We start from the raw sequence: 57,671 nt of genomic DNA on the forward strand, positions 1-57,671 counted from the left end.
GCAGGAGGTACAGCCGTAAAACTCTGAAAAAATGGGATTTGTACAGACAGTAAAAAATATTTGGAAAATTGAAGACCTGCGGATGAGGTTACTCATCACGGTGGGTTTTATAGCCATATACCGGTTCGGTTCATTTGTCGTACTTCCGGGTGTTAACCCGCTGCAACTCGAGGCCTTACAGGCCAATGCAAGCTCAGGTCTGCTGGGATTGCTCGATATGTTCTCGGGAGGTGCGTTTGCGAACGCTTCAATTTTTGCGTTGGGAATTATGCCCTACATCTCTGCCTCCATCGTGATGCAGTTGTTGGGTATTGCCGTTCCGGCTTTCCAGAAAATGCAACGCGAAGGAGAAAGTGGACGTACGAAGATGAACCAGTATACCCGTTATCTGACGGTTGCCATTTTGCTTTTTCAAGGGCCCGCTTATATCTACGGAGCTTTGGGATCGGCAATTCCGGGAGGATTGTTTGACTGGGTAATTCCTTCAACCATTATTCTCGCCGGTGGCAGTATGTTTGTGCTGTGGCTGGGAGAAAGAATTACCGACAAAGGTATTGGTAACGGTATTTCCTTTATCATCCTGATTGGTATTATTGCCCGTCTGCCGCATGCTTTGGTCGCTGAGTTCGACCGGTTACTCAATGCTCCCGGGGGATTGGTGCTCTTCCTGCTCGAAATCATTTTCCTGATGGTGGTTATAGCCGGAGCGATTATGTTGGTACAAGGCACGAGAAAGATACCTGTACAGTATGCCAAACGTATTGTGGGTAACAAGCAATACGGTGGTGTGCGCCAGTATATCCCTCTAAAAGTGAATGCAGCTAACGTAATGCCTATCATCTTTGCACAGGCGATTATGTTTATACCGCTTACTATTGCTCAGTTCTCAGTAGGAGAGGGCGGCGGTTTTTGGGCTTCGCTGATGAATTACACCAGTTTTTCGTATAATTTCATCTTTGCGTTGCTGATTATTGCTTTCACCTATTTCTATACGGCAATTACCGTTAATCCTATTCAAATGGCAGAAGACCTGAAGAGAAACAACGGCTTTATTCCCGGTGTAAAACCCGGTAAAAGGACGGCGGAGTACATCGATCTTGTCATGTCAAGGATCACGTTTCCTGGGTCAATTTTCTTGGCATTAGTAGCTATTATGCCTGCTTTTGCTGGAATTACCGGGATAAATTCGCAGTTTGCACAATTTTTCGGAGGAACCTCGTTGCTGATTCTTGTTGGAGTAGTGCTCGACACCTTGCAACAGATAGAAAGTCACTTGCTGATGCGTCATTACGATGGTTTCCTTAAATCGGGAGCTAAAATTAAAGGCCGGTCCGGCTCAATTGCAGCTTATTAAGTTTCTGGCGAATAAATGGGGATGAATAGTAGAACGATCATACTGAAAACCGACGAAGAAATCGAATTGATGCGTCAAAGCAACCGTTTGGTAGGAATGACTCTGGGAGAGCTTTCCAAACACATCAAACCCGGGGTGACGACACTTCAACTCGACAAAATTGCGGAGGAGTTTATCAGGGATCACGGAGCTATCCCCACCTTTTTAGGATACGGCGGTTTTCCTAATTCCATTTGTGCTTCGGTAAATGAAAAAGTGGTGCACGGAATTCCCAACAATCACCCTTTGCAAGAGGGCGACATCATATCCATTGATTGCGGTACAAACAAACAGGGATATTGTGGCGATTCGGCATACACGTTCTGCGTGGGAGAGGTAAGAGAAGAGATTAAACAATTACTTAACGTTACCAAAGAAGCGCTTTACAAAGGCATCGAACAGGCCTGTCACGATAAGAGAGTGGGAGACATCGGTTTCACTATACAAACTTATTGTGAGTCACACGGTTATTCGGTTGTAAGGGAATTGGTAGGTCACGGAATAGGCAGAGACATGCACGAAGCGCCCGAAGTGCCGAATTATGGTAGAAGAGGGACAGGTCCGTTATTGAAAAACGGAATGTGTATTGCCATTGAACCGATGATCAATATGGGAAGTAAAAATGTGGTGTTTGAAAACGACGGATGGACGGTTCGAACTAAGGACCGCAAACCATCGGCACATTTTGAACACACTGTAGCTATCCGAAACGGGAAAGCCGATATTTTGTCGACATTTGAGTTTATTCAGGAAACAAGCAACAATTAAAAAGAGCGGAAATGGCTAAACAAACAGCAATTGAACAAGACGGAACAATAGTAGAAGCATTGTCTAATGCTATGTTCCGTGTAGAATTAGAAAACGGACATGAAATTACCGCACACATCTCGGGGAAAATGCGTATGCATTACATCCGGATTTTACCCGGAGACAGAGTGCGAGTAGAAATGTCGCCTTACGATCTTTCGAAAGGAAGGATTTCATTCAGATATAAATAAAACAAGAAAATTAGATATCAGATAATAGACGTCGGACCATAATTGTCTAAAATCTAAAATCTGATGTCTGACATCTAAAAAATACAAATATGAAAGTAAGAGCATCTTTAAAAAAACGTACGGCTGACTGTAAAATTGTTCGCAGAAAAGGCCGTTTATACATTATCAACAAAAAGAATCCCAAGTTCAAACAACGTCAGGGATAAGATTAAAAAATAACAATTTAAAAAAATTATATGGCTATAAGAATTGTAGGGGTCGATTTGCCGCAAAATAAGAGAGGCGAGGTAGCGTTAACTTATATCTATGGCATCGGACGCAGCTCGGCAAACAGTATTTTAGCTAAAGCCGAAGTGGATAGAGATATCAAAGTAAAAGATTGGACAGACGATCAGGCAGCACGTATTCGTGAGATTATTTCAACCGAATACAAAGTGGAAGGAGATCTTCGCTCTGAAGTACAGTTGAACATTAAACGACTGATGGATATCGGCTGCTACCGTGGTATCCGCCATCGTATCGGGTTACCTGTCCGCGGACAAAGCACCAAGAACAATGCACGTACGCGAAAAGGAAGAAAGAAAACCGTTGCTAATAAGAAAAAAGCTACTAAATAACAGATAAGGAATATGGCAAAAAGAACAGTTGCAGCAAAAAAGAGAAACGTTAAAGTAAGTGCCGAAGGACAGGCTCACATCTCTTCATCGTTCAATAACATCATTGTTTCATTAACCAACGATAACGGAGAAGTGATAAGCTGGTCATCAGCCGGAAAAATGGGCTTCAGAAGTTCTAAAAAGAACACCCCTTACGCGGCTCAAATGGTGGCTTCAGACTGCGCTAAAGTGGCTTATGACCTGGGGCTCCGTAAGGTGAAAGCTTATGTGAAAGGTCCGGGAAACGGCCGCGAGTCAGCTATCAGAACCATTCACGGTGCAGGAATTGAGGTGACCGAGATTGTAGACGTTACACCCATTCCTCACAATGGCTGTCGTCCACCCAAAGCTAGAAGAGTCTGATCCGGTAGTTATTCGTCTGAACATCAAAAAAAAGTAAATAATCATAAGTTTCAATCATACAGAAACTTGAGCTGTGATTTGATTACAATATACTTCTCTGTAATCGCGGCTGCACAGTTTAGGCTTCAGTAGAAAAAGTTTAATTTGTAAAAATGGCAAGATATACTGGTCCAAAAACAAAAATCGCCCGAAAATTCGGTGAACCTATTTTCGGTCCCGATAAGGTTCTTTCTAAAAAGAACTACCCCCCGGGACAGCACGGAAATACACGTAGACGTAAAACGTCGGAATACGGAATTCAGTTGCGTGAAAAACAACGTGCAAAATATACTTACGGAGTATTGGAAAAACAATTCCGGTTAACTTTCGAAAAAGCTGCCCGTAGCCGCGGTATTACAGGTGAAGTACTGCTTCAGTTATTGGAATCGCGTTTAGACAACGTCGTTTATCGATTAGGTATAGCACCTACAAGAGCAGCTGCCCGTCAGCTTGTATCGCACCGTCATATCACCGTAAATGGAAAAGTAGTAAACATTCCGTCGTATAGCGTGAGAGCCGGAGAAGTTGTCGGTGTGAGAGAAAAATCGAAATCGTTGGAAGTGATCTCAAATGCACTTACCGGTTTCAATCACAGTAAATATCCTTGGTTAGAGTGGGACAGAGCATCTATGAGCGGTAAGTTTCTGCATTTGCCCGAAAGAGCTGATATCCCCGAAAACATTAAAGAACAATTGATCGTAGAATTATATTCTAAACAATAATTTCATGGCAATATTAGCATTCCAAAAACCCGATAAAGTAATCATGATCCAGGAGAATGCGTTCTCCGGGAAGTTCGAATTCCGTCCGCTGGAGCCCGGATACGGCATTACCATTGGTAACGCGTTGCGCCGTATTTTGCTTTCTTCTCTCGAAGGATATGCAATTACATCGGTAAAGTTTGACGGTGTTGAACATGAATTTGCTTCTATTCCGGGTATAATTGAAGATGTGACGACTATTATCCTGAATCTGAAAAAAATTAGGTTTAAAAGGATAGTAGAAGAATTTGATACGGAAAAAGTAAGTCTCAATGTATCGGGCACGAATGTGTTTAAAGCCGGAGATGTTGGCAAATTACTGACTGGTTTTGAAGTTCTGAATCCTGAACTTGAAATCTGTCATTTAGAGAAGAAAGCTGAATTACGGCTCGAACTGACCATCAACAAGGGACGTGGATATGTTCCAGCTGAGGAAAATCGTGCTATGTTGCCTTCTGAAGACGTGCAAACCATTGCTATCGACTCTATTTTCACGCCTATCAGAAATGTAAAATACGAAATAGAGAATTACCGTATCGAGCAAAAGACCGACTACGAAAAATTAATTATCGAAGTTACCACGGATGGGTCCATCCAACCGAAAGATGCGTTAAAGGAGGCTGCTAAAATCCTTATCCAGCATTTTGCGTTGTTCTCTGACGAAGCCAAGATGATGGTAGAAACCACCGGTACAGAGAATATCGAGGAATTCGACGAAGAAGTGTTGCACATGCGTCAATTGCTGAAACGCAAATTGTCTGACCTGAATCTTTCGGTTCGTGCGCTCAACTGCCTGAAAGCGGCTGAAGTGGAAACCCTGGGTCATCTGGTGATGCACAACAAAAACGATTTGTTGAAGTTCAGAAACTTCGGAAAAAAATCGCTTACTGAGCTGGAGGAGTTACTTGATAATTTAAGCCTGTCGTTCGGTATGGATATCTCGAAATATAAATTAGATAAAGATTAACGATAATGAGACACAATAAGAAAAATAATCATTTAGGACGTAAAGCTGCACATCGCGATGCCATGTTATCGAACATGGCAACATCGCTCATCATGCACAAACGTATTTTCACTACTGTGCCTAAAGCCAAGGAATTAAGAAAGTTTGTAGAACCTATCATCACCAAATCAAAAGAGGACACCACCAGTTCGCGAAGAGTAGTTTTCAGTATTTTGCAAAATAAATTTGCAGTTACCGAACTTTTTCAGTATATTTCGCAAAAAGTAGCTGATCGTCCCGGAGGGTATACCCGCATCATCAAAACAGGCTATCGCTTGGGAGATAATGCAGCAATGTGCTTCATCGAGTTGGTTGACTACAACGAAAACATGTTGGGTGAAGGCGGAGTCAAGAAAGCAAAAACGCGCCGTTCACGTAGAAAAGCTACGGGTGCCGCCGCTCCAGTTGCTGCTGCAGATTCTAAAGCCAAGGACTCGAAAGTGAAAAAAGAAGAAGCAAAAGCTGAAGAAGTTAAGGCTGAAGAAACCGTTGAACTAAAAGATACAAAAGAAGTGAATGCTTCAGAAGTTCCTGTGACAGAAAAAGTTGATACACAGGACAAAACGCAAATCGCTGAGGGAGCATCTGCCGAAGGTGAAGGACTAAAAGACTGAACCAAGATGTAACCACAGCGAAGCTGTGATTTTTAAAATGTTAAACATTAAGAAAGCGCCGCGAGTGATTCGTAGCGCTTTCTGCTTTTTAGATATTTGTCAAGCTGTCCGACCCTTTGAAAACATTCTGCCGTTTCAGACGTTTTATGATTAAAATGAATGCGCATGATCTATTAAAACTTGATTTATCAACTAATTTTTGAACAATGAAAAAGGTCGTAGTTATTGGTTGTGGTTTTGGGGGATTACAGTTTGTACGGCATTTGAAAAAAAACAGATTTGATATTCTTGTCATAGATAAAATAAATCATCACCAATTTCCTCCTCTGTTTTATCAGGTAGCTGCTTCGCAAATAGAACCGTCAACCGTTTCATTCCCCATTCGTAAAATATTTCAGAACAGAAAAGATGTCCGGATCCGCCTTGCAAAAGTATATTCCCTTAACGCCGGAGAGAAAACGATAGACACTTCTATCGGTATATTTTCATACGATTATCTGGTTATTGCCACCGGGTCGCGGACTAACTTCTACGGGAACCGCCAGGTAGAAGAATATGCATTGGGATTAAAATCTACTTACCAGGCCATTAATGTACGAAACTTTATCCTGATGAATTTTGAAAAACTCCTTTACGAAACTGATAAGGAAGGCTTGTACAACATCGTTATTGTGGGTGCAGGCGCCACAGGTGTTGAGATGGCCGGCGCATTTGTCGAGATGAAGCGCGAAGTACTTCCGAAAGACTATCCCCATATCGATTCGTCTAAGGTCAGTGTGTATCTCCTGGAAGGAGGGTCGAACACGCTGTCCACCATGAGTCGATTTGCACAAGACTATTCCGAAAAATACCTGCGTGATATGGGTGTGATTGTAAAAACCAACGTGATTGTAACCAATTACGACGGAAATGAAATCACACTCAACAATGGCGAAACCATTCGTTCCAAAAGCGTTATCTGGTCAGCCGGTATCACCGGTAATGCACTTGATGGTATTCCTCCACAATCCATAGTGAGAGGCGGAAGAATTAAAGTCGACCGGATAAACCGGGTGGAGGGACTCAACGATGTTTTTGCTATCGGAGACGTGGCTTATATGGAAACCTCCAACTATCCCAAGGGGCATCCCCAGGTGGCAAATGTTGCCATAGGGCACGGCAAAAACTTGGCAAAAAACCTTCAGTACATCCATTTAAGGAAGACTAATCTCCGTCCTTATGAATACCGTAACCTTGGAACTATGGCAACTGTTAGCAGAAACAAGGCTGTAGTAGACCTGCCCTTTGCTAAATTTAAAGGACGGTTCGCGTGGCTTGTCTGGATGTTCCTTCACCTGATGCTTATACTTAGTGTGCGCAACAAACTCATTGTTTTTATCAATTGGGCGTGGAATTATGTTACTCGAAATAACTCGCTTCGGCTTATCCTGAAGGATCAGGATTGATTTGACCGTTTGAAAACGCTTGGTATGATTCAACCGGAAAACCATTTTTTTGCCGGAAATAGGTCCTAAATTACAAAGTAGGTCGCACAGAGGGAGAGAGATGTATACTTTTGTTTTCAGAAAATTTTATTATTAACTTTTTTAAAATGAATTTAAAATGAAAACAAAAGAATTAAATGTTGAAGTAGTAGATGTGAAAAATGTACCTGCTCGTAGAAACTCTTTCAAAAGTGTGTTGCCTGGGTTGTTTATTTCCGTACTGCTGTTTTTTGCATCAACACCTCTCTTTGCTCATTGTGACTCGTACGACGGCCCTGTGATTAAGGATGCGGTTAAAGCGCTTGAAACAAACAACGTGAATTTGGTCTTCAAATGGATTACCCGGGAACAGGAAGCTGAAATATCCGGTTTGTTCAATAAGGTCTACGGTTTGAAATCGGGTGACCGGGAAATTTACGCCATCCTTGAAAAGCATTTTTTCGAAACGCTTGTGAGGTTGCATCGGGAAACGGAAGGCGCACCCTATACCGGGTTAAAACCGGCAGGAACTACCAAACAAATAATTGTGTTGAGTGATAAAGCCATCGAGAACAACGATATTCACAAATTACTTGTCCAATTGAACAACCATATCGGAAGTGTGATCAGGGAGAAATACCACAAGGTGGAAACACTCAACAAGGGGAAAAACAATTCCGCCGAAGAAGGACGTGCTTACGTGGAGGCTTACGTTGATTACACGCATTCGGTTGAAGCGCTTCACGACATTTTGGAAAACGGTAGCGGCCATAATCATTGAGACGGAGGAGAGAAAGGTTGAAGGGGTAAAAACGTCACAAAATTTGTAACGGAAAAGGCCTTTGTTACGTCTTATGGATATACCCAACAAAATATGATGAAAATTTACTACACACTGTTGTTTTTCTTGTTTTCGTTATTGGCTTTTTCCCAAACAAGAACCTACACTACTTCACGCACGCAGCAAGTACCGGATATAGACGGTCAACTGACAGACGACTGCTGGCTGAATGCCGTCTGGGGAAGTGATTTTGTGCAGTTTGAACCCCATTCCGGTGCCCAACCTTCTCAACAAACTCAATTTGCTATTGTCTACGATGACGATAATTTATACATAGCTATAAAGGCACTCGACGCCGAACCCGGTAAGATTGTCCGCCGTGTTTCTAGACGTGACGATGCTGATGGTGATGCGGTTGCCATTGCCATAGACAGTTACGAAGATAAGATGACGGCTTTTGCGTTTCTGGTTACCGCCGCAGGAAGTAAAACCGACTGGAGGCTAACGGAGGAGAACGACGAGGACTACAGTTGGGACCCGATTTGGGAAGTGAGAACTTCCCTGCAACCCGACGGATGGTATGCCGAAATACGTATACCCTATTCTCAGCTTCGTTTCGGAAAGAACAATCAATACCGTTGGGGCCTGGAGGTGATGCGGCACGTTTATCGCCACCAGGAGCGTTCGTTCTGGCAGCCTATCGACAAAGCTTCGGCCAAATTTATAGGTAATTTCGGCGTTCTGGATGGTATTCGTAACATTAATCCCAAAAAAGACATCGAGATTGTTCCTTTTGCCCTTTCTCAGCTTACCCTTTCGGAAAAGGAAAAAGGAAATCCGTTTGCTACGGGAACCCGTACAAAAGCGTCAGTGGGAGTGGACGGTAAGGTCAGTATTACCCACGACATTACACTGAATTTCACGGTAAATCCCGATTTCGGGCAAGTGGAAGCCGACCCGTCGGTGGTGAACCTAACCAATTTCGAAACGTATTTTGATGAAAAACGGCCTTTCTTTGTGGAAGGGAGTAATATTTACCATTACCCGTTCGATTTGACCAACAACGAACGGAATAAGCTTTTTTATTCTCGTCGGTTGGGAAGAGAGCCACACCTTAGTTACACTAAAAAAGAGGGCGAATATGTGCGTGAACCCGGGTGAACAAACATCCTTGGCGCGGTAAAAGTTTCTGGAAAAACACGTGAAGGAACCTCCATCGGAATACTGAATGCGGTGACGCAGAAAATGTACAGTGAAATAGATCATAGTGGAGAACGGTCGAAATATGCCGTGGAGCCGATGTCAAATTATTTCGTGGGCCGGCTGGAACAGGATCTTGATAGCGGAAACCTTATTATAGGTGGGATATTTACAGCCACTAACCGTAAGATAGATGAAGATCAATTCAGAACGCTGCCTGGTTCAGCGTACACCACAGGACTGAATTTAACCAGATATTGGAAAGAGAAATCCTATTTTATAACGGCCAGGGCATTCTTCAGCCACTTGCGTGGATCTCAGGAAGCGATGATTCAATTACAGAAATCGTCGGCAAGGTATTACCAACGGCCCGATGCAAAGCATTTGGAACTTGATGGAGAACGTACATCGCTGAGCGGTTTTGGCGGATCGGTCAGTGGAGGTAAAGCTTCGGGGCACTTTAATCTTTTGGGATTCAGTAGTTGGAGCTCCCCCGGACTGGAATTTAACGATGTTGGTTTTAAACCCAATGCCGATATGTTTCTGAACGGGATATGGGCAGCATGGAACGAATGGCGCCCGAAAGGCATCGTGAACGAATATCAGTTTAATGGTTCCTGGTATAACGTGAGGGATTTTTCCGGAACTTCGCTGGAGTGGGGAAACGAAGCATTCGGGTACATTCAGTTTACCAATTATTACGACATTGCCGGAGGGTTGAATATTAATTATCCGGGATTATCCAATTCAATGCTGAGGGGCGGACCTGCACTCAAAACGCCCGGAGTAATTAATTCGTGGTTTTCCGTTGAATCGGACAGCCGAAAGAAGTTAAGCCTAGAATACGAAATGAACTTTTCTCATGGCTTCGAGCATTCAAGGCGTTCCATTTCTTATGGATTAGACATTACCTACAAACCCAATAACCGGCTTTCGCTTTCACTTTATCCACAGTACGTCAAAGCTACCGGGCATCAACAGTATGTGCGTACGGTGACGGGAGACAGTCCTGCATATATCCTGTCGTCCATCGACCAAAATATCGCATCTATGTCGGTTCGGGTAAATTACGGCATTACTCCCGATATGTCACTGCAGTGGTATGCGCTTCCCTATCTGTTTTCGGGAGATTATTACGGTTTTAAAACTGTAACTCATCCGCGGGCAGATAGATTTAGCGATCGATTCACAGCTATGGATACCTTCCCTATGATAATCCCGATTTTTATTTTCTTCAATTCCGCTCTAACCTGGTTTACCGGTGGGAGTACAAACCCGGGTCTGTACTCTACCTGGTATGGTCGCAAGGAAGAACGGTGCAGGGGAATGAGGGTGTGTTCCGTTTTAGGGATTACCTGGGCGATTTATTTGAGGCTGCTCCTCAAAACGATTTTCTGGTGAAAGTTTCGTACGCGTGGATTTTTTAACCCGGTAAATGCTGTCTGTACAATTAATGTTTGCGGATTTTTAGTAAGTTTGCACTTCCAACAAAATCAAACTTACAATGAAACGAATCCCTGTTTTTACAGTTTTACTTGCTTTGTGTATTCTTACTCTATCTGCTCAAGATAACGCAAGCAAAAAGAGTTATACTTTTTTATTGACTGGAGCTTCCTTTGCGTCGCCCAACAACGGTTGGTTCGAAATCGGTTGTGAACTGTCGGATGCCAACCCGCTTAACAGAGCCATTGGCGGTGAAGCTATTGCCGATGCTGCCAACCGGATTATTGACGGAACATTATACACCATCGAAGAACTGGAACATATTGATGCTCTTGTGATTATGCAGGTTCACGACAGGGATGTCTTCGACGAATCGCAGCTAAAGCCTAACTACACCGAGTACTCGGTGCCTTTCGACCGGAGCAATTACGCCGCTGCGTTCGACTACGTCATCAAACGGTACCTTGCCGATTGTTACAACCTGAAGTTTGACAGGAAATCGAAATATTTCAACAGCCGGAGTGGAAAACCTGCTGTCGTTGTGCTTTGCACCGATTGGCACGACGGAAGGGTAACCTACAACACTTCCGTGAGAAAACTGGCCGAAAAATGGGGATTTCCGGTAGTGGAGTTCGATAAATTCATCGGGTTCTCCAGGAATGCTCTTCATCCGGTTACGGGAGAACAAATAAGCCGTTTGTTTGCGGGTGATAAACAAGAAATTGACGGTGAAATTTTTGGATGGCATCCCGAAAACGGGAAAGAGCAATACATTCAACAACGGATGGGAGCCGTTTTTGCCGACACCATGCGAAAGATTTTCCCTGTGAAACCATAACCTATTCTTCCCACACCAAATATGCCGAAACAAGCCAGTGGTTCAACTTGTTTTCCTCAATGGGCCTTGCTTCGGGGATGCTTATGGTCAGACTGTGACTACCTGCGGACAGATTGGGCAGTTCGACCTCTATGGGGGAAACATCACTACCTGGACACCAGTTGCTTCGTGATAAATCGGATGAAGCGAGCGGCTCTTCGATTTCTTTTTCGGCACGTTTACCTTCGTTGCTAATATAAGCCATTGTCCTTTTTTGCAGCCATACACCGGATGTGGGATTGAAACGTCGAAACGAAGCACAATCCGTTCGCCAGGGCAGAAAATTCAACACCTCCGAGCCATCAATCTTCAGTATATTTCGCTGCGGACGGAACTCATCTCCGCCGGAATGACCGCCGTGTCCGGTAGCAATATATTTTAGGCGGATATTTTTTGCTTTTTCTGGAATGATAAACGGGACCTCCACATCCCTTCGTGAGAAAATATCGGGATGCCGCTGTCCGACGTAATAATTGGTATTTATCAACGGCTCAACATGCAGATGCGGTTTTTTGTCACCGCGCAAATTACTTTCGGTAAAGGAGAGTTGAACGTCAATGCGGTAACCTTCTTTTGTCCAGGTGTCAATATAAACGCCTATATAGGCTTCGTCTTCGAGCAGGGGCAGCAAATCCGATATTTCCTGTTTCCATATAACGTTTTCCGCCCATCCATCCACATAAACCGGGCGTCGTTTGACCGATACCGGATCGTCATTCCGGCTGAAGTGTCCCACTCCGAAAGGTGTCATGAATCGCATCAATTCTACAGTCGGCAAATAATCTTTTCCTTGTACAATCCCGATCAAAGATTCATGTTTCACCGTGTCTTGCTGCGGATAGGCGGCCGAATTGCGGGCGATATCGATCATTGTGATTTTTGAAGATTTTGGAATCACAAAGCAAGACCCCGATTTGTCCCAGGGATCACCATTTGAAACGAGCGTAACGGCAATTTCGACTTCGGTATAATTTTTGAATTGGGGAACGCGAACTTTTTTCAGTACAATACGTCCGTTTCCCAAATAGATCAGTCCCTCTTTTTCTACCAGACCGTCGGGATAGTCCGCCGGATTAAAAAAAATGGGTGTCTGTTGAAAAACAGGCAGGTGAACAGTTTTTTTTGTCCTGTTCAACGCATAAAAAGCCAGCGGAAAAAGTAACAGGAGCACAACAATAGTCAATAGTTTTCTCATAAATAGATGGTTTTCGTGTTGTCTGTTTTTGAAGTTTTATTTACCAATCATGGGAAATAATTCCCTGATTTCGGATTCGTTGGGTTGTCTTCCGTATTCGCATATTTCAAAGGCTTCGGCATCGGTAATCTTGTCTGCTTTTTCCTTTCCGTACCATTTCTCAAGAGCCTCTTTCACCGCGGGAATTATCGTTCTTCTTCTGCCGGATTTCAACCACTCGATCCGTTCTTTTTCTTTTTTAGGAACGTTTTGTTCTTGCGAAACGGTCCACGGCAACCACTCGAAATATTGGGATTCGTGTGCCGCCATTGCGTAAATTTTCCGGTCCAGGACGTCAGAAATATCGATGGCAATATCCGGAATAAACGGATAAGGCTTTTGAAACCGGTCTTGTGCATAAAGGAAAACGGGATTTCTTTTCAAGGGAGGAGTATCGGATGCCACGTTAGGAACAATCACCATGTAGGCTGCATCTTGCAACAACAGGGCCGTGTTCCGGTGATCGGGATGATAATCGTACGGGCGGGGGCCGATTACTATGTCGGCCTCCCATTCACGAATCAGCCGGATTACCTGGTGACGCACTTCGAGGGTGGGGAGCAACTCGCCGTCGTGATTATCGAGAACCCTGTATGTCACTCCCAATCGCTTTCCGGCTTCCTGTGCTTCGCCTCTGCGAATTTTTGCCAACGCTCCTCCGCCCTTTGATTGATGTCCGGCGTCTCCGTTCGTGAGCGATACAAACAATACGTTGTGCCCGAGTTCTGCAAATTTTATAGCTGTTCCGCCGGCCGTTCCGTCGGGGTCATCAGGGTGCGCGCCAATTACGATGACATTTATTTTTTTATCCTGACTCAGCACAAGGCTGAAAGGGAGAAACAGGAAAAAGGCAATGATGAGGTACTTCATAATAAGCTAATTTGTTTGTTTATCACAAAAATACGAAAATTGAAGTATATTTGCAGATAAAACAGGTATTTGTTATGCGAATAAAAGAAATAGTGCAAACGATAGAAAATCTGGCTCCCGTTCCGTTACAGGAAGATTTTGATAACAGCGGGCTTCAGGTCGGCGATATAAATCGGGAAGCCACAGCAGCCTTGCTGAGCCTCGATGTGACGGAGAGTGTGATTGACGAAGCTGTTTCGCTGGGATGCAACCTGATTATTTCGCATCATCCGCTAGCCTTTAAGCCGTTTAAATCGTTGACGGGACGGACCTATATAGAGCGATGCATGATTAAGGCTATCAAACACGACATAGTGATTTATGCCGCGCACACCAACCTCGATAACGCTTCTCAGGGAGTGAACTTCAAACTGGCAGAAATGCTAGGGTTGCAGCAACTCCGGATTTTGAGCCCTAAAAAAGACTCCTTGCTGAAACTGGTTACCTTTGTTCCTGAATCGCACGCCGAGTATGTCCGGAACGCTTTATTCAATGCCGGTGCCGGAAATATTGGCAATTATGATTCGTGCAGTTTCAATTTACACGGCGAAGGTACTTTCCGGGCAAACGAGTTGGCAAACCCTTTTGTGGGAAATACGGGGAAATTCCATTTCGAAAAAGAAGTAAGGATCGAAACCGTTTTACCCAGATTCAAGCAGGCAGACGTGTTACGAGCCTTGCTGTCAGTCCACCCCTATGAAGAGCCTGCTTATGATTTTTATCCGCTCAAAAATGACTGGGCACAAGTTGGGAGCGGGGTAGTGGGTGTATTACCCGAACCTATCCCGGAGCAAGAGTTTTTGTATCTGTTGAAAGATGTATTCAATTTGCCAACTATCCGTCACACCAAATTGCAGAACCGGGAAATTCATGACGTGGCTTTGTGTGGAGGTGCCGGCGCGTTCCTTGTTCCCGAAGCCATTGCATACGGTGCCGATGCATTTATTACAGGGGAAGCCAGGTATAACGATTTTTACGACGTGGACAGTCATCTATTGCTCGCAGTTGTAGGACATTACGAATCAGAAATTTGCACAAAAGAAATCTTTTTCGATGTAATTTCGAAAAAATTTCCTACCTTTGTCGTACATAAATCGGCGTTCGATTCGAATCCCGTGAGATACCTGTAAAAGAAAGCGGTCAGACATTGTTCCCGCAGTTGCAGGTAATGTAGTGATGAAACGATAATCCTCGTTTGGTTACTGCATTTTTTTATAAAAGACATTAGACGCCGGACTGTCTAATATCTGAAATCTCTAAGCAAGGCGGTCTGAAATCTAAAATAAATAATATAATTATGGCAACAAGAAAAAAGAGTACCGTAGAAGATATTGCAGTAGACGAAAAACTGAAATCGTTGTATAAGTTGCAATCCTATCTTTCGGAAATTGACAAAATCAAAACACTTAGGGGTGAACTTCCTCTCGAAGTAGCAGACCTTGACGACGAAATCGCTGGGTTAGGAACACGTATCAATAAGTTTGAACTCGATTTGAAAGAACTGAGTGATATGACCAAGCAGGAAAAGTTCAAAATCGAAACCAGCAAAGCAAAAATTGAGAAGTACAATAAGCAGCTCGAGAATGTTCGCAACAGCAAGGAGTTCGACCATTTATCGAAAGAGGTGGAGTTTGAAACGCTTGAGATTGAATTGGCCGAAAAGCATATCCGCGAAAATACGCAGTCTGAAAAACTGATTAAAGAACAGATCACTGCAGCGCAGGAACAACTGAAAGAAAAGAATTTCGATCTGGAAGCCAAAAAGAAGGAACTCGATGACATCGTTTCGGAAACCAAAGCTCAGGAAGAAAAGATCCGGGAAAAAGCGAAAAAGACCGAAACAACTATTGAGCCCCGCTTGCTTACCGCATTTAAGCGAATTCGTAAGAATGCGCGCAACGGCTTGGGAATAGTACCTATTCAGCGCGGTGCCTGCGGCGGTTGCTTCAATAAAATTCCGCCTCAGAAACAAATGGATATTAAGATGGGGAAGAAGATTATTGTGTGCGAATATTGCGGACGGATTATGATTGACCCCGAATTAGCCGGAGTTACGACGGAATAAATCTATACAAAACAGGGTTTGCAGATTTGAAAACCCTGTTTTGTCTTTCTTATTTTTCTACTTTCGGCAAAAGATCACGATACCATTCTTTTAATCTGTTATCCTCGAATACAAACATGTAAAATTCTTCGTCTTTATAAAAATCCCTATAAGACAGAATTTCCATTTGCTTCCCGGCTTCAATCCGTTTTTCGGCGATAGTGTATCCATTCCCTAAAATGTGGGTGACCTCTTCTTTCGACATACCCAGCTCAAGCCGGTTCATTTTGGAACTTGTCATTTCTACAACGCTTCCGCATGCGGAAAGCATCAGGACAATAAAGAGGTAAAAGATTGATTTTTTCATTGTTTTTGTCTTCGTTTGTTTTGTTTTATTTCGCTAAATACAATCCATACTGCCGTAAGCAACATCACAACTAACGCCGCAAATGCAACTGCGTCCGTAACCTTTATGCTGGCTGGCTCAAAACGGAATTCCACTTTGTGTGTTCCCGCGGAAATGGGCAAGGCTCGCAACGTATAATTAGCGCGTAGCATCTGGGCCGGTTGTCCGTCAATGGTAATTTCCCATCCCCTGGGGTAGTAAATTTCCGAAAAGACAGCCAATTCGTCTTTCTTCGCATCTACCGTGTAGGTAATAAAATTTGAATCGTAATCGGCCAACGTGATGGTGGATGCCGAATCGGCTGTCGATACGTTGAATCCCTGCAAGACAGACTCGAATTTTTTGTCGGCTACGGCTTGCCTGCTTAAATCGATCGCCGCTAACGCATCGATCTCTTCATCTGCGTTGTTTACGAACTGGATGTTATCAACAAACCAGGCATTCCCCATAGCGTAAGGATTCTCTACCGGAACGGTTCCGCCTTGAGCTGGCATAATGATCCATTTGGCGTTGAGCATATTCAATACCTTGTACCCGTCGGCATTTACGGAGTCCATAGTGCCCTGCGTACGGATGATATCTTGTTGCAACACTCCCATCTCCTTGATCAGGTGTATATCGATCAGGTCCTGGTATCGGCGTAGTTTTGCGGCATGGTAACCGCCAATGGTTTTGTGATAATAGGGCGTAACTCCGTCGTCGAATGTGCTGGTTGCCATATTCAGAACCCGATAATATTTGGTGGTGTCTTGCAAAATGTGCAGGTCGGTTGGTGTTTGTGCGAACATCTGTTGCTCATTTGATTTAGGGGTGAAGTCGTTGTCGTTGAGGTATCTTTTGTTTACCGTCCACATGTCGGCTAGACAAAGAAGTAGTATCCCGGTCACCATCCATTGGGCTTTTAATTTGCCGGACACAAAAGCGATCAGCATCAAGACCCCTCCTAGAATGATGTAAAAACTACGCCAGGCATCTGCTCTGAAGATGGATATGCGCATCTCCGTGAGGTTTCCGATAACCGTCTGAACATGTTCTGTGGGCAACGATTGCAGTTGCTGCATTTCGAAGTTGGAAATATAAGAGGGGAAAAATAATTCAGGCAACAACCAAAAGAGAAGAGCCATTCCACCCGTGAGAGCCCAGCTTATCCCTACATATTTCATGTTTTTTTTAAGGATTTCCGGCTTTTGGACAATTTCTTTTACCGCAAGGGTTGCAAGCAGGGGAATACAAAATTCAGCCACTACCAGGATTGAAGAAACCGTCCGGAACTTGTTGTACATGGGAATATAGTCGATAAAGAAATCGGTAAGTGGCATAAAATTTTTCCCCCACGAGAGCAGTATGGAAAAAAGGGTTCCTGCCAGTAGCGCCCATTTTACGGGTCCTTTCACGATAAAAAGGCCGAGAATAAACAGCATCAAAACAAAAGCCCCCACGTAAACCGGCCCCGCCGTCCACGGTTGTTCACCCCAGTATTGTGCGATTTGTTTATACAGCTCGCGGTATTCAGGGCGTGCTTTCTCCATCGCTTTGAGGTTTTCCGACATCCGGGCAGAAGAAGATCCGCCTTTGGTGTTTGGAACGAGGAGTGTCCAGGTTTCATCTACTCCGTAGCTCCATCCTGTTATGTAATCACGCTCCAGTCCGTTATTCGATTTGTTCTCTGCTCCGTGGTGCGAGAGTTCTGATTTCCCGCGCATCGTTTCTTTGGAGTATTCATACGTGTGGTACAAGTTGGAGGAATTTGCCAGTACACCAATCATCCCTGCGATGACAACTACGGCGGTTGATTTCAAAAAACCGGTGAGTTTTTTTTCCCGAACAGCTTGTACAAAAAAGGCTGCTACCATGAAAAACATCAGGAAGAAGAAGTAATAACTCATCTGAATATGGTTCGCCGAAATCTGGAATGCCACGAAAATCATGATCAACAATGCCCCCGCCAGGTATTTTTTTCGGTACACGTATACCAATCCCGCAATGGTGGGTGGGATATATGCCAGTGTAATAAACTTCCAGATGTGACCGGCGGCGATAAGTATAAAAAAATAGGAGGAGAATGCCCACACAATGGCTCCCAGTGCACTGACCAATGGTGATGCCCGGAATGCCCGCATAAGGATGTAGAACCCCAGCAGCATGATAAAAACAAGGTAAACGTAATTGGGCAAAAACAGGGCATAGGCTTTTTTCGCCAAGTCCTGCGGTTTGCTCGAATCGTAAGTGGGACTCATCTGGTACGATGGCATCCCTCCGAACATCGAGAGGTTCCAGCGCGTACGTTCACCGTCGTGGCGTTTCATGAAGTCCCGTTGCTCCTGCCCTTGTCCGATAGCGGCAAGGGAATCCCCCTGTGTAATTACCCGGCCGTCCATTACGGCCGGTGCAAAATAGATGAATGAGATAAGGATAAATGAAATGATAACGATTAAATCGGGTAAAAATTTTTTAAGTCGGCTGGAATTTTTCATCGTTCTGTTGCTTTGTAATCGTATTTATTGAGCAAATTTACAGAATAAACTCGAAAGCATTTCAATTCACAACAAATAAAAATAGCGAAGCCGGGTTTGCTTCGCTATTTTTGGCACCTGTCTGGTGTAAATTATCAGAATCGTTTCCCGATGGAAATTCCCAAACGGGGATATGCCTCTGCACCATAATCGTTTTTAAGAAAATTTCGGCCTCCTCCCAAATAAATTTCTCCCACCCAGTTATTCCTGGTAAGGTATTTCCAGCCAATGGCCAATCCTAGTCCGGCTCCCATTTCTGAATCTTGACCATCTGCCCCGGCTCCGTTTAAAACGGAACCGGTGTCCATTAACTGGGAGTACATCGACCCGTTCGCTTCGATAAAGAATCCGGCTGCAAGTTTCTGCATCGATTCCCTGTTGCCTCCGAAAAACCAGCGGAAATACGGCGTAAACGCGAATTGATACGGATTTCGGTCTGTATCCAAACTTGCCAATAAAGATGCACCTACACTGATGTCCGTATTTAAAACCCGTTCGTACGAAATTTCAGGTGACGATGCGAAAATAGTAAATGGCAGGTTGACTTTCAGTTCATTCAACGGCATGTCTTTGGAGATTTTCCACCCCATGATCCGATGTGTTTTTTGCGCAAAGGCAGGTATGCCCATGACAAAAATAGCGAAAAAAACAATAAATTTTTTCATAATTGGCAAGTTTTTAATTCTATAATGTTTATCCCATATAGTTGTAGATGGAAAAAACAGAAAAACGTTACCGTTTTGATGTTAATAAACCTGAAAATAAAAATAAAATTGAAAGCATTCAGCTGATCTGGCTTCCCGGCTTCACTTCTCCCGATGGTTCAATCAACGATAACGAACCGTCGGCGTTTTCGGCCGAAAGGATCATCCCTTCAGACATAATGCCACGCAATTTCCTCGGTTCCAGGTTGGCAATAAAACAAACCTGTTTCCCGACCAGTTGGTCGGGATGGGGGTAGTATGCCGCAATTCCCGATAAAATGGTGCGCTTGCTGAGACCATCGTCAAGCAGGAATCTCAGCAATTTATCGGCCTTAGGCACTTTTTCACATTCCAGAACGGTTCCTATGCGGATATCCAGCTTGTCGAAATCATCGTAAATGATGTTGTCTTTGACGGGTTTAGCCCGGTACGCTTCCTGTTCGTTTGCAGCCTTGGTTGCGTGAAGTTTTTCCACTTGCTTTTCAATGGTTTCATCTTCAATTTTCTCAAAAAGGAGTTCTGCTTTTCCCAATTCGTGCCCTTCAGGAAGTAGGTCAAAACTCCCTAACTTTTCCCAATCGAATTTCTTGGCATGTATAAACGCGTAGATCTTCTTTGTCGAAAAAGGCAGGAAGGGTTCGCATACGATGGCCAGATTGGCAACGATCTGTAGCGATAGGTTCAGGATAGTGGCCGTGCGTGCGCTGTCAGTTTTTGCCGTTTTCCACGGTTCGGTATCTGCCAGGTATTTGTTTCCGATGCGTGCCAGGTTCATCGCTTCTTTTTGTGCTTCGCGGAAGTGGTAGCTCTCGAGATTATATTCTACAGCTTGTTTCACTTGCTGGCATTCGACGATGGTTTCGCGGTCGTAGCTCGTAAGCTCTCCAGAGGCCGGGACGCGATTGTCGAAATATTTCTGTGTGAGTACCAATGCACGGTTAATGAAATTGCCCAGAACAGCGACCAGCTCGTTGTTGTTGCGTGCCTGAAAATCTTTCCACGTAAAATCGTTGTCTTTGGTTTCGGGTGCGTTTGCAGTGAGCGCGTAACGCAACACATCCTGTTTGCCCGGAAATTCTTCGAGGTATTCGTGCAACCATACCGCCCAGTTGCGTGATGTGGATATTTTGTCGTTTTCGAGGTTCAAAAATTCGTTTGCCGGAACATTTTCGGGCAAGATGTAGGAACCTTCGGCCTTGAGCATCGCCGGAAAGACAATGCAATGGAATACGATGTTGTCTTTCCCGATGAAATGGATCAGCTTGGTGTTTTCGTCTTTCCACCATTTTTCCCAGTCGTCGGGCAGCAGCTCTTTCGTATTGGAAATATAACCGATGGGTGCATCAAACCATACGTAAAGCACTTTTCCCTCGGCATCTTTCAACGGAACGGGTATTCCCCAATCCAGGTCGCGGCTTACGGCCCGCGGCTGCAAGCCCAGGTCGAGCCACGATTTGCATTGTCCGTATACGTTTGATTTCCACTCTTTATGCTCCGTCAAAATCCATTCACGCAGCCACGCTTCGTGTTCATTGAGCGGTAAATACCAGTGTTTGGTTGTTCGCATGACGGGTATGCTTCCGCTTAAAGCGGATTTAGGGTTAATTAAATCGGTCGGGCTAAGCGAGGTGCCGCACTGTTCACATTGGTCGCCGTAGGCGCGTTGGTTGCTGCAGTGAGGACAAGCTCCGGTGATGTAGCGGTCGGCAAGGAATTGTCCGGCTTCTTCGTCGTAATATTGTTCGCTTTCAATTTCCTGAAATCCACCGTTTTCATAGATTTTCAGAAACATGTCGGATGCTGTTTTTTTGTGAACATCGGAGGTGGTACGCGAATAAATATCGAATGAAATTCCAAACTCTTCAAACGATTTTTTGATAAGCTCGTGGTACCGATCCACTATATCCTGAGGCGTAACACCTTCTTTCCGGGCACGAATGGTAATGGGAATTCCGTGTTCATCCGAGCCACCCACAAAAAGGGTTTCTTCTCCTTTCAGGCGTAAATACCTGGCGTAGATATCTGCCGGGACATAAACTCCCGCTAAGTGTCCGATGTGAACCGGCCCGTTTGCATATGGCAATGCCGATGTGATCAGTGTGCGTTTAAATTGTTTTGACATAAAATAGAGTTGTGTGTTCCCTGTTCCGGATTCCATGTTTACAGACCGATAATACCGAAAAGGGAATCGTTTTTTTGAAGTGCAAAGATACGAAAAATAGCTGTTTTTTGATTATCGTCTTTGAAATATAAAACAAGAACGTTGGTTTAGCGTTATTAAAGAAAAAAAGTATATGGATCTGAATATAACAGGTAAAGTGGCCATTATCGGTGGAAGCAGCAAAGGGCTGGGAAAGGCGTGTGCGGTAGCATTAGCAAAAGAAGGTGTGAACATTGTATTGTGTGCCCGCCGTAAAGAAACCTTGCAGAGAACCAAAAGCGAAATAGAGTTGCTGGGAGTTGAGGTGTTGGCTTTGTCGGTTGATATGGCTTCTGCTGAGGATAATCAGCGGATTATCGATGAAACCATTCGGAAATTTGGCAGAATCGATATTTTGGTCAACAACTCCGGTGGCCCGAAGCCGGGAACCTTTCGGGAGGTTACTTCAGATGATTTGGATGACGCATACCGTTCGGTGCTGAAATACAACATCCGGATGATTCAGGGTTGCCTCCCTTTCATGGAAAGGAACGGGTGGGGCAGAATCGTGAACATCACTTCCATCACTGTGAAGGAGCCCGCTCCTAACATGGTGTTGTCGAATATTTTCCGCTCATCGGTAGTGAGTTTTGCCAAAACGATCAGTAAAGAGCTTGTCTCAAAGGGTATAACCATCAATAACGTTTCTCCCGGTTATTTCAAGACCGACAGGGTTATGCAACTGATGAAAGTCCGCTCCGAAGCGGAAGGGATTTCCACAAATGAGTATGAACAGAGAGCTATCCTGGACTTTCCACACAAACGCTATATGGATCCGGAGGAACTGGGCAATTTGGTTTGTTATCTGTGTTCGGAACAGGCCAGGTCGATCAACGGAACAACCATTCAGGTAGACGGTGGTATGTTGAATGGGTTGTTGTGAGGGCAAAAAGTGAGAATAAGAGATTTTTAGGTTTATTTGAAATATTCTTTCCACATAATTGTTTTCCCACTTTCAGCAGATTTTTTCGCCAGTTCCAGAATTTTTACCACTACCTCATTGTTAGGCAGGGCTGAAAGATCATACGGTTGAGGGTTAATATCTCCGCGGACGACACGGGCAAAATAAGAAAAAGCGTCGTTTCTGTCTTCCTTTAATGCTGGAGCGGCTTTGTCTGTGGCTTTGTTTTCTTTGGATTTAAGTACAGTCATGTTTTCGGCATCTCTACAGAAAACATATCCCGATTGTCCGTAAATCTTCATCTCTTTCCGGTTGTAAGGCCAGTTCCATGATGCCTGGATAATCACTTGATTATACGGATACTGTACGATGATGCTGGCCTCATCATCCACGTTTGGGTAAACCTGTGGTTTATTGGTGTGCGTCACGGCCGTAACAGAAACGGGCGTTTCGCCTTTCATAAGCCAAGTGGAAAGGTTGGCTCCGTAACAGCCAAAATCGTTGAGCGCTCCGGCACCATTTAGTACAGGATCGGTAAGCCAGGCGAGGAACTCTTTGCTGCAGCCAATCTCTACTGGTCCCTGATGTCCGGTATGAAATTCAATTTTGAGGATTTCCCCGATTTGTTCTTCCTCGTTCACAACTTTATATGCTTCGGTGTTGCTTCCGTACCAGGTTGTTTCATAGTTGGTAAGTATTTGTATATTATTTTTTTTGGCGAGTTTGGCCATTTTATCGGCATGTGCCACACTCACGGCGAGTGGTTTTTCAACCATAACGTGAATACCTCTCGGGGCGCATTTCTCGACTACTTCCAGGTGCCCGAAAATATCGTTGTAAGCCATTACTGCTTCGGGTTTTGTGCTGCGGAGCATTTCATCGATACTCGAATAGACTATTTTTTTGTCGAAACCGTACCTTTTCGCTAATCTTTCCACCAGTCCGCTGTCCGGTTCCGCGATACCAACGATAACAATATCGCCTTTCTCTTTTCTCCCCAGGAGCCCGTGAATGTGATCGTGTGACAAGCCCGCGATACCAATTCTTACTGGTTTTTGCTGTGCTGGCGTGACAACAGGTAGTGTGCTTATACTTAATGCGAGTATAAGCTTTGCAATGGATTTAATCATGATCATTGAATATCTGTTTTTTTTAAAATAATTTCCCCTGTTCTCCTGCCATTTGGGGAACATGTAAGTGGAGGTTAAGCCTTTCGTTCAGTTTTTCTGTCAGGTACGCAGAAAAAAGAGGCGAAGACACTTCTACATTTTGATGGACGAAGAAGTAAAGATGTTGTAATCCTTCCTTGCGCCACTTTTCAATACGGTCAACCCAGTCGTCGATACGCTTGCGGTCAATTTCATCGACATTGCAACCCACGAAACGGATAAAGGCCGTGGGAGTAGTCAACCTCATATGCAGCATGTCGCGCCGGCCGGCAGTATCTACAATGATATTGGTGGTCTTATGCTCTTCCAGAAAATCGCAAAAACCGTTCCAGGTTACCTTATCGGAAAACCATTCCAGACCGCGCACTTCCACCGCCAGTGGGATCACTTTCGGGAAATTTTCAACGAAAACCTTCAATTTTTTCAACTCTTTGATGCCGAAATTTTCGTGCAGTTGCAGAAAACACATTCCGAGCTTTTCTTCAAAGTGTGAAATGGCATCGCAATAGATGGCCGTTAATTCGTCTACATTGTCCAACCGGCGCATGTGGCTGATGGATTGCGTCACTTTCGGAAAAAACTTGAATCCGTCCGGAGTTTTGTTTTTCCATTTCACCACCTGTTCTGCTTTCGGCATATTATAAAATATGGAGTTCATCTCAATGGAGTTAAACTGTCTTGAATAGTAGGCCAGTTCGTCTTTTGTGCCTTTTGGGTAAAAACCTTTCAGGTCAGTTTTGTTCCATTTCGCACAACCAATATACGCTTCGACCCCGCTTTCCGGTACGTTTTTAAAAACGCCCCGGGTTGCTTTGTCATCGGCGGGAATTCTAAAATCTATGCCCGTCGGGTCCTCTACTTTTCCGTATTTCATGTTGTCAATCGTTATCGGTATATCTTACAAAAGCAATTCTGCTGCCATCGGGTGACCAGCTATGCACATTGATCGTTCCCTGCCCGCCGTAAAAAACGGGAGTCAGGTCGCGGATACTTTTTGATTCTGTGTCCAGTAAACGAAGCTTTACGTTCTTGCCAAACGGATGCCCCCCTTTCTGGTCTTCGATATAGGCAATATAAGCGATGCTTTTATTGTCGGGTCCGGGATGCGGGAACCAGTTGTCGTACTCATCGAAAGTGAGTTGGGTTTGGTTACTTCCGTCGGGGCGCATCCGGTAGATATGCATTCGTCCGGTGCGGTGGCTGTTGAAATAGATCCATCGGCCGTCGTAGCTGTATTCCGGGCCGTCGTCTAGTCCATCCGTGTCTGTCAACCTGATTTCTTTATCGGTGATAACGTGGGTTTTGTAAACATCCCATTGGCCGTTTCGCATGGCACAATAGGTAATCCACTGATTGTCGGGGCTGATTCCGTGCCAGTAACTCGGATAATTCGCGGTGACTAATCGGGGAATACCGCCGGATACGGGAAGGATAAAGATACGGGAACTTCCTCCCGGCGAGGTGAATCTTGAATCGTTATGGCTTATAATGAGCCATTTCCCGTCGTAAGAAAGTCCATGATCGTTGTTACACCGGTCGGCAAATCCGGTATCGATAATGCCAAGCTTTTCACCTTTAACCGATACTTTTTCTAATTTTCCATCGGAGTTGATGATCAGAAATTTCCCATCACGCGACCAGTTGGGTGCTTCAAAATGGCGTTTTTCACGCAGGATAACTTTCTCCTTTCCGGTTTTTACGTTGAGTAAGACCAATTCGCTCTCCAGGTTCTTTAAAACCTGTGAATGTACTGAAAATGAGCAGATCGTGCACAGAAAAAGCAAATAAAAATATTTCATTGATTTTAATTTGTGCTTAAACTCCTACGGTTATTTTCCAAATCGCTTCTATCCACTCATCGGAGTTATTGAGGGAGGGAACAAAGACAAATTTTTCTCCTCCGGCTTTCATAAACAATTCGCGAGCCTCAATGTCGATGTCGTACAGTGTTTCCAGATTATCCACCGGAAACCCAGGGGCTATTACCGCTACTTTTTTCCATCCTAGCCGGGGTAAATCGGAAATATCTTTATCTAAAAAAGGTTTCAGCCAATTGTTGCCGCGTTGTGATGCATAAAGAAGAAGCGTATATTGCAGTTGAATGTTGAGCTTTTCGCAGAATAACCGATTGGTTTCTTTCAATTGATAGACATAATCAAACTCTCTCCCTTTCTTCCAGCCTGCCTCCACCTGGTCAACCGGCAGACTGTGATAGCTAAACACCAACTTGTCGATATCTTTCAGGTAAGGCTCCGCATGTTTGGCAAGTGCATTTATAAATGCCGGATGGTCGAAATAAGGCTCAACAAGCTGCAGCCGGTACGAGTGCGGACGTTTGTAAAAAACCCGTCCGATTTCATCTATCGTTGTTTGCGTGGTAGATTGGGCATAATGCGGATACAAGGGAAATACAACAACTTCGTGCAACAGAGGACATTTTTTCTCCAGGTCTTTCAATGCTTGTTCAATCTCCGGTTCACCGTATCGCATGGCGACTTCCACCGGAATATTTTTTTTCGCCTCCAGTGACTGGGCTAGTTTTTGCATGAAATAGATCATGGGAGAGATCTCGGGATCTTCTTTTCGCCAGATTTGACTGTATTTATTAAACGACTTACCGGATGAAACCGGAGCGATAATCTTCTTTGCCAAAAAGCTGGAAACCCATTCAGGCTGGCCGGTAACAAGCGGATCGCTAAGCATATCGCCCACAAATTTCCTAACAGCTTCTTTACTGCAGCTAGCCGGAGTTCCAATATTTATCAATAAAATACCGCGCATAAACGTGTTACTTGTTAGACTTTATACGTGAAGCTATTTTATAAATGTTTCTAATATCTTTGTTGTCTCACTGGGGATAATTAAGACCGACTCGGTCTCTGCCGGAACCAGGACGGTCTCTCCCTGCCCGATAAAAACAGAATTTCCATTGTTGTCTTTCAACGTACAGTGTCCCTGCATACAAATATAGATTACAAAAGAGTCGAGAGCGTTATAGTGCCGTGCCAACGGGATATCCATTTCCAGCAGATTCGTTGAGAAGTACTCACACGTTACCAGTTCTACCGGTTGGTTAAGACGATTTGTATACTCGGTCTGATAATTACCATACACGTTGTAATCGATAGCATCTTTTGCTAATTCTGTATGTAATTCGCGTAAATTTCCCTGTGCATCCTTTCTGTTGTAATCGTAGATACGATAAGTGAGGTCAGATGTTTGCTGAATTTCTGCAATGAAGCATCCTGCACCAATAGCGTGAACCCTGCCCGCAGGCAGGAAAAATACATCGCCTGTTTTTACGTCGTATTTTTGAAGTTTATCGGTAAAGCTGTTGTTTTCTATTGTCTTGATATACTCATCGGAGGTTATCTGTGTTGAAAACCCTGAATAAAGAAAAGCATCGGAGGAGGCTTTTATTACGTACCACATTTCTGTTTTTCCGAAGGAGTTGTGTCGTTCTTTTGCTAGCTTATCGTCCGGGTGAACTTGAATGGACAGATCATCACGGGCATCGATAAACTTGATAAGAAGTGGGAAGGTATTGCCAAACTTCTCATATACTTTTTTCCCTACTAATCGGGCTTTGCTGGTCCGAAGGACTTCATCGATCGGTTTTCCTGCCAACTCTCCATTGCCAACGATGGATATCTTGCCTTCCACCCCCGATATTTCCCAACTTTCTCCGATACCGTCTTCTGCAGGTGTAATGTTTTTAAATTTACAAATATCGGAACCACCCCAAATCATCGGTCTGAGGATGGGTTCAAACTTTAAAGGATATAACGCGACCCCTGAATCCCCTTCAGAGGATTGGGCGGCATGCTGCTTATTAGCGTAAGTATTCATTGTTTTTTAATTTGTTAAAACAGGTCTTCTTGTTTCTCCCGGATTTTCGGGATTGTATACAGAAAAAATGAACTGTTCAAGTAAAATTTGTTTTCCGGCTCCCTTAAAGGGCCGGAGTCATATTTTTTTTAAAACAAAGGCAGAACGGGCCGGCAGGTATATTTTAATCCAGCCTTTTCCGTCTTTTGCATACAACGGATCGTGATGCGTGAAATGATGAACGGTATCGTTGTTCAGACCGAAACCGCCGAACCTGAAGTTGTCGGTGTTGAGAACGATACTGTACTCTCCTTCAGGAACCAACATGCCATAATCATTAAACGATTTTTCCGGATGGAAGTTAAAGACAAACAACAGCCTTTCCCGCATATAAGCCAGCACGTTGTCGTCGTCTTTGTCCCAGATTTTCGTGATAGTTGTGGTCTGAAAGTCGGGAACGGATTTTATGAGATTAATCATTGCTTTATCAAAGTCCCCCAAGTAATGGTACTTGAGGTTTTTGTCGTCAGCCAACTGCCATTGGCGCCGGGCGTATTTGTGAGACCAGTTGTTCCCTTCCCGCGGAAAATCAATCCATTCCGGATGGCCGAACTCGTTGCCCATAAAATTCAGGTAGCCTCCGTTTATGGTGGTGGCCGTAACCAGCCGGATCATCTTATGTAATGCCATTCCTCTGTCTACCCGGAACGAACTGCTCTTCAGTTTCGACATGAACCAATACATGTCGGCGTCTATTAGCCTGAAAATAATGGTCTTGTCTCCCACTAATGCTTGGTCATGGCTTTCCACATAAGAGATTGTTTTCTCGTCTGCACGACGATTGGTAGTTTCCCACCAAATAGCGGAGGGGTGCCACTCTTCGTCTTTTCGCTCCTTAATGGTCTTGATCCAGAAATCGGGGATATTCATCGCCATCCGGTAATCAAAACCGTATCCTCCTGATTTTATGTCCAACCCCAAGCCAGGCATGCCGCTCACTTCCTCTGCAATAGTGATAGCAGTGGGATTTACTTCGTGAATGAGCTTGTTGGCCAGTGTCAGATAACAAATGGCATCCAAGTCTTGTCTGTTGTTGTAATAATCATCATACCGGGTGAAGCTCTCTTCCAGGCCGTGACTGTAGTACAGCATGGAGGTTACACCATCGAAACGGAAACCGTCGAATCTATATTCCTCCATCCAGTATTTGCAGTTCGAAAGCAGAAAATGGAGGACTTCATTTTTGCCGTAATCAAAGCAAAGTGAATCCCAGGCTGGATGGTTTCTGCGGTTGGGATTGCTTGGGAAATACAGGTCATACGAGCCATCAAAACGGGCAATCCCTTCCAATTCGTTCTTTACTACATGTGAATGCACAATGTCCATAATCACCGCGATTCCCATTTCATGAGCTGCATCTATAAGTTGGCGAAGTTCATCGGGTGTGCCGAAGCGCGACGTTGGCGCAAAAAAATTGGATACATGGTAACCAAATGAGCCGTAATAGGGATGTTCCTGAATAGCCATTAATTGAATGGCATTGTATCCGCTGTTCTTGATCCGGGGCAACACGTTTTCCCTAAACTCGTTATAGGTTCCCACCTTTTCTTCTGCGGTAGCCATTCCAACGTGACATTCGTATATAAGGAGTGGCGACGTGTCTGGTTTAAAATTAGTTATTTTGAAGGTATATGGAGTTGCCGGCTCCCATACCTGTGCACTGAATATATGTGTCTGGGCGTCTTGCACAACCCTACGGCACCAGGCGGGAATCCGTTCCCCAGATCCACCCTCCCAGCTGACTAAAAGTTTGTATAAGTCTTGGTGACGAATGTGTTCCGGTGGAATTTTTACTTCCCAAACGCCTTTTTCAATACTTCTCAGCCGGTACGGTTCCATTCGTTGCCAGTTATTGAAGGTGCCGATAAGAAAAATTTCAGTAGCGTTTGGTGCCCACTCACGAAAAACCCATCCATCTGTTGTCTTGTGTAGTCCAAAGTATAGATATCCTGTTGCGAAGTCCGACAACCTGATCTTTCCGTTTTGAGTCAACTCCTTTTCTTTTTTCAAGAAGTAATTGTTCCGGTCTTCTATGCTTCGACTGAAAGGTTCAAGCCAAGGGTCATTTTTTACGATATCCAACATGAATTACTCAGTAATTATTTATAGTTATAAAACAGCAACTTTCAGGATGATCTTCCGGGTAATGCCTTCGCCGATAAGTGGGGCGTGTGCATCTTCGGGCGAGAATATAATAAATTCGCCCGGAAGCACGCGGATATAGGTGGACGGTTCGTCTTCAAACAACTGGAAATCATTTTGGCTGTCGTATTCCTGCGTCGGCATCTTTAGGTTTTTCAAGGATTTCCATCCGAAAATTTCTTCCCGTGTGATAGGAATCTGAATATCGATGAATTTTCTGTGAGTTTCCAGTTTAGTTTCTGTTTTGCTTTTCAAGGCGATTTTTACTGCCGACGCTTTCAGGTATACGCCTTCTATTTCGGAAGTTCCTTCTGGCAAATTGTCCACATCTAATCCTCTGACATACTCGAAAGCCTTTTCAAACAAAGGATTCAATCCAAAATAATTGGGTGCGTTTTCTATGTTGTCCAATATCATAATTATCCGTTTTTTTATCTTATTTGCACAAAGATAACGGATTTTATGAACATTTAGTTTCATTTATTCTCAAAATAAGCGACTCGCGGATTTCAATCAGAAAAAAAACGTATCTTTGTTGTTTGATAAACGATACTGCTATGAAACGAATATTACCCGCATTCATTATACTACTAATATCCGTTGCCGTTTTTTCTCAAAATGATCAGACCACCTGCAACCTGGGATTCTCGTTTAAAATAAGCAATAATTCCAACTGGGGTAATAACGAACCTGTTGTTACGGAGGTTGTTCCCGGATCTCCAGCCGAAAAAGCAGGTTTAAAAGCCAACGATATTATTCTTGAAGTGAACGGAAACGGGACTTACCTGAAGCCGTCACATACCATAATGTCGTGGTTTATGGAGAAATCTTCAGAAATGTCGATATCCATACGCAACTTCGAAGCGTCGTTCAAGCCGATGCATATTGCTAAAGATTGCAGGCCGAGAAACGGATTGAGTGAAGCACAACTGGCTCCTGTGTTTTCGTTTTATAGCCTTGAGGATATTCAGGACCGGAAATTTATTATTCCGGTAAAGACGACCATAAACCCCGATGCTGATTTTTTTAATTACCGGACCTATGATTTTGCTCCTTCTGATGTAAGTTCACGAGAAATGGACGAACGCATTAATTCAATATTTGTGAGGGTGCTGTCTCAGCTCGGTCTCAAGCGCGACAGTGAAGACCCCGATTTTATCATTCAGACCTTTTACAGTTACCAGAACAATCCCATGTTCAAAACGGAATCGCCTACGCGTGGAACCTATTCCGGAACCTGGCGATTCGATACCCGTAACAACCGGATGGTTAAGATTCCTGTATTTGATCCTACTCAACCTGTTAGAATTGATGATGTGATGTATGACCTGGAATTTGGCTACCGGTTTTATGACCGGAAGTTTACGGAACCCGGCAGGTCGATGCTGGTCTGGGAGAGCGAGGTTAAAGAAAAGCTGAGTGATAATTACGGGTTACTGGACTACCTGGAAATGAATCTCCCTTTGATATTGAGTAAATTTCCTAATTCAGGAAACCTGGAAAGAGCCACTTACCACGTGAAGTATTTGCGGTATAACTATACAGGTATTAGTTACGATTTGAATGATTTAAAAACAGTGGTTTCTGTTGATGCCGGGTCTCCAGCAGCCCGCGCAGGGATTAAACCGGGGGATGTTGTGATAAAAGTGCAAGGCCACAATTTCAACCACGATGCAGCATCGCTTACTTCCAGTTACCGGCGGTTTATTGCTGAAACAATGAAATATCGCGATCCAGCGACAAAATATACCGATTCAAACGGGTTTCAAAATGCCATGTACTGGGATATAATACATTATAACAGCATTTCTAAGGAGATTAATGACAAAAAAAGGTATAAGGCCGGATTCTCATACCTGTTCAATTTCAATCAATATATTGACTGGGACACTCCAGATACACTGAATATTGACGTTGAAAGGAAAGGAGAGAAATTGTCCTTTGAGGTGAAACCTATCATAAACAGACACTCCCATGTTTCCGTGGAATAAATTTCCTCTCCGGAGACCTGTTTGATTATAGAAACTTTTCTGAATTTTTATTTTTTCAACATAGCCCGCTATTATATGTGAGCTGAAAAGCCAGGTCCATCAAAAAAATAGACTTAAAATAGGACATGAAAAAAATCAAAACGGTTTCTTGATAAAAAAAATAAAAAAAAGCGGTAAAAAATTTGCCGATAAAATTAAATGCTCTATCTTTGTATCCCTTTCGCAATAATCGAAAGGGTTTGTTATTGAGATAACAAATAAAGTTGCAAAAGTTGAAAAATTGAAGTTGTAGAATCGACTGGAAATCAAGTTGAAAAAATTTTTTTCAAAAAAAATTCAGATTTTGTTTTGTCAATTCAAAAATAGTTTCTACCTTTGCATCCGCTTTCCGAAAACAAGTAGATGTAGAAAGCAATTGATCGTTCTTTGAAAGATTTTCATATACGTTTTTTTAATGACAAGCAGTATATAAAATATATATATTGGTACCCGTTCAATAGAACATAAAAGGAAAAGAAATAGATTCGTGAATCGAGGGTTTGAGGATCACCGGCTATTCGGTTTTTTTGTTTGTCGATGCCTTTCCTGTAGTTGACACAACAGGGGCAGGAAAAGTTCAAGACATATAACAAATATACAACGAAGAGTTTGATCCTGGCTCAGGATGAACGCTAGCGATAGGCCTAACACATGCAAGTCGAGGGGCAGCACATGAGTAGCAATACGATGGTGGCGACCGGCGCACGGGTGAGTAACACGTATGCAACCTACCTTTAACAGGGGAATAACCCGTTGAAAAACGGACTAATACTCCATGACACAGGGGTCCCGCATGGGAATATTTGTTAAAGATTTATCGGTTGAAGATGGGCATGCGTTCCATTAGCTTGTTGGTGAGGTAACGGCTCACCAAGGCCACGATGGATAGGGGAACTGAGAGGTTTATCCCCCACACTGGAACTGAGACACGGTCCAGACTCCTACGGGAGGCAGCAGTGAGGAATATTGGTCAATGGAGGCAACTCTGAACCAGCCAAGTCGCGTGAAGGATGAAGGTCTTATGGATTGTAAACTTCTTTTTCAAGGGAATAAAGTGGGGGACGTGTCCTCCTTTGCATGTACCTTGCGAATAAGGATCGGCTAACTCCGTGCCAGCAGCCGCGGTAATACGGAGGATCCGAGCGTTATCCGGATTTATTGGGTTTAAAGGGTGCGCAGGCGGGATGTTAAGTCGGCGGTGAAATTTTGCAGCTCAACTGTAAAAGTGCCTTCGATACTGGCTTTCTTGAGTGTGGATGAAGTAGGCGGAATTTGTGGTGTAGCGGTGAAATGCTTAGATATCACGAGGAACTCCGATTGCGCAGGCAGCTTACTAAACCACTACTGACGCTCATGCACGAAGGCGTGGGGATCAAACAGGATTAGATACCCTGGTAGTCCACGCAGTAAACGATGATTACTAGTTGTTTGCGATACAATGTAAGCGACTGAGCGAAAGCGTTAAGTAATCCACCTGGGGAGTACGTTCGCAAGAATGAAACTCAAAGGAATTGACGGGGGCCCGCACAAGCGGAGGAACATGTGGTTTAATTCGATGATACGCGAGGAACCTTACCCGGGCTTGAAATGCGGCGGACCGGCAGAGAGATCTGCCTTCCCTTCGGGGCCGCCGTGTAGGTGCTGCATGGTTGTCGTCAGCTCGTGCCGTGAGGTGTCGGCTTAAGTGCCATAACGAGCGCAACCCTCATCATTAGTTACTAACAGGTCATGCTGAGGACTCTAGTGAGACTGCCATCGTAAGATGCGAGGAAGGTGGGGATGACGTCAAATCAGCACGGCCCTTACGTCCGGGGCGACACACGTGTTACAATGGGTGGTACAAAGGGCAGCTACCTGGCGACAGGATGCTAATCTCCAAAACCACTCTCAGTTCGGATCGGAGTCTGCAACTCGACTCCGTGAAGCTGGATTCGCTAGTAATCGCGCATCAGCCACGGCGCGGTGAATACGTTCCCGGGCCTTGTACACACCGCCCGTCAAGCCATGGAAGCCGGGGGTACCTGAAGTCCGTAACCGTCAAGGAGCGGCCTAGGGTAAAACTGGTAACTGGGGCTAAGTCGTAACAAGGTAGCCGTACCGGAAGGTGCGGCTGGAACACCTCCTTTCTGGAGAACGTTCCCGTCCTGTTAACGGCAGGGTTTTGGGCATGGAAGGCAGAAAAGGGGCCCGTTAATCGGAGTCCCGGTCTTCAGACGCTCTTTTCACGTTTTTTTTTTTTTTCAACCGAGAGGTACCGATTCAAAACTGCATCCGTCATAGGAACGTATATAAAACAACATAACACTCACCGGGCAGAACCGTGAGCACGGGAGGCGGGCGTGTCCTGTTTTCCTACGGCGATCGGCCGACACTGCGACCAGCACAGTCCTATAGCTCAGTTGGTTAGAGCGCTACACTGATAATGTAGAGGTCGGCAGTTCAACTCTGCCTGGGACTACAAGGAAGATAACGGGGGATTAGCTCAGCTGGCTAGAGCATCTGCCTTGCACGCAGAGGGTCAACGGTTCGAATCCGTTATTCTCCACTTTGAAACAGGCCGTCTGGCTGCCGAAGAGGAGACCGGGGACCGGTAGGAAGAGTGATGTGAGCCTTGCCGGCAGGAGAGCCGCGGGCGTGAGATTTGAGGAAACATATTGAGGTTTGATGTCCGTCGGGGACAGTGTTCAACGGTTCGACTCCGTATCAGACGGCTATCGAAGGGTGTTCGCGTTAAGCGTTTCCCCTTGGAAGCGATCTTTGACATGATGAAGTAAAAGTAAAAAGAGCAAGAAAATAGTAAGTAACAAAAAGCTAAGTATTTATCAAGCCCTGCTACCGCTGGTTCGTTTTTTCCTTTGGGGAAATTCGGGCGGTGTGGTACAGACGGCACAAATAAAGAGAAAATAAAGTACATAAGGGCACATGGGGGATGCCTAGGCTCTGGAAGGCGACGAAGGACGTGATAAGCTGCGATAAGCCGCGGGGATTGGCAAATACGAATCGATCCGCGGATTTCCGAATGGGGCAACCTGATACGAGAAGATTGTATCATTCCATCCAGTATGGAAGGCAAACGCGGGGAACTGAAACATCTAAGTACCCGCAGGAGAAGAAAACAAAAGTGATTCCCGGAGTAGTGGCGAGCGAAACGGGAATAGCCCAAACCGGTGTTGTTTCGGCAATACCGGGGTTGTAGGACCGGGAAGTGGCAAGAGACCAAGGAAGCGGAAGCGCCTGGAAAGGCGCATCGTAGAGGGTGATAATCCCGTACGCGACTCCCTGGCGAAGCCTACCGGTATCCTGAGTAGCGCGGGACACGAGAAATCCTGTGTGAATCCGGCGGGACCATCCGCCAAGGCTAAATACTCACCAGAGACCGATAGTGAACCAGTACCGTGAGGGAAAGGTGAAAAGAACCTCGAACAGAGGAGTGAAATAGACCCTGAAACCATGTGCTTGCAAGCGGTCGGAGCCCCGTTTACGGGGTGACGGCGTGCCTTTTGCATAATGAACCTACGAGTTACTCTTGTTGGCAAGGTTAAGCGCAATGATGCGCGTCAGCCGCAGCGAAAGCGAGTCCGAACAGGGCGCATAGTCAGCAGGAGTAGACGCGAAACCAAGTGATCTACCCTTGAGCAGGCTGAAGTTTTGGTAACACAACATGGAGGGCCGAACCGGTAAACGTTGAAAAGTTTTCGGATGACTTGAGGGTAGGGGTGAAAGGCTAATCAAACTTGGAGATAGCTCGTACTCCCCGAAATGCATTTAGGTGCAGCCTCGGATAATGAGCTTACATGAGGTAGAGCTACTGATTGGATGCGAGGGCTTCGCCGCCTATCAAGTCCAGACAAACTCCGAATGCGTGTAAGTGATCTCCGGGAGTGAGGGCGCGGGTGCTAAGGTCCGTGTCCGAGAGAGGAACAACTCAGACCATCGGCTAAGGTCCCCAAATATATGCTAAGTTGCATTAAACGAAGTTCTGCCGCTTTGACAGCTAGGATGTTGGCTTGGAAGCAGCCATTCATTTAAAGAGTGCGTAACAGCTCACTAGTCGAGTGGCGGAGCGTGGATAATAATCGGGCATAAGCATATTACCGAAGCCATGGAATTCTAATGAATTGGTAGGGGAGCATTCCGGTCCTGCGTTGAAGGCGTACTGCGAGGTACTCTGGAGCGTCCGGAAAAGCAAATGTAGGTATAAGTAACGATAATGCGGATGAGAAATCCGCACGCCGAAAGACTAAGGTTTCCTGATCAACGCTAATCGGATCAGGGTTAGTCGGGGCCTAAGGATAAGCCTAGAGGCGATTCCGATGGAAGAAACGGTTAATATTCCGTTACTGCTTTGATAAGTTATGTGGGGACGCAGAAGTGACACCACTGCCATCTGACGGAATAGATGGTTGAAGGGGGTAGGCTGTGACCGGTGCAGGCAAATCCGCACCGGGAGCTGAACCTGAAAGTATGGCAAGTCTTCGGATGAGCCAATAATGTGGGTAAGCAGACTGCCGAGAAAATCCGCTAAACGCCAATTATCAACGCACCCGTACCGTAAACCGACACAGGTAGTTGGGTTGAAAATACTAAGGCGCTCGAGTGATTCACGGTTAAGGAACTAGGCAAAATAGTCCTGTAACTTCGGGAGAAAGGACGCCACTGGCGACAGTGGCCGCAGAGAATAGATTCTGGCGACTGTTTAACAAAAACACATGGCTATGCGAATTCGAAAGAAGCTGTATATAGCCTGACACCTGCCCGGTGCTGGAAGGTTAAGAGGAGATGTCATCGCAAGAGAAGCATTGAATTGAAGCCCCAGTAAACGGCGGCCGTAACTATAACGGTCCTAAGGTAGCGAAATTCCTTGTCGGGTAAGTTCCGACCTGCACGAATGGTGTAATGATCTGGACACTGTCTCAACCGTGAGCTCGGTGAAATTGTAGTATCGGTGAAGATGCCGATTACCCGCGATGGGACGAAAAGACCCCGTGAACCTTTACTATAGCTTTACATTGAATTTGGGCACTTGATGTGTAGGATAGGCCGGAGGCAATGAAGCAGGTACGCCAGTATTTGTGGAGCCGTCGTTGAAATACGGCCCTTTGATTGTTTGAGTTCTAACCCGCGGCATGCGGGGACACTGTATGGTGGGTAGTTTGACTGGGGTGGTCGCCTCCAAAAGAGTAACGGAGGCTTCTAAAGGTACCCTCAGACCGATTGGTAACCGGTCGCAGAGTGTAATGGCATAAGGGTGCTTGACTGGGAGACAAACAAGTCGATCAGGTAGGAAACTAGAGCATAGTGATCCGGTGGTTCCGCATGGAAGGGCCATCGCTCAAAGGATAAAAGGTACTCCGGGGATAACAGGCTGATCATTCCCAAGAGCTCATATCGACGGAATGGTTTGGCACCTCGATGTCGGCTCGTCACATCCTGGGGCTGGAGAAGGTCCCAAGGGTTGGGCTGTTCGCCCATTAAAGTGGCACGCGAGCTGGGTTCAGAACGTCGTGAGACAGTTCGGTCTCTATCTATCGTGGGCGTTAGAGATTTGAGAGGCCCCGACACTAGTACGAGAGGACCGTGTTGGACAGACCTCTGGTTTACCGGTTGTGGCGCCAGCTGCATTGCCGGGTAGCTAAGTCTGGGCAGGGATAAGTGCTGAAAGCATCTAAGCACGAAGCCTACCTCGAGATTAGATCTCTTTATAAGGGTGGTTGTAGACGACGACCTTGATAGGCTGCAGGTGGAAGTGCGGTAACGTACGTAGCCGAGCAGTACTAATTGCCCGTACGCTTTATTTTCGTGCAAGCTCTTTGAATCGCAGGATTTGATAAATATGGCTTTTGGGTTGTTTGCCCGTGAGTATTGATCTTTTTACTTTTCATCATGTTTTATCAGCACAGGGAGAAGAAGAGCGGTCAGGAAAGACCTTTTCACTCCCGGACTTACTTAAGGTGGTTGTAGCGTTGGGGATCCACCTCTTCCCATTCCGAACAGAGAAGTTAAGCCCAATGGCGCCGATGGTACTGCACACAAAGTGGGAGAGTAGGTAGCCGCCGTCCTTTATCAGAAAAGCCTTCAGGAGAAATCCGGAAGGCTTTTTTTATTTTACTTTTTCTCATATACCTCATACCTCACTTTGTCCAAGATGACGGGTAAAATCTCCAGATCAATTCCAGCTTCACGAAGTTCATCCAGATCCTCGTCGAATAGCGATTTAAAAATGGGGAAGCTACCTGCTGATTTTACAGCTTGGATATACATCTCAACGGCTTTTTTGGTATTGGAGAGACAGAACTCTACGTGTCCGGCATTCAGGTAGTCGTGAGTATTGGGTTTGTTTTCGATGATTTGGGAATAGTACCGCTGTGCAACGTCGAATTTACGAGATAAGAATGCACACCAGGCTATGGAACGCCATGCGCGGGTATTGTCGGAACTCAATAAATCTACTTTAAAGTAATAGTTCAGTGCTTCGGCGTATTCGTCAAGTTCCAGGTAACAGTGGCCGATATTGAGCTGTATATTCAGGTCATCGGGTTTGAGTTGTTCCAGCCGACGATAATGTTGTAATGCGCTTTCGGGTTCTTTCAATAAGCGATAGCAATGAGACATGCGACGCAGAACCCAGGGGTTGTTTTCATCCATAAGGTCAGCTTTCAGATAGGCTTCCAGTGCTTCTTTTACTTTACCCTGCATCTGGTAACAATAGCCAATTTTCTGCCAGGTTTCGCTTGTAGGGGTTCCTTTTTTTGCCAGCATCAGATACGTTTCGCCTGCTTCCTGGAAGTTGTTTTTCTCGAAATAATACAAGGCTATACGTTCGAGATTCTTTGCTTCCGCAACGATAGGAAGGAACGGTTTCAGCCGATGATAGTCAAGAGGGGCTGCGAAAATATCGACAAAATCGGTTTTACGCGGATAAAGCTTGAAAAAACGGTATAAATCCTGGACATATTGTTTGCAAATAGTTTCTTCTTTTTGATACGGATTGAGTACGAGTTCCTCTTCTGCCATTTTTTTCAATTCCTCGCTTTCCGCTCCTAGTTGCGCTGCCATCATGTCGCGGTATTGTCCGGGCATAACCATTATGCTGAAGCAGAATGAGTATTTATCAGAGTTGCAAATCATTGAAGTGTTGAGCATAGCGGAAAGCAGGCTGTCACTCTCCGGTTTGTCCGAAAAGAAAGGTTGCAAGGAACTGTGTTGCTTGTCGAACGGCAGAAACCAGTTGCTCATCTCGTTGAAGAACGGGTAATTTTTAAGGTTGGAGAAAGTGGAGTGGAACACATCTGCACCGCCCATCTGCATGTCGGTAAACTCCTGCAGTTTATCCGTTAATCCGGCTTCATCCAGAATTTTTTGCCACTCGGGATTCTTTTCGTCCAAGCCGCTTTCGCCCATCCACTCTTCCAGGTTTATTTTCTTCCCGATCATCGGGCTGAGTTTCATCATTTCGGGAATGATTTCCTCCGTAAGTTTTTTAGTGATTTTTTCGGTTTCGTGTGCCTGAATAAACTGGATGATAACAGTCATGAGACGGCGCGCGAAAACCGCATCATCTGCCATTACCGACAACCTGCCGGTGATTTCGGGATAATACTTCCACCGGTTTTTGTATTGTCTGAGCACGGCTACAATACCTACTATAGCCCGCAACGAGATTTCGGATTCGGCGTGGCTGCAGCTATCGAATAATAGCTCCACTTTCCGCCAGTCAAAACGTTGCAGAACGTTCATCGTAAGGGCGGAGATTAGCATGCATTTGACCGGAACGGGAATACCGGTGTGGCCTAGAAATTCGCGGTATGCCTTTACCTGTTCTTCGTTTGTTCGTGACGAAGAAAAAACTGCGTTAAAGAGATCCTGTATGGTATGCTCTTGTTTTACAGTGTTTTGTCTAGTTCGGGTCTGCCTTTCATCTTCGTCGGGCAAAAGACCGATGACTGAAAAAGTATCGATCTGGCGGATGATAATGTCCTGATATTCTTCTATGGATAATGGTTGACGTACATTAGCCATCCTTACTCTCTCGAAAAAAACGGAAGAACTGTTGCGGGTTTGCCACTGTTCCAGCAAATCATCGGCCAGTAAGTATATGTCGCGGACCAGGCGCTGGTAAATTTTTTGTTGTTCGGGATCCTTGTTACCTTCAACAAGGTAGTGGATCATATACTTGTAGTTGGTTTCAAGTTCCGATATTTTCTCCGCCGCAATCCAGTTTTGCAGACTGGCAGCCCAAGATTTTAAGCTATCGAAAGCGTCCTTCAAACGGTAACTTTCGATAAAAGCCAGAATATCGGCATGTGTTTTTGTCGCTTCATTCAAGTTCATATCAGTGTCTGTTTATTATCTTTGATAATCAAGACCGAAGGAAGACAGTGAGTCCACGAAAGTGGTGAGCCGATAAGCTTTTCCCAGCCGTTGAATCCGATGATCATCAGGTCTTGCTGTTGGATGAAGTTGAGTTCAATCTTTTTGTTATTGTCCCACAACTTTACCCGCCCATCGGTTTTCTTTGCAATAAACTGAAAAAGTTTCTGGAACTTTTGGTCGGATTCCATAAGTCCGATAGCATCCCACACGGTTACCGTCACATCTGGATTTTTTGCCATTTGATAAAAATAGGGAAACGAATAAGCATCTTCCTTATAGAGGATGGGCACGAAAAGCTGATTGGCATCCAAATAGTTGTTCTCAACAAATATTCCGGTTGAAAGCTTATTGCGGGCAAGTAGTGTGGATACATTGTTCAACGAGGAAGCTGCTTTTTCGTCGAGTTGCTGAAGAGCAGCTTCCGGAAGGTTGTTTTCCTCTCTTAATTTAAGGTATTTATGCCAAAGTGAGGAGTTGAAGACAGAACTTCCTATCCCCAACAACACCAGGTTGCAGTTATATTCGTCGGCAGTACGCAAGATATCTTCCACATAGTTTTCCGACTGTTTGACAAATGTGCGGACAGAAAGTTTGTTTGCCTCGCTCAGTTGGATGATATCGGAAAACAATTCGGATTTATACGTGTTCTCGTCCTGGATGTGTTTTGCCTGTTCGGCGTCAATTAAATTTAACAACGTGACGGATGATTTGTCGGGCCTGAAGCGGACCATTTTATTCATGAGTGCTCCCAGTGCCTTTCCCGTCTTCACTTTTGAAAAACAGATAAGGGCATTTACTGGCCGTTTTAATTCATTTTCTCCTTCGATCCGTTTTAAAAGAATATCTACAAATTCCATACCAATGTCTTTTTAAGTTGAGAGCAAAGAACAAAGAGCAAAGATGAAAAGATTAAGATAGGTTATATTATCGGCATCGAAACCTGGGAGTAAATGTCTACTATCTCTTCTTTTCTGATTTTATTAAAATCTTCTTCACGTACCGTGATGATCAGTCCAGCCATATCAATGGCGCCCGGGCTGACAAGCAGCTGCCGTTTGCCTTCTTCATAAAATTGCCTGGGACGGTGAGCCTTACGAGGAAAAATATGCAACACGTAGCGGTTATTTTCAACAAATGCAATGAGATTGAACAAAGGTTCTTCCTCTTCGGGCTGTCGGCTGTGCAGGTATTGATACACATCTTCGAAACGTTCTTCCACCTCTGATTTCGAAGTACTTTCAATAACCAGACACGATCGAAGTTCGTTTTCTCCGGCCATCAGTATGGGGGACTTTAACCCTGCCTGCAAGTGAAAGTGATCGGGGGCCGATGCCCCGCACTTTGGCCCGTTATAGAAGACAATGTAGTCTGGCAGAAGCTCGGCAAGCGTCAGCATGTCGCCTGTTTTTTTACGGATACGCTGAGGAACGTGCGAGTATAGTGTAATAGTCAGGTGGTTACGTAAGATAGGAAAGGGATTGAGGAGAATGATGTACTTATCGAGAAACGGGATTCCCGACTGAACTTTTGGACGGTTTTTCTCGCATAAGAAACAGGGCCGTTTTTCGATATTGCTCTTGTCCACCTTAGCAGATACAGATTCAATGCGAGATGGATTGAACTGGATGTCCACTTTTAGTTCGTTCCCCCAATTGAATTCTTTTACGTTTATGTGATCAAGCTGTTCTGTGGCAGCTCTCAGTTGTTCCCAATCCCTTTGCTGTTCAATAAAAAGTTGATCTATTTTTCGTTGAAGTTGCATCTTTCGGTCATTTGAATAACAAAGAGAAGGATAATTTAAATCTTCCCGCTTCCTTTTCGTTTGACATAATCGAAAGTAGGCGAAATATTGAAGTACATTTTATCCACCCCAAACCGGTTGGGGGCAAGCGTCAAGGAGTTGCAGTCGCAGTTTTTCTCAATTTTATCCTGGCCTCCGAACTTAAAACCTAAAAAGCCCAACAGGTCGTATTCGTGAGAAACCTTTATCACGTAATAAGGGGTCGACTTCAACATTCCATCGCCCGAGCTGATAATAGCTCGTTGTACAATGTTTCTTTGTTGAGCTGTTTTTTTGTATGCATCCACATTATTTTTTTGCGCATAAACCAATAATTTGGCGTTTAAGGCCCGCATGTTAAATGGATCTTCTGCCAGTAAAGCATCGGCAAACTGCAATACGTCATCATAATCCCGGTCTGAAAAATGCTGTTTGTTAAGAACGGTGGCCATCCGGGCATTGTACTGCGACGTATCAGCCGGATTGTACGATGGTTGAAAAACATAACCAAAATACAAATGACGCTGTTCATCCACTGTCATCGTAGAGTCTCCCAGTTTATAGCGTTCCATCAAATTGGAATAATTGAAGTTGGATGAACTGTTGTTTATGTTCCGTTCAATTAATTTATAATCGGGTGCGGTTGGGCCGTCATATTGTGCAAAAAGTGTTATGCTACAAAAGGCAAGCACAGCCATGATCGTTAATTTTTTCATTTTTTCGGTTTTTTGATGAATATGCGAACAAATGTATTTTGTATTTTCGATTTTAACAAATTAGTTTCACTAACAAAACTTAAATAGACATCGGATGTCAGACCGCTTCCCTTTTAGACTCTTGGAAGTCTGTCGTCACTTTTATTGTTTCCCCGAAACAGTTACGTTTTTATCGATCTTCGATACCAAGCCTTGCAGTACGTTTCCCGGGCCAAGCTCCATAAACTCGGAGGCGCCGTCGGCAATCATGTTCTGAATCGATTGAGTCCATTTTACAGGAGCAGTCAGCTGTGCCACTAGATTTGCTTTTATAACTTCCGGGTCGGTCTCTCCGATTGTAGAAACATTCTGATAAACCGGACAACAAGGCCTGGAGAAGGAGGTCGCAGCAATTGCTTCGGATAATTCTATTTTAGCGGGATCCATGAGCGGTGAGTGGAATGCCCCACCCACTTTTAGCGGGAGAGCCCTTTTGGCACCGGCTTCTTTCATTTTCTCGCAAGCGATTTCAATCCCTTTCAGCGATCCGGAAATTACAATCTGTCCCGGACAATTGTAATTGGCAGGAACAACTACCTCGTCGATCCCGGCGCAAATTTCTTCTACCTTATCATCGGACAGGGCCAGTATGGCAGCCATGGTCGAAGGGTTCTTTTCGCATGCTTTCTGCATGGCCAACGCACGTTTATAAACCAGTTTTAATCCATCTTCGAACGACAAGGCTCCGGTGGCCACCAACGCTGAAAATTCTCCCAATGAGTGGCCTGCAGTCATACTGGGACTGAACTCGCCTCCCATAGTTTTAGCGAGAATTACGGAATGAAGAAAAATAGCCGGCTGGGTGACTTTTGTCTGGCGAAGATCTTCGTCTGTCCCTCCGAACATTAAATCCGTAATACGGAAACCCAAAACTTCGTTGGCTTTCTCGAACATTTCTTTCGCCAACGGTGATGTCTCGTACAATTCTTTTCCCATACCGACAAATTGTGCTCCTTGTCCGGGAAATACATATGCTTTTTTCATACGGTTGTTATCGTTTAATTTTTTTTATTAAAGTGGTTATGACAATTGAGCGAAGCGGGAGGCTGGTTGACTCCCATCCGGTCGTTGAAGGTGGGGTGCAAGCTGACTTACGTGCTAGTGTCATAAGAATATCATTAAAATTTTCTGTTTAACGTTTCAATAGGCATTTTGTTTTGGATCAACTGTCGTTTCCCCTGATCTCCACCCGTCGGATTTTTCCACTTATGGTTTTTGGCAGTTCATTTACGAATTCAATGATGCGTGGATATTTGTAGGGTGCGGTTACGTTTTTCACGTGCTCCTGAATATCGTGTGCCAAGTCGTCATTTGCTTTCTCTTTGTATTGTGGTGCTAAAACGATGGTGGCTTTGATCACTTGCCCGCGAATTTCATCGGGTACACCGGTAATGGCGCATTCCACAACAGCGGGGTGTGTCATAACGGCGCTTTCCACTTCAAACGGACCAATTCGGTAACCGGAACTTTTGATGATATCGTCGGTCCGTCCTACAAACCAGTAATAACCGTCTTCGTCGCGCCAGGCCATATCGCCAGTACGGTAAAGGTTATCGGTATATACGCTGCGTGTGAGTTCTTCATCGCGATAGTATCCCATAAACAGAGCCAATGGACGTCCTTCATCGGTACGAAATACAATTTCACCCTGCTCGCCGTCTTCTGCTGAACGACCGTCGTATGTAAGCAAATCCATTTTATAGAGGGGATTAGGCATACCCATTGAACCGGGTTTAGGTTCTATCCAGGGGAAAGTAATGACAGTGGGAGCCGTTTCGGTCTGCCCAAAAGCTTCCATCATCTTGATTCCGGTTTTCCGGTAAAATGTTTCGAAGACCGAAGGATTTAACGCTTCCCCTGCAGTGGTACAGTATTCCAGTGACGATAAATCGTATTTGTCCAGCTCCTCGCGAATGAGAAACCTGAAGATAGTTGGTGGAGCACAAAGTGAGGTTACTCGGTATTTCGAAATCATCGAGAGCACATCGGCAGGGATGAACCGTCCTTCAAAATCGTACACAAACACGCATGCACCCACAATCCATTGCCCGTAGAGTTTTCCCCACACGGCTTTCGCCCATCCGGTATCGGCTAAGGTCAGGTGTATGCTGTTCTCGTGCAGGTTGTGCCAGAATTTTGCGGTGGTGATGTGCCCGAGGGGATAGGTAAAGTCGTGGATGACCATTTTGGGTTGTCCTGTGGTTCCCGACGTGAAATAGAGAATCATGATATCCTCGTTCTTGTTCACCTGTTCGGGTTTCACAAACGGTACGGCATTCTCTACGCCGTTGTGAAAGTCAATCCACCCTTCGGGAATGTTCTTTCCAATCATAATCCGGTATTTTACCGACGGTGATTTTGGCATGGCCCCGTTTACGTGCTCAATCAGATTGTCGTCTTGTGAAGTAATTATCGCCTTGATGTCAGCTGCATTGGCACGATAAACAATGTCCTTGTCGGTAAGCAGGTGTGTGGCGGGAATAGCCACGGCTCCTATTTTATGAAGAGCCAGGATAACGTGCCAGAACTCGATGTTCCGTTTGAGAATCAACATCACCATATCGCCTTTCCGTATGCCCAGGGAAAGGAGGAACGATGCCGTTTTATCGGATAACTTTTTTAACTGGGAAAAGTTTAAGTCTTTGTGTTGGCCTTTATCGTTTGTCCAGCACAAAGCGCGTTTGGTGGGATGTGTTTTTGCCCATTCGTCCACCACATCGTAGGCGAAATTAAAATTCTCGGGAACTTGGATTGCATAGTTGTCTACAAAATCCTGATGCGATGAAAACGAGATTTGTTTTAAAAATTTTTCTAACATAAAATTCTGCTTCACGTAATTTGTTCGCGTAACTAATTAGCTGCACGTTATAGGTTGCGTTGTTGATCAGCCTATGGCTCGATCACCACAGCCAGGAATTTCACTGCTTTGTTGTTCAACGCTTTCATCCCATGGGGTAATGAGGAATCGAAATAAATGCTGTCGCCTTCGTTTAATGTGATGTTTTTACCGTTATGATGGAAAAGTAGGCTTCCTTCGAGCACGAGGTTGAATTCCTGTCCGGGATGAATATTTAAGAAAAAATCGGTGTCCTTTGCTTTTGGTTCTACCGTTACGATGAAGACGTCGCCCATATTGTGGGTGAATCCAGCCGTCAACGACTGATATTTATATGCTGCAACGCGTTCAACAGCGAGGCCTTGATCCTTACGGGTCACGAAGTAGGAGGTCATTCTTGGCTCCGTACCGAACATCAGCGTAGCCAGGTCCACATTAAACTCCTTCTCGATACGCTTAAGGAGCGATATGGAAATGTCGTTTTTCCCTTCTTCATAGGCTAGATAGACACTTGTTTCAAGCTCAAGGCGTTGAGCCATTTCGCCGGGCGTGAAATCCAAGGCGTCGCGCAATCCTTTTATGCGTTCTCCAATTGCTTTTATATCGGTAGTCATGTCTGATGTTGTTAAAGTGTGTATAGATAGTGTACAAAGTTAATCAATTTCTCAGCAATCGTGCTTGTCAAATAAACAAATATAAACTGACCGCCATAATAACCATTCCTGTAACCAGGCCAATGATCGAGAGGTGGTGCTTTCCGTATTTCTCGGCACTCGGAAGTAGTTCGTCCAACGATATATATATCATAACCCCGGCAATTATAGCCAGAATAAGTGCATCGAGTACGGGATTCCAGAACCTGATCAGAAAGAGGTAAGCAATAATGGCTCCTACCGGCTCTGCCAGACCCGATGAAAACGATAACCAAAAGGCTTTTTTTCGGCTTCCTGTAGCGTGATAGATGGGAACAGCAACAGCAATGCCTTCCGGTATATTGTGGATAGCAATGGCTACCGTAATGGGTATAGCGACTTCCAGCGAGTTAATCGCTGTCATAAACGTAGCAATCCCTTCGGGGAAATTGTGGATGCCAATAGTGAGTGCGGTAATGATACCGGTATGTTTTAACCGCAGCTTGTTTTTCTTCATTTCTTCCACACCGTGCATCTCATGGGGGTTGCTCGATTTGGGAACCAGGAAGTCGATAAGCGCAATAAAGGCAATCCCTCCAAAAAGTGCCAGAAGCATATACAGGTTTGCTATTTTTTCGCCAAAGGACTCCGATAGCATTTCGAGTGCCTTGGGCAACATCTCCATAAATGAAACGTAAATCATTACCCCTGCCGACAACCCTAAGGCGAAGCTCAGGAAATTGGTATTGGTACGCTTTGCGATGAGCGCAATAAGGCTTCCAATGCCGGTTGAAAGTCCGGCAAACAACGTAAGGAGAAATGCGGTAAGAACTACTTGGTTATCCATGTCGGGTTATGGGTTAGTTTCTCCGTTATTGATGATTTTATCCATTATCTCCTGGTGGATCTTTCCGTTGCTGGCCACCAGTTCTTTGTTGAAAATATAATTGCTGCCTCCCGAAAAATCGGTGCATGTGCCTCCGGCACATTCCAGGATAAAAGTTCCGGCCGCCACATCCCAAGGTGAGAGGCCTGAATGGAAATAGGCATCGCTTCTTCCGCAGGCAACATAACAGATTTCAATGGCTGCCGAGCCTTTGATCCGAAAACTGCATTTTCGGAATTGTCCCGCGGCGTTCTTAAGTATTTTCTCTCCCCGGTCATCAAGGGAATAAGGGATCCCGAACCCGATGTATCCGTTCGTAAGCGTTTGGTGCAAACTGGTTTTAAAGGAATTCCCGTTCAGGGTAACCTTACCTTTGGCAGAAGCGGAAAACAGCTCGTCGGCAACGGGGTCGTAGACAACTCCCAGAATAATCTCCCGGTCCTTCATCAATGCGATACTTACAGAAAACGGAGTGTCACCGTGAACGTAATTGGTGGTTCCGTCCAGTGGATCGATGATCCAAGTGTACTGTCCATCAACGTAAGTGACGGTGCCCTCTTCGGTAAGGAAAGTAGCGCCGGGAATCAATTCTCCCAATTTTTTCACCAACATTTTTTCGACTTCCGTATCGATGTGCGTTACGAAATTTCGCGTACCTTTCAGTTCAATATCCGATTGATGCAATTGTGCTTGCTGTTCTTTCAGAAATTCTCCCGTTGAACAGGCAATCTGTTCAACGTTATTACGTATTCTATTGATGTCTATCATCTTTATTTAGATTCTTCACATTAGCTTTATAAATCTATTTCTCTCCGAACATCGAGTCCCACCAACGTGAATCACCTTTGAGCCACTTGGCGAACCACGCGTAAATGGCGTTGTTCCAGGCGATGCGTTTATCGTAATCGTAGATAGCGTGATTTTCACCCTCCACCTGGATAAATTCCACCGGCTTGTTCAACAACTTCAGTGCCGTATACATCTGAATACTTTCGCCGATGGGGACATTCGTATCGGCGGTACCGTGCAACAGTAGCAGTGGGGTTTTAATTTTATCCGCATGGAAGAGCGGGCTTTGTTCCGTGTAAAGCTTCGGATTGTTCCAGGGATAACTGCCCGCACTTGCTCCCGCGCTGTAGGAATATCCCCAATACCCTTCGCCCCAATAGCTGGTAATGTTACTGATTCCCGCGTGAGAAACCGATGCGGCAAACATATCGGTTCGGGTAATCAGGTATTGTGTCATGAATCCGCCGTATGAAGCCCCGATGTTCCCAATTTTTGTGCCATCCACAAACGGGTGTTCGGCAACAAATTTTTGTACGCCTTCAATGATTTCTTCCGCCGTTTGATCACCCCAGGCATTTACGTGGCGGGCAGAGAATTCCTGTCCGTATCCGGTGGTTCCGCTCGGTTGCAGCGTATAAACAACGTAGTCCTGTGCCGCATAAACGTGCAACGGATAAGTGCTTTCAAAACCGCGGGAGGTAGGGCTTGTGCCTCCGTAATAATATACGATAAGTGGATACTTCCTGTTCGGATTGAAGTGGGGAGGGAGGTAGTACCTGCCTTCTATTTCATCGCCAAAAGAACTGGTGAATTTCCAATCCTTCACTTCGCCCAGGACTAGGGTGTTGAGTTGTTTGGCATATGGGTCGGAAATCAATGTAGATTCGTTTGTTTTCAGGTCAAGCAGGTAACTTCTGTTGGAATTGGAAACACTCACCCCGGTATAAGCGGCCCACCGTCCGTTTCCGGAGATGCTGAACGAACGGATAACATCCTCTTTCAAGGGAAGTTTGTCGAACTTCTTGGTTTTGGGCGAGTAGCGATACACGTTGGCCCGGTCTCCTTCTTCCACGCGGTAATAGATGGAATGATCCGCAGAGTTCCATTCCTGGGCATTGATAGCGGGATCAAAATGTTTCGTTACAGGATCAACACGCCGGGTTGCCAGGTCCATAATAAAAGACTGAGTGTCGTAACTGTTGGCGATTTGTCCTTCTTTGACATTCAATCCGATACCGTTGAAAGCTTCGGGTGCGCCGTGAATCAGTAACTGCTTGCCGTCGGGAGAAAACTGCGCCGAATAGGTGTATGTTTGGTCTTTCCAGACGGTATCAACAGCCATTGTTTCGAGGTTCAGCATATACAGGTTGCTTTTGCTGAAAGGGCGTTGTGATAAGTCCTCCCCCGAAGTAGAGAAAAGCAGGTATTTCACGTCATCGGTAACGTCGTTCAACGTAGCGGTCTGCCTTCCGAAAGTGAGCTGCTGGGCAAATCCCGTTTCAAAAAAATAACGGTAGAGGTAGAACCTGTCGCGATAATGGGCCTGGCGGTCATCAATACCGATAAGCCTTCTTAGTCCACTAGGCGTAGTGACGGACAGGGTCTCTTTGGACGAGTAGAACATCGATTTTTCGTCGGGAGCCACGTGGAAATTTTCTTTCGGAAGCTGTTGAGCAATGATTTTTGTTTCCGAAGTCAACGGGTTGAGCGTGTACATTGTCCTGCCGTCGTTGTTGTCCGCTACATAATACAAAATGTCGGATTTAGGCATCCAGTTGAGTTGTGAACGATTGGCTGTCTCCGACAAAACGGTTCGTTTCTGCCGTGTATCGTAAATCTCGGTATAATTACGGTTCTCTCCGCCTTTTATTGTTTCCCTCAAACTGAGCAAAACAAACCTGCCGCTGGGGGAGACAGAAGAACTGTTTACCCTCGTCCCCTCCAGGATATCGTTGATGGAGATGCGGCGTTTGTCGATGTTGTTGAAGGAGAAATTCAACAGGGAATCTCCTTTGTCGGGTTTCAGTTCGATTTTGACGGCCGGATCGATTTTGTTTTCGGCCGATGCCAATAGTTTGATGATGATCCGCGCGTTGTTCGTAAAACCGTTTAGGAAAGCATCAACCGACCCCGATTGATGGAGGCTGTCGTTTACCTGCGTTTTGGTGGCACGCTTTACATCGTTCACGTAAAGTTCGAGCGGGTTGGGCGAGGTAACGGTTAGTTTTCCCTTTCCGTAGCGGTCACCGGTAACAAAGAACGAAAGCAACTGGAACGCGTATCCATTCTCCGGCTTCGGAAGGTGGAAAAATCCTGCCGTATCGGGTTCCAACAGTGTTGTAAATCGTTCCTGTTCGGGAAACGAAATGGAGTAGGAGAGCAGCGTTTCATCCGAAAACTTGCTGTCTTTGAGGTCGGTGCTGTCCAGCAATACCGGTCGCTGAACAGTGATGGGCACGAATGAATGGATGCCGGACGGCATGAAGTTCCGTTGCGCCGAAAGCGGTAATAGTACACTCAGTGTGATCAGAAGGAGGTTATATCTCATAATTCTTTATTTTTCCATACCCAGCAATTGTCAAACCTTATGTCCGTCTCTTTCTCAAAAAAGCCGTAAACCGATGAGCCGGAGCCGGACATGGATGCATATACTGCGCCTTTGGCGTACAATTGTTCTTTAATCCTGCAAATTTCGGGATATTTTTTGAAAATAGGCGGCTCAAAATCGTTTTTCAGCAATCCTTTCCATTCGGAAACCGGTTTTTGGATGATCTCTCCAAGCGGTATTTCCGGCGGCACAGGTGAAATCAGGGAGTAAGCTTCTTTTGTGGAAACGGTGATATCGGGTTTTACCAATACGAAAAAGTAGCTGCTCAAATCCAATTCCACTTCTTCCAGCAGATTGCCTGTCCCTTTTGCAAAAGCCGGTTTATTTTTGATAAAAAACGGGCAATCGGCACCGATTTCCGCCGCTTTTTGTTCCAATTCCGGTACGGTATAACCCAGGGAAAACGTGTCGTTCAGTAATTTCAGCATAAATGCCGCATCCGATGAACCTCCGCCCAACCCTGCCCCGAAAGGGATCTTTTTGAATAAATGAATATCAATGCCGGGAATCTTTTTTTCCTCCGAAATCAGTTTCAGGGCCTTTATGACCAGGTTGTCGTCCATATCTCCCTGTATGGTTGCTCCTGTCTGGAAGAGACGAAAATCTTCTTCCCGGCCTGACGGAACGATTTCTAATCCATCCCTTAATCCGATAGGATAAAAAAGGGTTTCCAGGTTGTGGTAACCGTCGCCACGTCTGGAAATAATGTTTAGTCCTAAATTTATTTTCGCGTTGGGGAAACAGATCATGCAAGTATGTTTATAGAGGTGCAACTTCTTCCCGGGCTTCCACCATCAACCGGTATAGACCGGCAAGATGAGTGAAATCGTCGGCAAGCAAAAGAGCGAGCGCATCGCTGTAAATTCTTTCGTCCGAAACGGGAAGCGTCTTCATCACGTAAACAGCTTTCCGGTTCATCCAGGGCTGAAAAAAGTCGGACAGGGTGTTGTGGACAGGTTTCTTGTAACTTTCGCCTTCAACCGAAAAACCTCGTCCAAACACATCTTTCTGAACCAGTTCCCGGAAAGTGTCGGGTTCGTCTTCAATCTTCTCCCGGAAAACATCCATCACTTTGCGCTTGGGTGCAAAGAGCCCCATACCCAGCATGACATGCTCCGTGTTAAGCTCCATAAAATAACCCGGAAAATTTTCCCACGATGTGCCCATGCGTTGAAAACTCATCCACAGGCAGGCGTTGTAAGGATCTTTGTTTTTTGAGAAACGGATGTCGCGGTAAATACGCGATAATACCTTGTGCGTGCGGAATTCAAACAAGGAGTCTATGTTGTGCATGGCCGGCGAGAGCGTGTTTACCAATGCCCGGAAGGGTTGTAGCAGTTCAATCTCGTAAAGCTCACGGTGATCTTCGAACCATTGGCGAAAGTTGTTCTCTTTGAGATCGACCAGAAACTGTATGGTTTCGGGTGTGAATCCCGAAAACGACGGCACGGTTTTCATTTTTTAACAATGCTGTATGAGTCGGCGGCGATGTGATAGAACGACAGGTAATCTTTTCCTTCTGAAGTTTTGCGTTCTGTTAATCGTTTACGGAATTCGTTCACGCGATCCATTTCAGAGCTGCCCACTGCTACACCTTCGGCTTTTTGCTCGGTTTCGCAACCTTCACCGCCTTCACCGTGAGTAACGGTTGTGTTTTCGACAATTTCTTTTTCCATTTTCTGAAGATCGGCTTCCGTGATCCTCTCTTCCACCAATGTGCCTTTTACCACCACCTTGTTGTCAACGCACGTTTCGTTGAATTTTCCCAGTGTACTGTTCGACTCTGCACGAATGCTCTGCGCGTCGGTACTGCCTTGTAAAAAAAGTTTCATGCCGCTTTTGGCACATACGTGCGTGGCAAGGCCTACAACCGTGACAGGTTGTCCAACATATTCCCCGGGATTCGACAACAGGTTGTCAACCGTTAACGTTCCTTTTTGTGAACTACCGGTGCAGCCCGAAAATACCAGAAATCCCGAAAATACCAGGAATGAGAAAACGACAGCAAAAGTTGTAAATGAGGTTCTCTGTTTCATCTTGATTGATTTAATTGATGATTAAACTTCAAAGGTATCTGTTTTTAGGCAGAAACGGAAAAATCAGGAAAAATATTTTCAGTCATGCGCCACTCCTGTTTTTCTTCAATTTCAGTTTGAATGTGTTAAAGATTTCTGACTTTGTGTCTTTCCACAGAAGATTCATCCGGTATTTTACTTCATTCGTCGGGAAAAATACCTCGTTTCATCGATTTTGTCTTGCCGGATGCTTCACTTTGTATGTATCTTTGTGTAAAAAAAGTTTTAAACAATATATCTTATGGAAAATAATGAACAACAAATGAATTTCTCGGGCAGATCGAAAGGTGGTCTTTTCGGTTTTCTACTGATTTTAGCGGGAACGTTGTTTCTCGCTTTTAATTTTGGCTGGATCGACCCGGCGTTACGTTCCGTCGTGTTTTCCTGGCCTGTTTTATTTGTCGTTTTTGCAACTATTGCCCTTTTTAAGAGAGAGCCTAGAGTCAACCAGCAAGTGCAATTTAGTAATAATTTTTGTAAAACTCTATTTTAGGATTGCTAAAGTCTAATTTTTCTCTTGGTCTTCTGTTTAGTTTATGCTGTATTTCTTTTACTTTCTCATCGGAATAATCTTTAAATGTTGCTCCTTTTGGGATGTATTGCCGGATTAATTTATTGGCATTTTCAACAGCTCCTTTTTGCCACGATGAATAAGGATCAGTGAAATATACCGGTACTTTCAACTTTTTTGTTATCAGTTCGTGTGCTGCAAACTCGGATCCGTTATCTGTTGTAATGGTTTTCAGTTTGTCCTTATAAGGCAGCAACATAGCAATGACTTCCTTGCAAACCTGCTTAGAGTCTTTGCCCATAGGCAGTTTTCTCATCATTATAAAGTTTGTATTTCTTTCTGTCATTGTCAGTATTATTTCCTTTTGTCCGTTTCCTATTATGGTGTCCATTTCAAAATCTCCAAACCGGCTTCCGTCGGCCTCTTTTGGCCTTTGGCGAATACTTTTTCTGTTGGGTATGTTAGTGGCAGAACCTACGGGTCTTTTTCTGTATTTGAGCTTGTGGCGGCAGTGCTTGTAAAGGTTTCCTCCCGATTTCTTATCTTGCCTGATCCATTGATAAATAGTCTCGTGAGAGATAGATATTTGATCATATTTTGCGAGATATCCGCTGATTTGTTTGGGCGACCAATCTTTGCGAATGAGACGGATTATTTTCTGTTTAATCCACTCCGATGTCGATCTATTGCCCGGTAAACGTTCTTTGCGCTCTTGGGCCATCTCTTGTGCCAAACGCCATGAGTAGCCTCCAGTTTTGTTTTTGTTACGGCTTAATTCCCTATAAACCGTAGAAATATTTACCTTTATCTGCTTGGCTATTTCAGACTTGCTTGTTCCGTTTTGTAAGCCTAAATAAATAGCATATCTTTGTTCTGAAGTTAACTGTTTGTATTTTTTCATAAGCAACATAATAGTTAATTTTAGGGAGACTTCGGTCTCCTTTTTTATTTTTTTATGTTGCTGATTGACTAATTGTTTTTTTCAAAACCCCTTAAGCACTTTTGAAAGGGGATTTTGGAAAAAAACAATTAAGATAAGAAGTGTAATGTAATCAAATCTTTTGCACTTCTATCTTGAACTTAGTCCCTTCCGGGGACAAGAAATTATGGTAATTTTGAATTTTGGCAGTTAAGCCCTATCTTTGGGAAAAACAATTTAGAACAACATGACTCAAACTCCCCATTGTACAATATGCCAAAGTGCGGTTACTTATTTCGACGGCACGTTATTCCATTGTACGGAATGTTTTCACGCATGGACGCAAGAAGACATGACAGCAGCCGAAAATTCGAAAAAGGTACTGGATAGCAACGGAAACGAACTTTTTGACGGTGACGATGTTACCGTAATAAAAGACTTAAAGGTGAAAGGTTCGTCCATGGTAGTAAAACGGGGAACCCGGGCACGCGGAATCCGTCTTTCAGCAGACGATCCTACGCACGTGCAGGCCAAAGTTGACGGACAAACTATTTTTATCCTCACCGATTTTTTAAAGAAATAAACAAACAAGCGGGGAGGGCACAGTGGGCTTTTACAGCTCCGCCCTCTCTTTTCCCTGGAGCGCTTTAATGGTTTCCTCCATCAGGTAATCAAGCTCCCAGCCGAGGAGATCGGCTCCTTTGCGGATGACCTCACGCGAACACCCTGCAGCGAACTTTTTATCCTTGAACTTCTTTTTTAACGACTGTACCGTCAAATCGAGCGTACTCTTGCTGGGGCGCATCAAAACGGCAGCGCCGATTAACCCGGTTAATTCGTCGGCGGCGTAAAGCACTTTCTCCATCTGATGTACAGGCTTTACATCGTGTTGCGTAAACCCGTAAGCATGGGAAACCACAGCACGCTTTAGCTGAGGATCAATGCCCTCGTCATCGAATATTTCGCGGACTTTGATGCAATGCTCATCCGGAAACTGTTCGAAATCCAAGTCGTGCAACAAACCCACCAACCCCCAAAAATCCACCTCACCGACATACCCCAGATTAGTGGCGAAGTAACGCATCACGGCTTCAACCGTCTCCGCGTGCTGAATATGAAACGACTCCTTGTTGTATTTTTCCACCAGCGCAAAAGCTTCCCGGCGGGTGATTCCAGGGGCTAAACGACCGGTATTGTCCTCAGGTAAATGTTCAAACACCATACGTTTTACATTTTTTTCGCGTAAAGATAACCATTTTCCGCAAAATTACCGTCCGAACAAAAAATCAGTTGTGTTGTTTAAAAGTCTGTTTTCCGGGATACACGAATGAAACGATTTCTCCATGTGCTCATCAACATAGCCGTAGCCAACACCTCCACTTTCTTTCTGTGGAGTGCATTGTCTTTCTGGCTTTACCTGGAAACGCATTCGGTACTTATTCTCTCTATCCTCAGCGGGACTTTCATGACACTCGTCACCCTTTCGGGAATGTTTTTCGGCACGATTGTGGACAAACACCGGAAAAAGGAGGTCATTGCTATTTCATCTATTGTAGCCCTTATTTTTCTGCTACTTGCCGGTTCTGTCTTCTTGTTTTTCGACCGGAAAGAAATTGCCGATATATCGTCATCCGCCTTCTGGATTTTCTCCCTTTCCATCTTATTGAGCGCGCTTGTCAGCAACCTTCGTTCGATAGCGCTTTCAACCACCGTATCCATCCTGGTACCGAAAGAGGATTATGCCCGAGCCAATGGGATGGTAGGAATGGTTCAGGGTGTTGGAATGATAGCCAACACGGTTTTCAGCGGACTGGTGATCGGCCGGCTGGGGCTTGAATGGGCCATGTATATCACGCTTATTTTATCGGGACTGGCTCTGTCGCACCTGCTTTTCGTCCCGATACCGGAAGACCACCTGCATCACGATCCCGAAGTCCTCAATAAACAAGTGGATTTTAAAGGCGCCATAAAGGCCATACGTTCCGTTCCCGGGTTAATGGCCCTTATCTTTTTCACTACGTTCAACAACTTTATCGGCGGAGTGATCATGGTTCTTCTCGATCCCTACGGGCTGGAAATGTTCTCGGTAGAGATGTGGGGCATTGTTCTCGGCATCACCGGAACAGGCTTTATTTTTGGGGGGATGGCCATCACGAAAAAAGGGTTGGGCAAACAACCGTTACGGACATTGCTCTACGGCTATGTTATTGGAAGCCTTATCTGTTTACTTTTTACCGTTCGCGAATGGGCATGGCTGTTTCTGGCGGGAATTTTTTTGTATATGTTTTTCGTTCCGTTCATCGAGGCTGCAGAACAAACCATCATTCAAACCGTTGTACCGAAGATCAAACAAGGCCGGGTTTTTGGCTTTGCACAGACCGTGGAGTCGGCAGCCACTCCAGTTTCAAGCTACCTGATCGGACCGATTGCGCAATTCTCCATTATTCCTTTTATGGAAAGCGATGCCGGAAAACAAACCTTCGGCTGGCTGCTGGGAGAGGGAAACGCCCGGGGTATAGCGCTTACGTTTGTGTTAGCGGGTCTCTTTATGCTTCTTCTTTCACTGCTAGCTTTCCGCACCAGGGCATATCACCGCCTCTCCGAATCGTTCAAGAAATCGTTGTAACAGTAAGGTGTGAATTCCACACAGACAATGAACAGTAGGTTAGCGGATAATCATCAGTCCTATTTTTTCAGTACGTCTGCTCCTTGCTCTCCATTGCTTTTGGCCCAGGCACGATGCATCAGAGAAGTATTGAATACCAGGCTGATATTGCCGTTTTTATCCACTGCGATAACTCCGCCCCCGGAACCACCCATGGGCGATATTTTATTAAAAATCACTTTGTTGGCTGCTTCTTCAAGCGATAAACCTTTGTATTCCATCAACGCTGAGATATCAAAAGCCACCACACGTCGTATCCACAACTCCCCGTGTCCCGTACCGGAAACGGCAACCGTGTTGTTATTGGCATACGTTCCCGCACCGATGATGGGCACATCGCCCACGCGGCCCCATTTTTTGACGCGCATTCCGCCGGTGGAAGTGGCCGCGGCCAGATTGCCGTATACGTCAAGTGCAACACAACCCACCGTACCTTTGTCGCTTTGCTGTTTCACTTTTTTATCAACCGTAAAGTAGTTGTTATCCACTATCTCCAATCCCATTTGCTTTGCAAATGCCGATGCACCTTCGCTGATAAGAAGCACGTGTGCCGTGCTGTCCATCACTAACCGGGCAGCTTTAACCGGATTTTTCACGTCTCGGACTCCTGCAACGGCGCCGGCTTTTAAGTTGGAACCATCCATAATGGCTGCATCCAGTTCATGAAAGCCTTCGCTGTTTGCAACTGCTCCTTTTCCGGCGTTAAACAGCGGATTATTTTCCAGTGAAACTACCACTGCTTCCACGGCATCTAACGCCGTGGAGCCGTTTTTGAGCATTTCTTTACCGATTTCGAGCGACTTGAGTAACTCCGTCTCATAAACGGTAATTTGTTCTTTGGTCATGTTTACGGATGCACTCCCGGCTCCGCCGTGCAGGGCGATAGACCATTTTCCCTGCGCGCACGTGACGAATGACGCAAGCAAGAAGATGGATAAAGTAAAAAAATATTTTCTCATGAAGCTGTTGTTTGTCAAAGTTATTCCACAATCGCTTCCGTGAGTTCATCCAGTGAAAATCCGGCAAAAAAGTGGTTGAACTCTATGTTGGAAAGCGCTTTGCGAACATCCTCCGGGGTATATTTTACACCGATAAGCGCATTTTCCAC

General features: G+C 45.0%; 49 protein-coding genes, 2 tRNA genes, 3 rRNA genes and 2 pseudogenes (2 of these 56 only partly in view). 26 read left to right on the plus strand and 30 right to left on the minus strand.

Annotation, left to right across the window (positions count from 1 at the left end; genetic code table 11):
- The 14 genes and pseudogenes from rplO to AACM02_RS06565 form a co-directional block, all read left to right on the plus strand.
- On the plus strand, window positions 1–27 hold the end of the coding sequence (gene rplO, locus AACM02_RS06500) for a 50S ribosomal protein L15 (RefSeq protein WP_214063781.1). The gene continues 420 nt to the left of window position 1, outside the view; 27 of the gene's 447 nt are visible here — the last part of the coding sequence; its start codon lies beyond the left edge, outside the window; its stop codon occupies window positions 25–27.
- Between the two features lie 4 nt (window positions 28–31).
- Window positions 32–1,354 (plus strand): preprotein translocase subunit SecY, encoded by a 1,323-nt coding sequence (gene secY / locus AACM02_RS06505; RefSeq protein ID WP_332456321.1) that lies wholly within the window; start codon window positions 32–34, stop codon window positions 1,352–1,354.
- A 21-nt stretch (window positions 1,355–1,375) separates the two neighbouring features.
- Window positions 1,376–2,161: a type I methionyl aminopeptidase gene (map, locus tag AACM02_RS06510; protein ID WP_332456320.1), complete on the plus strand. Its 786-nt coding sequence runs from the start codon at window positions 1,376–1,378 to the stop codon at window positions 2,159–2,161.
- Between the two features lie 11 nt (window positions 2,162–2,172).
- A complete protein-coding gene (gene infA / locus AACM02_RS06515) occupies window positions 2,173–2,391 on the plus strand; it encodes a translation initiation factor IF-1 (RefSeq protein ID WP_214025320.1) in 219 nt (72 codons plus the stop codon).
- Between the two features lie 89 nt (window positions 2,392–2,480).
- The gene (ykgO, locus tag AACM02_RS06520) at window positions 2,481–2,597 is read left to right on the plus strand and encodes a type B 50S ribosomal protein L36 (RefSeq protein WP_076929107.1); all 117 of its coding nucleotides are present in this window, start codon (window positions 2,481–2,483) and stop codon (window positions 2,595–2,597) included.
- Window positions 2,598–2,627: 30 nt separating this feature from the next.
- Complete coding sequence (rpsM, locus tag AACM02_RS06525; RefSeq protein WP_214061922.1) at window positions 2,628–3,008, plus strand: 30S ribosomal protein S13; 381 nt, start codon at window positions 2,628–2,630, stop codon at window positions 3,006–3,008.
- A gap of 12 nt (window positions 3,009–3,020) precedes the next feature.
- Complete coding sequence (gene rpsK / locus AACM02_RS06530) at window positions 3,021–3,410, plus strand: 30S ribosomal protein S11 (protein WP_214025322.1); 390 nt, start codon at window positions 3,021–3,023, stop codon at window positions 3,408–3,410.
- Between the two features lie 152 nt (window positions 3,411–3,562).
- Complete coding sequence (gene rpsD, locus AACM02_RS06535; protein WP_332456319.1) at window positions 3,563–4,171, plus strand: 30S ribosomal protein S4; 609 nt, start codon at window positions 3,563–3,565, stop codon at window positions 4,169–4,171.
- Between the two features lie 4 nt (window positions 4,172–4,175).
- Window positions 4,176–5,177: a DNA-directed RNA polymerase subunit alpha gene (locus AACM02_RS06540; protein WP_332456318.1), complete on the plus strand. Its 1,002-nt coding sequence runs from the start codon at window positions 4,176–4,178 to the stop codon at window positions 5,175–5,177.
- A 5-nt stretch (window positions 5,178–5,182) separates the two neighbouring features.
- A pseudogene (gene rplQ, locus AACM02_RS06545) lies at window positions 5,183–5,599 on the plus strand (50S ribosomal protein L17); the annotation flags it as partial.
- Window positions 5,600–6,036: 437 nt separating this feature from the next.
- A complete protein-coding gene (locus AACM02_RS06550) occupies window positions 6,037–7,275 on the plus strand; it encodes an NAD(P)/FAD-dependent oxidoreductase (RefSeq protein WP_339116433.1) in 1,239 nt (412 codons plus the stop codon).
- A gap of 157 nt (window positions 7,276–7,432) precedes the next feature.
- A complete protein-coding gene (locus tag AACM02_RS06555; protein ID WP_332456316.1) occupies window positions 7,433–8,074 on the plus strand; it encodes a DUF6448 family protein in 642 nt (213 codons plus the stop codon).
- A gap of 96 nt (window positions 8,075–8,170) precedes the next feature.
- Window positions 8,171–10,675, plus strand: a pseudogene (locus AACM02_RS06560) (DUF5916 domain-containing protein).
- Window positions 10,676–10,778: 103 nt separating this feature from the next.
- Window positions 10,779–11,555 carry a DUF5040 domain-containing protein gene (locus tag AACM02_RS06565; RefSeq protein WP_339116434.1) on the plus strand — a complete coding sequence of 259 codons (777 nt, stop codon included), beginning with the start codon at window positions 10,779–10,781 and terminating at the stop codon, window positions 11,553–11,555.
- 1 nt (window position 11,556) lies between these two features.
- On the opposite strand, the gene AACM02_RS06570 is transcribed toward AACM02_RS06565, so the two are convergent.
- Both AACM02_RS06570 and AACM02_RS06575 read right to left on the minus strand, forming a co-directional pair.
- Window positions 11,557–12,789, minus strand: a complete 1,233-nt coding sequence (locus AACM02_RS06570) for a PNGase F N-terminal domain-containing protein (RefSeq protein WP_339116435.1) — start codon at window positions 12,787–12,789, stop codon at window positions 11,557–11,559.
- Between the two features lie 36 nt (window positions 12,790–12,825).
- Entirely contained in the window at window positions 12,826–13,698 is an 873-nt protein-coding gene (locus AACM02_RS06575) for a PIG-L deacetylase family protein (protein ID WP_214063195.1), read from the minus strand.
- 74 nt (window positions 13,699–13,772) lie between these two features.
- Between AACM02_RS06575 and AACM02_RS06580 the strand changes: the two genes are divergently transcribed.
- Together AACM02_RS06580 and AACM02_RS06585 are read left to right on the plus strand one after the other, a co-directional pair.
- Entirely contained in the window at window positions 13,773–14,867 is a 1,095-nt protein-coding gene (locus AACM02_RS06580) for a Nif3-like dinuclear metal center hexameric protein (protein ID WP_339116436.1), read from the plus strand.
- Window positions 14,868–15,034: 167 nt separating this feature from the next.
- A complete protein-coding gene (locus AACM02_RS06585; protein ID WP_332456311.1) occupies window positions 15,035–15,802 on the plus strand; it encodes a zinc ribbon domain-containing protein in 768 nt (255 codons plus the stop codon).
- Window positions 15,803–15,851: 49 nt separating this feature from the next.
- On the opposite strand, the gene AACM02_RS06590 is transcribed toward AACM02_RS06585, so the two are convergent.
- The 4 genes from AACM02_RS06590 to metG form a co-directional block, all read right to left on the minus strand.
- Window positions 15,852–16,148, minus strand: a complete 297-nt coding sequence (locus AACM02_RS06590; protein ID WP_332456310.1) for a lipoprotein — start codon at window positions 16,146–16,148, stop codon at window positions 15,852–15,854.
- A complete protein-coding gene (locus AACM02_RS06595; protein ID WP_339116437.1) occupies window positions 16,145–18,661 on the minus strand; it encodes a YfhO family protein in 2,517 nt (838 codons plus the stop codon). The genes AACM02_RS06590 and AACM02_RS06595 overlap by 4 nt, the downstream gene beginning before the upstream one ends.
- Window positions 18,662–18,795: 134 nt before the next feature.
- The gene (locus AACM02_RS06600; RefSeq protein ID WP_339116438.1) at window positions 18,796–19,365 is read right to left on the minus strand and encodes a hypothetical protein; all 570 of its coding nucleotides are present in this window, start codon (window positions 19,363–19,365) and stop codon (window positions 18,796–18,798) included.
- Between the two features lie 118 nt (window positions 19,366–19,483).
- Complete coding sequence (gene metG, locus AACM02_RS06605) at window positions 19,484–21,526, minus strand: methionine--tRNA ligase (protein WP_339116439.1); 2,043 nt, start codon at window positions 21,524–21,526, stop codon at window positions 19,484–19,486.
- A 172-nt stretch (window positions 21,527–21,698) separates the two neighbouring features.
- On the opposite strand from metG, the gene AACM02_RS06610 reads away from it, so the two are divergent.
- Window positions 21,699–22,487 (plus strand): SDR family oxidoreductase, encoded by a 789-nt coding sequence (locus AACM02_RS06610; protein ID WP_332456307.1) that lies wholly within the window; start codon window positions 21,699–21,701, stop codon window positions 22,485–22,487.
- A 32-nt stretch (window positions 22,488–22,519) separates the two neighbouring features.
- Here AACM02_RS06610 and AACM02_RS06615 read toward each other — a convergent pair whose 3' ends face one another.
- The 7 genes from AACM02_RS06615 to AACM02_RS06645 all read right to left on the minus strand — a co-directional run bounded on the left by AACM02_RS06615 (window position 22,520) and on the right by AACM02_RS06645 (window position 30,121).
- Entirely contained in the window at window positions 22,520–23,641 is a 1,122-nt protein-coding gene (locus tag AACM02_RS06615) for a Gfo/Idh/MocA family oxidoreductase (RefSeq protein ID WP_339116440.1), read from the minus strand.
- Between the two features lie 16 nt (window positions 23,642–23,657).
- Entirely contained in the window at window positions 23,658–24,548 is an 891-nt protein-coding gene (locus AACM02_RS06620) for a DUF72 domain-containing protein (RefSeq protein WP_321716233.1), read from the minus strand.
- 4 nt (window positions 24,549–24,552) lie between these two features.
- The gene (locus AACM02_RS06625; protein ID WP_339116441.1) at window positions 24,553–25,473 is read right to left on the minus strand and encodes a transporter; all 921 of its coding nucleotides are present in this window, start codon (window positions 25,471–25,473) and stop codon (window positions 24,553–24,555) included.
- A gap of 16 nt (window positions 25,474–25,489) precedes the next feature.
- Complete coding sequence (gene hemH / locus AACM02_RS06630; protein ID WP_332456303.1) at window positions 25,490–26,455, minus strand: ferrochelatase; 966 nt, start codon at window positions 26,453–26,455, stop codon at window positions 25,490–25,492.
- A gap of 33 nt (window positions 26,456–26,488) precedes the next feature.
- The gene (locus tag AACM02_RS06635) at window positions 26,489–27,523 is read right to left on the minus strand and encodes a type I phosphomannose isomerase catalytic subunit (RefSeq protein ID WP_214062916.1); all 1,035 of its coding nucleotides are present in this window, start codon (window positions 27,521–27,523) and stop codon (window positions 26,489–26,491) included.
- Window positions 27,524–27,640: 117 nt separating this feature from the next.
- Window positions 27,641–29,647 carry an alpha amylase C-terminal domain-containing protein gene (locus AACM02_RS06640; RefSeq protein ID WP_332456301.1) on the minus strand — a complete coding sequence of 669 codons (2,007 nt, stop codon included), beginning with the start codon at window positions 29,645–29,647 and terminating at the stop codon, window positions 27,641–27,643.
- A gap of 24 nt (window positions 29,648–29,671) precedes the next feature.
- Entirely contained in the window at window positions 29,672–30,121 is a 450-nt protein-coding gene (locus AACM02_RS06645) for a YhcH/YjgK/YiaL family protein (RefSeq protein WP_214062550.1), read from the minus strand.
- Between the two features lie 140 nt (window positions 30,122–30,261).
- Between AACM02_RS06645 and AACM02_RS06650 the strand changes: the two genes are divergently transcribed.
- From AACM02_RS06650 to rrf, 6 genes are all read left to right on the plus strand, one after another.
- Window positions 30,262–31,695 carry a PDZ domain-containing protein gene (locus AACM02_RS06650; RefSeq protein WP_339116442.1) on the plus strand — a complete coding sequence of 478 codons (1,434 nt, stop codon included), beginning with the start codon at window positions 30,262–30,264 and terminating at the stop codon, window positions 31,693–31,695.
- Window positions 31,696–32,331: 636 nt separating this feature from the next.
- Window positions 32,332–33,860: ribosomal RNA gene (locus AACM02_RS06655) — 16S ribosomal RNA — on the plus strand.
- Window positions 33,861–34,118: 258 nt separating this feature from the next.
- A tRNA-Ile gene (locus AACM02_RS06660) sits at window positions 34,119–34,192 on the plus strand.
- A gap of 13 nt (window positions 34,193–34,205) precedes the next feature.
- Window positions 34,206–34,279 (plus strand) — tRNA-Ala (locus AACM02_RS06665).
- A 356-nt stretch (window positions 34,280–34,635) separates the two neighbouring features.
- Window positions 34,636–37,533 (plus strand): 23S ribosomal RNA (locus AACM02_RS06670).
- A gap of 148 nt (window positions 37,534–37,681) precedes the next feature.
- A 5S ribosomal RNA gene (gene rrf / locus AACM02_RS06675) occupies window positions 37,682–37,793 on the plus strand.
- The 16S, 23S and 5S rRNA genes sit together here with 2 tRNA genes alongside, the layout of an rRNA operon.
- Before the next feature lie 46 nt (window positions 37,794–37,839).
- On the opposite strand, the gene AACM02_RS06680 is transcribed toward rrf, so the two are convergent.
- The 13 genes from AACM02_RS06680 to AACM02_RS06740 form a co-directional block, all read right to left on the minus strand.
- A complete protein-coding gene (locus AACM02_RS06680; RefSeq protein ID WP_339116443.1) occupies window positions 37,840–40,065 on the minus strand; it encodes a tetratricopeptide repeat protein in 2,226 nt (741 codons plus the stop codon).
- Window positions 40,062–40,964: a hypothetical protein gene (locus tag AACM02_RS06685; protein ID WP_332457419.1), complete on the minus strand. Its 903-nt coding sequence runs from the start codon at window positions 40,962–40,964 to the stop codon at window positions 40,062–40,064. Before AACM02_RS06685 ends, AACM02_RS06680 begins: the two co-directional genes overlap by 4 nt.
- A 62-nt stretch (window positions 40,965–41,026) precedes the next feature.
- Window positions 41,027–41,869: a DUF4922 domain-containing protein gene (locus tag AACM02_RS06690; protein WP_339116444.1), complete on the minus strand. Its 843-nt coding sequence runs from the start codon at window positions 41,867–41,869 to the stop codon at window positions 41,027–41,029.
- Between the two features lie 35 nt (window positions 41,870–41,904).
- Complete coding sequence (locus tag AACM02_RS06695) at window positions 41,905–42,603, minus strand: DUF4919 domain-containing protein (protein ID WP_339116445.1); 699 nt, start codon at window positions 42,601–42,603, stop codon at window positions 41,905–41,907.
- 141 nt (window positions 42,604–42,744) lie between these two features.
- On the minus strand, window positions 42,745–43,626 hold the full coding sequence (gene fabD, locus AACM02_RS06700) for an ACP S-malonyltransferase (protein ID WP_332457416.1): 882 nt from the start codon (window positions 43,624–43,626) through the stop codon (window positions 42,745–42,747).
- A 178-nt stretch (window positions 43,627–43,804) separates the two neighbouring features.
- Window positions 43,805–45,460 carry an AMP-binding protein gene (locus AACM02_RS06705; protein WP_339116446.1) on the minus strand — a complete coding sequence of 552 codons (1,656 nt, stop codon included), beginning with the start codon at window positions 45,458–45,460 and terminating at the stop codon, window positions 43,805–43,807.
- A 71-nt stretch (window positions 45,461–45,531) separates the two neighbouring features.
- The gene (locus AACM02_RS06710) at window positions 45,532–46,092 is read right to left on the minus strand and encodes a helix-turn-helix domain-containing protein (protein WP_332457414.1); all 561 of its coding nucleotides are present in this window, start codon (window positions 46,090–46,092) and stop codon (window positions 45,532–45,534) included.
- Window positions 46,093–46,159: 67 nt separating this feature from the next.
- Window positions 46,160–46,957, minus strand: coding sequence for a zinc transporter ZupT (zupT, locus tag AACM02_RS06715; protein ID WP_214062222.1), 798 nt, complete (start codon window positions 46,955–46,957; stop codon window positions 46,160–46,162).
- Between the two features lie 6 nt (window positions 46,958–46,963).
- Window positions 46,964–47,764, minus strand: coding sequence for an inositol monophosphatase family protein (locus tag AACM02_RS06720; RefSeq protein WP_339116447.1), 801 nt, complete (start codon window positions 47,762–47,764; stop codon window positions 46,964–46,966).
- Window positions 47,765–47,798: 34 nt separating this feature from the next.
- Window positions 47,799–50,333, minus strand: coding sequence for a prolyl oligopeptidase family serine peptidase (locus AACM02_RS06725; RefSeq protein WP_339116448.1), 2,535 nt, complete (start codon window positions 50,331–50,333; stop codon window positions 47,799–47,801).
- Window positions 50,330–51,142: a 4-(cytidine 5'-diphospho)-2-C-methyl-D-erythritol kinase gene (gene ispE / locus AACM02_RS06730; protein WP_332457411.1), complete on the minus strand. Its 813-nt coding sequence runs from the start codon at window positions 51,140–51,142 to the stop codon at window positions 50,330–50,332. Before ispE ends, AACM02_RS06725 begins: the two co-directional genes overlap by 4 nt.
- Before the next feature lie 10 nt (window positions 51,143–51,152).
- Window positions 51,153–51,851, minus strand: coding sequence for a DUF2461 domain-containing protein (locus AACM02_RS06735; RefSeq protein ID WP_339116449.1), 699 nt, complete (start codon window positions 51,849–51,851; stop codon window positions 51,153–51,155).
- Complete coding sequence (locus AACM02_RS06740) at window positions 51,848–52,429, minus strand: hypothetical protein (RefSeq protein ID WP_339116450.1); 582 nt, start codon at window positions 52,427–52,429, stop codon at window positions 51,848–51,850. Before AACM02_RS06740 ends, AACM02_RS06735 begins: the two co-directional genes overlap by 4 nt.
- A 280-nt stretch (window positions 52,430–52,709) precedes the next feature.
- Here AACM02_RS06740 and AACM02_RS06745 point away from each other — a divergent pair, with 280 nt between their 5' ends.
- Window positions 52,710–52,961 carry a LiaI-LiaF-like domain-containing protein gene (locus AACM02_RS06745; protein ID WP_339116451.1) on the plus strand — a complete coding sequence of 84 codons (252 nt, stop codon included), beginning with the start codon at window positions 52,710–52,712 and terminating at the stop codon, window positions 52,959–52,961.
- On the opposite strand, the gene AACM02_RS06750 is transcribed toward AACM02_RS06745, so the two are convergent.
- Window positions 52,930–53,880 carry an IS30 family transposase gene (locus tag AACM02_RS06750; RefSeq protein WP_238866016.1) on the minus strand — a complete coding sequence of 317 codons (951 nt, stop codon included), beginning with the start codon at window positions 53,878–53,880 and terminating at the stop codon, window positions 52,930–52,932. The genes AACM02_RS06745 and AACM02_RS06750 overlap by 32 nt on opposite strands.
- A gap of 265 nt (window positions 53,881–54,145) precedes the next feature.
- Between AACM02_RS06750 and AACM02_RS06755 the strand changes: the two genes are divergently transcribed.
- Window positions 54,146–54,481, plus strand: a complete 336-nt coding sequence (locus tag AACM02_RS06755; protein ID WP_332457398.1) for a zinc ribbon domain-containing protein YjdM — start codon at window positions 54,146–54,148, stop codon at window positions 54,479–54,481.
- Between the two features lie 30 nt (window positions 54,482–54,511).
- Here AACM02_RS06755 and AACM02_RS06760 read toward each other — a convergent pair whose 3' ends face one another.
- Window positions 54,512–55,120 carry a hydrolase gene (locus tag AACM02_RS06760; protein ID WP_332457399.1) on the minus strand — a complete coding sequence of 203 codons (609 nt, stop codon included), beginning with the start codon at window positions 55,118–55,120 and terminating at the stop codon, window positions 54,512–54,514.
- 105 nt (window positions 55,121–55,225) lie between these two features.
- Here AACM02_RS06760 and AACM02_RS06765 point away from each other — a divergent pair, with 105 nt between their 5' ends.
- A complete protein-coding gene (locus AACM02_RS06765; protein WP_339116452.1) occupies window positions 55,226–56,524 on the plus strand; it encodes an MFS transporter in 1,299 nt (432 codons plus the stop codon).
- Window positions 56,525–56,583: 59 nt separating this feature from the next.
- On the opposite strand, the gene AACM02_RS06770 is transcribed toward AACM02_RS06765, so the two are convergent.
- Complete coding sequence (locus tag AACM02_RS06770; RefSeq protein WP_339116453.1) at window positions 56,584–57,522, minus strand: isoaspartyl peptidase/L-asparaginase; 939 nt, start codon at window positions 57,520–57,522, stop codon at window positions 56,584–56,586.
- 20 nt (window positions 57,523–57,542) lie between these two features.
- A protein-coding gene (locus AACM02_RS06775) for a lipoate--protein ligase (protein WP_321716205.1) crosses the window boundary here: on the minus strand, window positions 57,543–57,671 show its 3' end. It continues 864 nt past the right edge of the window; the window shows 129 of its 993 coding nt (coding positions 865–993); the start codon falls outside the window, past its right edge — the gene reads right to left on this strand; the stop codon is at window positions 57,543–57,545.

This window comes from Petrimonas sp., from assembly GCF_963921705.1.
In the GTDB taxonomy this organism is placed as follows: domain Bacteria; phylum Bacteroidota; class Bacteroidia; order Bacteroidales; family Dysgonomonadaceae; genus Petrimonas; species Petrimonas sulfuriphila.

Coding starts and splice junctions, on each gene's coding strand:
- secY (WP_332456321.1), top strand. CDS start 32: ATGGGATTTGTACAGACAGTAAAAAATATTTGGAAAATTGAAGACCTG.
- map (WP_332456320.1), top strand. CDS start 1,376: ATGAATAGTAGAACGATCATACTGAAAACCGACGAAGAAATCGAATTG.
- infA (WP_214025320.1), top strand. CDS start 2,173: ATGGCTAAACAAACAGCAATTGAACAAGACGGAACAATAGTAGAAGCA.
- ykgO (WP_076929107.1), top strand. CDS start 2,481: ATGAAAGTAAGAGCATCTTTAAAAAAACGTACGGCTGACTGTAAAATT.
- rpsM (WP_214061922.1), top strand. CDS start 2,628: ATGGCTATAAGAATTGTAGGGGTCGATTTGCCGCAAAATAAGAGAGGC.
- rpsK (WP_214025322.1), top strand. CDS start 3,021: ATGGCAAAAAGAACAGTTGCAGCAAAAAAGAGAAACGTTAAAGTAAGT.
- rpsD (WP_332456319.1), top strand. CDS start 3,563: ATGGCAAGATATACTGGTCCAAAAACAAAAATCGCCCGAAAATTCGGT.
- AACM02_RS06540 (WP_332456318.1), top strand. CDS start 4,176: ATGGCAATATTAGCATTCCAAAAACCCGATAAAGTAATCATGATCCAG.
- AACM02_RS06550 (WP_339116433.1), top strand. CDS start 6,037: ATGAAAAAGGTCGTAGTTATTGGTTGTGGTTTTGGGGGATTACAGTTT.
- AACM02_RS06555 (WP_332456316.1), top strand. CDS start 7,433: ATGAAAACAAAAGAATTAAATGTTGAAGTAGTAGATGTGAAAAATGTA.
- AACM02_RS06565 (WP_339116434.1), top strand. CDS start 10,779: ATGAAACGAATCCCTGTTTTTACAGTTTTACTTGCTTTGTGTATTCTT.
- AACM02_RS06570 (WP_339116435.1), bottom strand. CDS start 12,789: ATGAGAAAACTATTGACTATTGTTGTGCTCCTGTTACTTTTTCCGCTG.
- AACM02_RS06575 (WP_214063195.1), bottom strand. CDS start 13,698: ATGAAGTACCTCATCATTGCCTTTTTCCTGTTTCTCCCTTTCAGCCTT.
- AACM02_RS06580 (WP_339116436.1), top strand. CDS start 13,773: ATGCGAATAAAAGAAATAGTGCAAACGATAGAAAATCTGGCTCCCGTT.
- AACM02_RS06585 (WP_332456311.1), top strand. CDS start 15,035: ATGGCAACAAGAAAAAAGAGTACCGTAGAAGATATTGCAGTAGACGAA.
- AACM02_RS06590 (WP_332456310.1), bottom strand. CDS start 16,148: ATGAAAAAATCAATCTTTTACCTCTTTATTGTCCTGATGCTTTCCGCA.
- AACM02_RS06595 (WP_339116437.1), bottom strand. CDS start 18,661: ATGAAAAATTCCAGCCGACTTAAAAAATTTTTACCCGATTTAATCGTT.
- AACM02_RS06600 (WP_339116438.1), bottom strand. CDS start 19,365: ATGAAAAAATTTATTGTTTTTTTCGCTATTTTTGTCATGGGCATACCT.
- metG (WP_339116439.1), bottom strand. CDS start 21,526: ATGTCAAAACAATTTAAACGCACACTGATCACATCGGCATTGCCATAT.
- AACM02_RS06610 (WP_332456307.1), top strand. CDS start 21,699: ATGGATCTGAATATAACAGGTAAAGTGGCCATTATCGGTGGAAGCAGC.
- AACM02_RS06615 (WP_339116440.1), bottom strand. CDS start 23,641: ATGATCATGATTAAATCCATTGCAAAGCTTATACTCGCATTAAGTATA.
- AACM02_RS06620 (WP_321716233.1), bottom strand. CDS start 24,548: ATGAAATACGGAAAAGTAGAGGACCCGACGGGCATAGATTTTAGAATT.
- AACM02_RS06625 (WP_339116441.1), bottom strand. CDS start 25,473: ATGAAATATTTTTATTTGCTTTTTCTGTGCACGATCTGCTCATTTTCA.
- hemH (WP_332456303.1), bottom strand. CDS start 26,455: ATGCGCGGTATTTTATTGATAAATATTGGAACTCCGGCTAGCTGCAGT.
- AACM02_RS06635 (WP_214062916.1), bottom strand. CDS start 27,523: ATGAATACTTACGCTAATAAGCAGCATGCCGCCCAATCCTCTGAAGGG.
- AACM02_RS06640 (WP_332456301.1), bottom strand. CDS start 29,647: ATGTTGGATATCGTAAAAAATGACCCTTGGCTTGAACCTTTCAGTCGA.
- AACM02_RS06645 (WP_214062550.1), bottom strand. CDS start 30,121: ATGATATTGGACAACATAGAAAACGCACCCAATTATTTTGGATTGAAT.
- AACM02_RS06650 (WP_339116442.1), top strand. CDS start 30,262: ATGAAACGAATATTACCCGCATTCATTATACTACTAATATCCGTTGCC.
- AACM02_RS06680 (WP_339116443.1), bottom strand. CDS start 40,065: ATGAACTTGAATGAAGCGACAAAAACACATGCCGATATTCTGGCTTTT.
- AACM02_RS06685 (WP_332457419.1), bottom strand. CDS start 40,964: ATGGAATTTGTAGATATTCTTTTAAAACGGATCGAAGGAGAAAATGAA.
- AACM02_RS06690 (WP_339116444.1), bottom strand. CDS start 41,869: ATGCAACTTCAACGAAAAATAGATCAACTTTTTATTGAACAGCAAAGG.
- AACM02_RS06695 (WP_339116445.1), bottom strand. CDS start 42,603: ATGAAAAAATTAACGATCATGGCTGTGCTTGCCTTTTGTAGCATAACA.
- fabD (WP_332457416.1), bottom strand. CDS start 43,626: ATGAAAAAAGCATATGTATTTCCCGGACAAGGAGCACAATTTGTCGGT.
- AACM02_RS06705 (WP_339116446.1), bottom strand. CDS start 45,460: ATGTTAGAAAAATTTTTAAAACAAATCTCGTTTTCATCGCATCAGGAT.
- AACM02_RS06710 (WP_332457414.1), bottom strand. CDS start 46,092: ATGACTACCGATATAAAAGCAATTGGAGAACGCATAAAAGGATTGCGC.
- zupT (WP_214062222.1), bottom strand. CDS start 46,957: ATGGATAACCAAGTAGTTCTTACCGCATTTCTCCTTACGTTGTTTGCC.
- AACM02_RS06720 (WP_339116447.1), bottom strand. CDS start 47,764: ATGATAGACATCAATAGAATACGTAATAACGTTGAACAGATTGCCTGT.
- AACM02_RS06725 (WP_339116448.1), bottom strand. CDS start 50,333: ATGAGATATAACCTCCTTCTGATCACACTGAGTGTACTATTACCGCTT.
- ispE (WP_332457411.1), bottom strand. CDS start 51,142: ATGATCTGTTTCCCCAACGCGAAAATAAATTTAGGACTAAACATTATT.
- AACM02_RS06735 (WP_339116449.1), bottom strand. CDS start 51,851: ATGAAAACCGTGCCGTCGTTTTCGGGATTCACACCCGAAACCATACAG.
- AACM02_RS06740 (WP_339116450.1), bottom strand. CDS start 52,429: ATGAAACAGAGAACCTCATTTACAACTTTTGCTGTCGTTTTCTCATTC.
- AACM02_RS06745 (WP_339116451.1), top strand. CDS start 52,710: ATGGAAAATAATGAACAACAAATGAATTTCTCGGGCAGATCGAAAGGT.
- AACM02_RS06750 (WP_238866016.1), bottom strand. CDS start 53,880: ATGAAAAAATACAAACAGTTAACTTCAGAACAAAGATATGCTATTTAT.
- AACM02_RS06755 (WP_332457398.1), top strand. CDS start 54,146: ATGACTCAAACTCCCCATTGTACAATATGCCAAAGTGCGGTTACTTAT.
- AACM02_RS06760 (WP_332457399.1), bottom strand. CDS start 55,120: ATGGTGTTTGAACATTTACCTGAGGACAATACCGGTCGTTTAGCCCCT.
- AACM02_RS06765 (WP_339116452.1), top strand. CDS start 55,226: ATGAAACGATTTCTCCATGTGCTCATCAACATAGCCGTAGCCAACACC.
- AACM02_RS06770 (WP_339116453.1), bottom strand. CDS start 57,522: ATGAGAAAATATTTTTTTACTTTATCCATCTTCTTGCTTGCGTCATTC.